General features: G+C 40.7%; 44 protein-coding genes, 1 tRNA gene and 1 pseudogene (2 of these 46 only partly in view). 22 read left to right on the top strand and 24 right to left on the bottom strand.

Annotated features, from left to right (window positions below):
- Together folK and ACJZU6_RS14290 are read left to right on the top strand one after the other, a co-directional pair.
- Window positions 1-273, top strand: the 3' portion of a protein-coding gene (folK, locus tag ACJZU6_RS14295) for a 2-amino-4-hydroxy-6-hydroxymethyldihydropteridine diphosphokinase (RefSeq protein WP_408900475.1). 201 nt of this gene lie to the left of the window's left edge; only the last 273 of its 474 coding nucleotides appear in the window; its start codon lies off the left edge, out of view; its stop codon occupies window positions 271-273.
- 43 nt (window positions 274-316) lie between these two features.
- Window positions 317-1,120: an undecaprenyl-diphosphate phosphatase gene (locus ACJZU6_RS14290; RefSeq protein ID WP_080158577.1), complete on the top strand. Its 804-nt coding sequence runs from the start codon at window positions 317-319 to the stop codon at window positions 1,118-1,120.
- 253 nt (window positions 1,121-1,373) lie between these two features.
- Here the strand turns inward: ACJZU6_RS14290 and ACJZU6_RS14285 are convergent, their stop codons facing one another.
- Window positions 1,374-2,390, bottom strand: a complete 1,017-nt coding sequence (locus ACJZU6_RS14285; protein ID WP_408900906.1) for an IS110 family transposase — start codon at window positions 2,388-2,390, stop codon at window positions 1,374-1,376.
- A gap of 102 nt (window positions 2,391-2,492) precedes the next feature.
- Entirely contained in the window at window positions 2,493-3,722 is a 1,230-nt protein-coding gene (locus tag ACJZU6_RS14280) for a multifunctional CCA addition/repair protein (protein WP_107276423.1), read from the bottom strand.
- 251 nt (window positions 3,723-3,973) lie between these two features.
- On the opposite strand from ACJZU6_RS14280, the gene ACJZU6_RS14275 reads away from it, so the two are divergent.
- Together ACJZU6_RS14275 and ACJZU6_RS14270 are read left to right on the top strand one after the other, a co-directional pair.
- Window positions 3,974-5,590, top strand: coding sequence for an AAA family ATPase (locus ACJZU6_RS14275; protein ID WP_408900474.1), 1,617 nt, complete (start codon window positions 3,974-3,976; stop codon window positions 5,588-5,590).
- Window positions 5,590-6,552 carry a general secretion pathway protein GspB gene (locus tag ACJZU6_RS14270; protein WP_080158575.1) on the top strand — a complete coding sequence of 321 codons (963 nt, stop codon included), beginning with the start codon at window positions 5,590-5,592 and terminating at the stop codon, window positions 6,550-6,552. Before ACJZU6_RS14275 ends, ACJZU6_RS14270 begins: the two co-directional genes overlap by 1 nt.
- Window positions 6,553-6,646: 94 nt before the next feature.
- Here the strand turns inward: ACJZU6_RS14270 and ACJZU6_RS14265 are convergent, their stop codons facing one another.
- The 3 genes from ACJZU6_RS14265 to ACJZU6_RS14255 form a co-directional block, all read right to left on the bottom strand.
- Window positions 6,647-7,258, bottom strand: a complete 612-nt coding sequence (locus ACJZU6_RS14265; protein ID WP_107276424.1) for a TIGR04211 family SH3 domain-containing protein — start codon at window positions 7,256-7,258, stop codon at window positions 6,647-6,649.
- A 113-nt stretch (window positions 7,259-7,371) separates the two neighbouring features.
- Window positions 7,372-8,637, bottom strand: a complete 1,266-nt coding sequence (locus ACJZU6_RS14260) for an inorganic phosphate transporter (protein ID WP_080158573.1) — start codon at window positions 8,635-8,637, stop codon at window positions 7,372-7,374.
- A gap of 31 nt (window positions 8,638-8,668) precedes the next feature.
- Complete coding sequence (locus ACJZU6_RS14255; protein ID WP_045027941.1) at window positions 8,669-9,349, bottom strand: TIGR00153 family protein; 681 nt, start codon at window positions 9,347-9,349, stop codon at window positions 8,669-8,671.
- A 185-nt stretch (window positions 9,350-9,534) separates the two neighbouring features.
- Between ACJZU6_RS14255 and ACJZU6_RS14250 the strand changes: the two genes are divergently transcribed.
- The 4 genes and pseudogenes from ACJZU6_RS14250 to hldE all read left to right on the top strand — a co-directional run bounded on the left by ACJZU6_RS14250 (window position 9,535) and on the right by hldE (window position 17,406).
- Complete coding sequence (locus ACJZU6_RS14250; protein ID WP_408900473.1) at window positions 9,535-11,049, top strand: CYTH domain-containing protein; 1,515 nt, start codon at window positions 9,535-9,537, stop codon at window positions 11,047-11,049.
- Between the two features lie 263 nt (window positions 11,050-11,312).
- The gene (locus tag ACJZU6_RS14245; RefSeq protein WP_408900472.1) at window positions 11,313-12,905 is read left to right on the top strand and encodes a methyl-accepting chemotaxis protein; all 1,593 of its coding nucleotides are present in this window, start codon (window positions 11,313-11,315) and stop codon (window positions 12,903-12,905) included.
- Window positions 12,906-13,016: 111 nt separating this feature from the next.
- A pseudogene (gene glnE / locus ACJZU6_RS14240) lies at window positions 13,017-15,910 on the top strand (bifunctional [glutamate--ammonia ligase]-adenylyl-L-tyrosine phosphorylase/[glutamate--ammonia-ligase] adenylyltransferase).
- 65 nt (window positions 15,911-15,975) lie between these two features.
- Window positions 15,976-17,406, top strand: coding sequence for a bifunctional D-glycero-beta-D-manno-heptose-7-phosphate kinase/D-glycero-beta-D-manno-heptose 1-phosphate adenylyltransferase HldE (gene hldE / locus ACJZU6_RS14235; protein ID WP_408900471.1), 1,431 nt, complete (start codon window positions 15,976-15,978; stop codon window positions 17,404-17,406).
- A gap of 68 nt (window positions 17,407-17,474) precedes the next feature.
- Here the strand turns inward: hldE and tolC are convergent, their stop codons facing one another.
- Window positions 17,475-18,773 carry an outer membrane channel protein TolC gene (gene tolC, locus ACJZU6_RS14230; protein WP_080158568.1) on the bottom strand — a complete coding sequence of 433 codons (1,299 nt, stop codon included), beginning with the start codon at window positions 18,771-18,773 and terminating at the stop codon, window positions 17,475-17,477.
- Between the two features lie 319 nt (window positions 18,774-19,092).
- On the opposite strand from tolC, the gene nudF reads away from it, so the two are divergent.
- The 8 genes from nudF (at window position 19,093) to idi (ending at window position 27,664) form a co-directional block, all read left to right on the top strand.
- On the top strand, window positions 19,093-19,728 hold the full coding sequence (nudF, locus tag ACJZU6_RS14225) for an ADP-ribose diphosphatase (protein ID WP_080158567.1): 636 nt from the start codon (window positions 19,093-19,095) through the stop codon (window positions 19,726-19,728).
- A 32-nt stretch (window positions 19,729-19,760) separates the two neighbouring features.
- A complete protein-coding gene (locus ACJZU6_RS14220) occupies window positions 19,761-20,189 on the top strand; it encodes a DUF1249 family protein (protein ID WP_080158566.1) in 429 nt (142 codons plus the stop codon).
- 40 nt (window positions 20,190-20,229) lie between these two features.
- Window positions 20,230-21,054 carry a 3',5'-cyclic-AMP phosphodiesterase gene (gene cpdA / locus ACJZU6_RS14215; RefSeq protein ID WP_080158565.1) on the top strand — a complete coding sequence of 275 codons (825 nt, stop codon included), beginning with the start codon at window positions 20,230-20,232 and terminating at the stop codon, window positions 21,052-21,054.
- Window positions 21,054-21,632: an esterase YqiA gene (yqiA, locus tag ACJZU6_RS14210; protein WP_080158564.1), complete on the top strand. Its 579-nt coding sequence runs from the start codon at window positions 21,054-21,056 to the stop codon at window positions 21,630-21,632. The genes cpdA and yqiA overlap by 1 nt, the downstream gene beginning before the upstream one ends.
- Before the next feature lie 215 nt (window positions 21,633-21,847).
- Entirely contained in the window at window positions 21,848-23,731 is a 1,884-nt protein-coding gene (gene parE, locus ACJZU6_RS14205) for a DNA topoisomerase IV subunit B (RefSeq protein ID WP_408900470.1), read from the top strand.
- Window positions 23,732-23,811: 80 nt separating this feature from the next.
- Window positions 23,812-26,091, top strand: coding sequence for a DNA topoisomerase IV subunit A (gene parC / locus ACJZU6_RS14200; protein ID WP_080158562.1), 2,280 nt, complete (start codon window positions 23,812-23,814; stop codon window positions 26,089-26,091).
- 164 nt (window positions 26,092-26,255) lie between these two features.
- Window positions 26,256-26,981: a 1-acylglycerol-3-phosphate O-acyltransferase gene (locus ACJZU6_RS14195; RefSeq protein WP_408900469.1), complete on the top strand. Its 726-nt coding sequence runs from the start codon at window positions 26,256-26,258 to the stop codon at window positions 26,979-26,981.
- A 149-nt stretch (window positions 26,982-27,130) separates the two neighbouring features.
- Window positions 27,131-27,664 carry an isopentenyl-diphosphate Delta-isomerase gene (gene idi, locus ACJZU6_RS14190; RefSeq protein WP_107276433.1) on the top strand — a complete coding sequence of 178 codons (534 nt, stop codon included), beginning with the start codon at window positions 27,131-27,133 and terminating at the stop codon, window positions 27,662-27,664.
- Window positions 27,665-27,719: 55 nt separating this feature from the next.
- Here idi and ACJZU6_RS14185 read toward each other — a convergent pair whose 3' ends face one another.
- From ACJZU6_RS14185 to ACJZU6_RS14150, 8 genes are all read right to left on the bottom strand, one after another.
- On the bottom strand, window positions 27,720-28,106 hold the full coding sequence (locus ACJZU6_RS14185) for a Rid family detoxifying hydrolase (RefSeq protein WP_107276434.1): 387 nt from the start codon (window positions 28,104-28,106) through the stop codon (window positions 27,720-27,722).
- A gap of 110 nt (window positions 28,107-28,216) precedes the next feature.
- Window positions 28,217-28,702, bottom strand: coding sequence for an arginine repressor (locus ACJZU6_RS14180; protein ID WP_080158558.1), 486 nt, complete (start codon window positions 28,700-28,702; stop codon window positions 28,217-28,219).
- A 307-nt stretch (window positions 28,703-29,009) separates the two neighbouring features.
- Window positions 29,010-29,477 carry an aspartate carbamoyltransferase regulatory subunit gene (gene pyrI, locus ACJZU6_RS14175; RefSeq protein ID WP_080158557.1) on the bottom strand — a complete coding sequence of 156 codons (468 nt, stop codon included), beginning with the start codon at window positions 29,475-29,477 and terminating at the stop codon, window positions 29,010-29,012.
- 15 nt (window positions 29,478-29,492) lie between these two features.
- Complete coding sequence (gene pyrB / locus ACJZU6_RS14170) at window positions 29,493-30,422, bottom strand: aspartate carbamoyltransferase (protein WP_080158556.1); 930 nt, start codon at window positions 30,420-30,422, stop codon at window positions 29,493-29,495.
- Window positions 30,423-30,852: 430 nt separating this feature from the next.
- Window positions 30,853-31,863: an ornithine carbamoyltransferase gene (locus tag ACJZU6_RS14165; RefSeq protein ID WP_408900468.1), complete on the bottom strand. Its 1,011-nt coding sequence runs from the start codon at window positions 31,861-31,863 to the stop codon at window positions 30,853-30,855.
- A 125-nt stretch (window positions 31,864-31,988) separates the two neighbouring features.
- Window positions 31,989-32,903, bottom strand: coding sequence for a carbamate kinase (arcC, locus tag ACJZU6_RS14160; RefSeq protein ID WP_408900467.1), 915 nt, complete (start codon window positions 32,901-32,903; stop codon window positions 31,989-31,991).
- A gap of 62 nt (window positions 32,904-32,965) precedes the next feature.
- Window positions 32,966-34,186 (bottom strand): arginine deiminase, encoded by a 1,221-nt coding sequence (gene arcA, locus ACJZU6_RS14155; RefSeq protein ID WP_080158553.1) that lies wholly within the window; start codon window positions 34,184-34,186, stop codon window positions 32,966-32,968.
- Between the two features lie 699 nt (window positions 34,187-34,885).
- Entirely contained in the window at window positions 34,886-36,334 is a 1,449-nt protein-coding gene (locus ACJZU6_RS14150; RefSeq protein WP_080158552.1) for a YfcC family protein, read from the bottom strand.
- A 541-nt stretch (window positions 36,335-36,875) separates the two neighbouring features.
- Here ACJZU6_RS14150 and rraB point away from each other — a divergent pair.
- Together rraB and ACJZU6_RS14140 are read left to right on the top strand one after the other, a co-directional pair.
- Window positions 36,876-37,274 carry a ribonuclease E inhibitor RraB gene (gene rraB, locus ACJZU6_RS14145; RefSeq protein ID WP_080158551.1) on the top strand — a complete coding sequence of 133 codons (399 nt, stop codon included), beginning with the start codon at window positions 36,876-36,878 and terminating at the stop codon, window positions 37,272-37,274.
- Between the two features lie 202 nt (window positions 37,275-37,476).
- Window positions 37,477-39,912, top strand: a complete 2,436-nt coding sequence (locus tag ACJZU6_RS14140; RefSeq protein WP_408900466.1) for a glycosyl hydrolase 2 galactose-binding domain-containing protein — start codon at window positions 37,477-37,479, stop codon at window positions 39,910-39,912.
- Between the two features lie 54 nt (window positions 39,913-39,966).
- Here the strand turns inward: ACJZU6_RS14140 and ACJZU6_RS14135 are convergent, their stop codons facing one another.
- The 4 genes from ACJZU6_RS14135 to pepA all read right to left on the bottom strand — a co-directional run bounded on the left by ACJZU6_RS14135 (window position 39,967) and on the right by pepA (window position 45,503).
- Window positions 39,967-40,380: a DUF2061 domain-containing protein gene (locus ACJZU6_RS14135; protein ID WP_107276440.1), complete on the bottom strand. Its 414-nt coding sequence runs from the start codon at window positions 40,378-40,380 to the stop codon at window positions 39,967-39,969.
- Between the two features lie 215 nt (window positions 40,381-40,595).
- On the bottom strand, window positions 40,596-43,457 hold the full coding sequence (locus ACJZU6_RS14130; protein ID WP_327779962.1) for a valine--tRNA ligase: 2,862 nt from the start codon (window positions 43,455-43,457) through the stop codon (window positions 40,596-40,598).
- Between the two features lie 33 nt (window positions 43,458-43,490).
- Window positions 43,491-43,946, bottom strand: coding sequence for a DNA polymerase III subunit chi (locus ACJZU6_RS14125; protein ID WP_107276442.1), 456 nt, complete (start codon window positions 43,944-43,946; stop codon window positions 43,491-43,493).
- Window positions 43,947-43,994: 48 nt separating this feature from the next.
- The gene (gene pepA / locus ACJZU6_RS14120) at window positions 43,995-45,503 is read right to left on the bottom strand and encodes a leucyl aminopeptidase (RefSeq protein ID WP_080158545.1); all 1,509 of its coding nucleotides are present in this window, start codon (window positions 45,501-45,503) and stop codon (window positions 43,995-43,997) included.
- Between the two features lie 194 nt (window positions 45,504-45,697).
- On the opposite strand from pepA, the gene lptF reads away from it, so the two are divergent.
- Window positions 45,698-46,798, top strand: a complete 1,101-nt coding sequence (gene lptF / locus ACJZU6_RS14115; RefSeq protein ID WP_408900465.1) for an LPS export ABC transporter permease LptF — start codon at window positions 45,698-45,700, stop codon at window positions 46,796-46,798.
- Complete coding sequence (lptG, locus tag ACJZU6_RS14110) at window positions 46,798-47,871, top strand: LPS export ABC transporter permease LptG (protein ID WP_080158544.1); 1,074 nt, start codon at window positions 46,798-46,800, stop codon at window positions 47,869-47,871. The genes lptF and lptG overlap by 1 nt, the downstream gene beginning before the upstream one ends.
- A gap of 64 nt (window positions 47,872-47,935) precedes the next feature.
- Here lptG and ACJZU6_RS14105 read toward each other — a convergent pair whose 3' ends face one another.
- On the bottom strand, window positions 47,936-48,427 hold the full coding sequence (locus ACJZU6_RS14105) for an RDD family protein (protein WP_408900464.1): 492 nt from the start codon (window positions 48,425-48,427) through the stop codon (window positions 47,936-47,938).
- A 241-nt stretch (window positions 48,428-48,668) separates the two neighbouring features.
- Here ACJZU6_RS14105 and ACJZU6_RS14100 point away from each other — a divergent pair.
- Window positions 48,669-48,753 (top strand) — tRNA-Leu (locus ACJZU6_RS14100).
- A gap of 224 nt (window positions 48,754-48,977) precedes the next feature.
- Here the strand turns inward: ACJZU6_RS14100 and ACJZU6_RS14095 are convergent.
- Window positions 48,978-50,300, bottom strand: a complete 1,323-nt coding sequence (locus ACJZU6_RS14095; protein WP_408900463.1) for a porin — start codon at window positions 50,298-50,300, stop codon at window positions 48,978-48,980.
- A 296-nt stretch (window positions 50,301-50,596) separates the two neighbouring features.
- On the opposite strand from ACJZU6_RS14095, the gene ACJZU6_RS14090 reads away from it, so the two are divergent.
- On the top strand, window positions 50,597-51,460 hold the full coding sequence (locus tag ACJZU6_RS14090) for a PA4780 family RIO1-like protein kinase (protein WP_080158541.1): 864 nt from the start codon (window positions 50,597-50,599) through the stop codon (window positions 51,458-51,460).
- Window positions 51,461-51,534: 74 nt separating this feature from the next.
- Here the strand turns inward: ACJZU6_RS14090 and ACJZU6_RS14085 are convergent, their stop codons facing one another.
- The 4 genes from ACJZU6_RS14085 to ACJZU6_RS14070 form a co-directional block, all read right to left on the bottom strand.
- Window positions 51,535-52,227, bottom strand: a complete 693-nt coding sequence (locus ACJZU6_RS14085) for a 2'-5' RNA ligase family protein (protein ID WP_408900462.1) — start codon at window positions 52,225-52,227, stop codon at window positions 51,535-51,537.
- 137 nt (window positions 52,228-52,364) lie between these two features.
- On the bottom strand, window positions 52,365-54,497 hold the full coding sequence (gene cadA, locus ACJZU6_RS14080; RefSeq protein WP_080158539.1) for a lysine decarboxylase: 2,133 nt from the start codon (window positions 54,495-54,497) through the stop codon (window positions 52,365-52,367).
- Window positions 54,498-54,585: 88 nt separating this feature from the next.
- Entirely contained in the window at window positions 54,586-55,938 is a 1,353-nt protein-coding gene (cadB, locus tag ACJZU6_RS14075) for a cadaverine/lysine antiporter (RefSeq protein ID WP_080158538.1), read from the bottom strand.
- 467 nt (window positions 55,939-56,405) lie between these two features.
- On the bottom strand, window positions 56,406-57,671 hold the 3' portion of the coding sequence (locus tag ACJZU6_RS14070; protein WP_408900461.1) for a winged helix-turn-helix domain-containing protein. It continues 201 nt past the right edge of the window; only the last 1,266 of its 1,467 coding nucleotides appear in the window; its start codon lies off the right edge, out of view; the stop codon is at window positions 56,406-56,408.

Below are 57,671 nucleotides of genomic sequence, written 5' to 3'. Positions count from 1 at the left end.
CAATCACTAAAAGAGATTGAACGGCAATTAGGACGACCTGAAAATACCCAAAAAAATCAAAGTCGTACAATTGATCTCGATATTTTACTTTATGGTGACGTAGTTTGTGAGTGCTCACCTACAATACCTCGGTCTGATCTGTATAAATTTGCCTTTGTGCTTTGGCCAATGAGCGAGTTATGTCCTGAATTAATTATTCCCGGACAGCAACAGACGATTGCGGAGTTATGGCAAAAATTTTCACCTCAACAGTCATTATGGCCTGTTGAATAAAATATTACTTATAGCGATATATAACCTAAATTAAGGATAATGAATGAGTCACTTTGAAGCGATTATGCTTGCCCTGTTACAGGGATTAACAGAGTTTTTACCTGTATCGAGTTCTGCCCATCTTATTTTACCGTCAGAAATATTGGGCTGGTCAGATCAAGGGTTGGCATTTGATGTTGCGGTGCATGTAGGAACATTATTAGCGGTAATGATTTATTTCCGTAAAGAAGTTGTTACGCTACTTAGCGCATGGCTAGCTTCAATTTTTAAACGTCAACATAATGCTGAATCTAAATTAGCATGGATGATTGTTATTTCAACCATTCCAGCCTGTATTTTTGGCTTGTTGATGAAAGACTTCATCGAGATGTATTTGCGTTCTGCGTGGGTTATTGCTTGTACAACTATTATTTTCGGCTTGCTGTTATGGTGGGTTGATAAACATGCTAAGCAGACTGACAATGAATATCAAACCACATGGAAAAGTGCGGTCTTAATTGGTTTAGCCCAAGCCGCCGCTATCATTCCTGGTACGTCTCGCTCTGGTGCAACCATGACAGCGGCATTATATTTAGGCTTTACACGTGAGGCGGCAGCACGGTTCTCATTCTTAATGTCGATACCTATTATTTTGCTTGCGGGCGGGTATTTAGGTCTTAAACTGGTAACCGGCACTGAGCCGATTGATATCAGTAATCTAAGTATTGGTATTGCGGTTTCGTTTGTTAGTGCGTATGCATGTATTCACGTGTTCTTAAAATTAGTGACACGTTTAGGTATGACGCCATTTGTTATCTACCGTTTAATATTAGGTGCTGGTTTATTCCTATTTTTATTATCTAAATAATTTTAGAATAAACGTGTTACAAAAATGTATGGTCCGCCTCGTTATTGCAAGTGCAAATTTCGATAACGAGGTTGGTTTGCGCTAATGTATTCGGAGTTTAATTGAAGTTAACTTACTTAAACTTCATCTCCACGATAAGCTCCGCGCCAGATAATCCTTAAAAAGCCGAAAGTGTATAATCACTGTTTTTTGTATCAGGTCCTTTATCTGGTGGTTTAACCGTTCTGTTATCTCTCTACACATGCAAATCTGATTAATTTAGTTTTCTAAATGGCAATCCAGTTACCATTACTGACCAAGCGATCCTTGCCAACTTATTAGCTAACGCCACAACTACAACATTAAATGGTTTTCGTTTTAATAATTCTGTTATCCAATCCCCAAAAATAGCTTCAGCTATTTTTGGCCTTGATATCAAAGCTCGTGCTCCATGAATAAATAATGTCCTTAATGACTTATTCCCTCGTTTACTGATACCCAGCAGTGTGGATTTCCCTCCTGTTGAATATTGACGAGGAACTAAGCCTACCCATGCTGCTAAATGTCGTCCATTTTTAAAATCTTTTGGTGATGGTACTTCTGATAAACATGCGCTCGCAATCATCGGTCCAATACCTGGGATAGTTTGTAATAATTCACCCATTTCTGATTCTTTCAAAACTGCTTTTATCTTTTTATCTTGCTCAGCAATCTTTTGATGTAAATATTGATAATGCTCATAAAGAACAGCTAATTCTTGAAGCAAAAGTGGTGGTAAGGTGTGATTTTTATCGGCAAGCCATTGAAATAATTTTCCCATGGCAGCGTGTCCACGAGGAAAATTGATACCAAATTCAAGTAGTAGTGCACCAATGCGACACATCGTTGCTGTTTGTTCTTTAATAAACCCAGAACGGATACGTTGTACTGCAGATAAAATTTGGGATTCTTCAGTTTTGACACTAACAAAACGCATTGAAGGTCTAGCAGAAGCTTCAGCGATAGCATCAGCATCAATGTAGTCATTTTTGTTAGTTTTTACATAGGGTTTAACGTATTGAGGAGGGATTAGTTTGGTGTTATGTCCAAAAGATTGGCACTTTCTTGCTAGCCAGTGAGATCCAGCACAAGATTCCATCGCAACAGTAGTTTTATCAAGTTGAAGCAATATTTTTAATAGTTGAGCACGGTTACATTTTTTGCGATATACCTCACGGCCCGCATAATCGTGCCCAATTAGATGAAATGAAGTTTTGCCTAAATCAATACCAAGTACTTTAATTAACATGATGGTTCGCCTCTCTAGATACTCACAACTAAAGCCTAGCGGCTTTAGAGTGAGGCGGACCATCTAATTAAGCCGACTTTATGTCGGCTTTTTTATTGCTGTAGATTAGGTGCGTGTACGCTGTAAATATTCATCAACGGCGAGGGTACGGGCTTGCGTTAATTGCTGTTTGATTTCAGCGCCAATGAACCCTGCGGCAATAATCGGGGCGACAGGGACTGCTTGAGCGATATCAAAAGCAGCAATGGTGATGTCTGCTTGTGGATAGACCGTTGCTTCCAAACCGTGGCGACCGCGAGCATCAGCACGACAACATATGGCCAGTTGCTCAATGCGCTGGGGTTTTCGCCATGCATCTATTTGATCAAATATCGAAATAAAAGTGCTGGCGCGCATTTCTTGAGCATGGTGGATCTTGGTATGTTGAGCACAAACTAACAGTGCTAAATCACGATAATCATTTGGTACTTTTATTCGCTGACATAACTGTTTGATTGGCTTAATACCATCACGGCAATGGGTCTTATGGTGAGGTAAATCATCTTTAGGGGAAAGTGCTTTACCAAGATCATGTACTTGGGCAGCAAAACGAATGATTGTATCATCGCTGAGTACAGCTGCTTGTTTTGCGACAAGCAACGTATGGATACCACAATCGATTTCAGGATGCCATTTTACGGGTTGTGGTATGCCAAATAGCGCATCGATTTCAGGCATAATTACCGCTAAAGCACCACACTGACGTAATACGCTTAAAAAGACCTGTGGATCATTGCTTGAAAGTGATTTGTGCCACTCAAGCCATACTCGCTCTGGGGTTAGGTTGGCTAATTCACCACTGACGACAATTTCTTGCATTAATGCCATGGTTTCGGCAGCAATAGTAAAGCCTAAGTGAGCAAAACGAGCGGCAAAACGGGCGACGCGTAATACGCGCAATGGATCTTCGCTAAATGCAGGTGAAACATGACGTAAGATCTTATGTTCTAGATCATATTGACCATGGTATGGATCGATGAGTTGCCCTTGTTGATCTTGGGCAATAGCATTGATGGTTAAATCACGTCGTAATAGATCTTGTTCAAGGGTAACATCGGCAGCGGCATAACAGCTAAAGCCAGTGTAACCATGGCCTGATTTACGCTCGGTACGTGCGAGGGCATATTCTTGTTTGGTTCGAGGATGAAGAAAAACGGGAAAATCACTGCCAATTTGCTCATAACCTAATTCAAGCATGGCCGTTGGCGTGGTGCCAACAACAACCCAGTCTTGATCTGTTATAGGTAAGCCTAATAAAGTGTCGCGAACAGCACCACCGACAAGATAGGTTTGCAATGAAGACTCCTTAATACCACGCGGGGCTAATAGCTAATAGTTGTAGATCACAATGAAAAAGTCACCATTATCACAGCATGATAATGTTAATCGGTATTATTTTGTTAACCAATATACACTGGTTTGTTGATGTCATCATAATAGCAAATATCGCTCAGCAATGAGAGTTTGTCAGTACTAAGTATTTTTATGTTGTTGATGATGTTATCGATAATTTATTCCTAAATAATTTTAAGTATTAGAGTATAGATATGTACCAAGATTTTTTTGGCATAAATGAAGCACCATTTTCAATTGTGCCAAGTGCCCGTTTTCTCTACCTCAGTGAGCGTCATCGAGAAGCATTAACGCATATGCTATCAGGACTCACCGATGGTGGTGGTTTTGGCTTATTAACGGGGGAAGTGGGGACAGGAAAAACAACGGTACTGCGGGCGATGATTTCACGATTACCGCAACAAGCGCAAGTGGCGGTGATCCTCAATCCGGCGTTATCATCACATGATTTATTGGCCACTATTTGTGATGAATTAGGATTATCTTATCGCGATGAGGCCAGTTTCAAGCAATTAACAGATATTATTTATCAGCATCTTATTGCTAATCATGCTGCGGGTCGACAGACATTATTGTTAGTCGATGAAGCCCAACATTTGATGCCTGATGTGTTAGAACAATTACGATTATTGACTAATTTAGAGACCGATAGCCGCAAATTATTAAAAGTTGTTTTGATTGGCCAACCAGAATTACAGCAGCTATTGCAACAAGAGCGGTTACGTCAATTAGCACAGCGGATCACTTCCCGTTACCATTTGCTGCCATTGACCGAAACGGAAGTCAGTGAATATATTCATTACCGTCTTAATGCGGTTGATTGTTTATATTCGGTATTCAATGCCAGTATTGTCAGTTATATCGCTAAACAAACGCAGGGAGTGCCTCGGTTAATTAACTTGGTGTGTGATAAATCGATGCAGTTAGCCTGTCAGGGTGGTACTCACAGTGTGACCAAGGCAATGGCGGTTCAAGCCTGTGAAGATATATTGAGTTGGCAAGTACCATCAGTCACTTCGTCACGTTCAAGCTTAGCATGGCTGCCATGGGCAATCGCAGCGGCACTGTGTGGCGTGATGGCGACAGTGACGTGGCAATATTGGCCTCAAACACCCACATCAGCATTATCTTTAACTACGGTATCTTCTTCACCTGCGGTAACACCGAATACGGCACCGTTAAAAAAGGCCGTCGTCAGCACTGAAATTCGATTAGTGACCGCCATTAATGATAGCCGTAATCAACGTAATGCCATGCAAAGTCTGTATAAATTATGGGGTTTTGATACTGCATTAAATCAAGCAACGTGTGCGACTAGCGCTCGAATCGCATTGACGTGTTTTTCTGGTTCAACGACATTAACGCGCTTAGGATTAATTAATCGACCAGTGATCGTAACCCTTAAAGATGGTCAACAGCAGCCTTTCTATGCGGTTGTGTATGCAATTACGAGTGATCGAATTGAATTATTGCTAGATAAACAACGTATTTCAGTGACACCTGCATGGTTTGAAGCGCGTTGGAGTGGCCACTTTAGTTTGCTATGGCGTCCACCACTAGGCGATAAAACCACGATTCGTTTTGGTCAAAGTGGCGCACGAGTCGCATGGTTAAATCAACAATTAAATGCTTTCTTAGGTGATGATGGCCCACAGGTGAGTTATTTTAATCAAACGATCCTTGATAAATTACGCCGTTTTCAACGGGCACAAGATATTGCCGCAGATGGTATTGCTGGCCCAATGACGCTAATGATCCTTGATTCCGCACTTAATCTTCCTGGGCCTACGTTACAACCGGAGCAAGCCTAATGTCTCAGTTATTAACGGCATTAAAACAATCAGATAAAAATAATGCTAGCCAATCAAGTGTTGGTCATGCTGATGGAGAGATGGTGAAAATTGTCCATCCAATGCGGGCAGTTAAAGCTCAACAATCTCGAGTGAAGTGGGTGATGCCGATTATTATTGCATTGTTACCTGCAGCTTCGATTGTGGCATATAAAGTTTATCAGCAACAAATTGTTGGTGTAACGGCAGCTACAACACATCAATCTTCATTAGTAACCGCCGCATTACCGCCATCGGTATTGCAAGCACCTAAGCTACAAGCGTTAGATACCCCCTCTGCGGCGGTAAATGCTGAGGTTATTTTTATGACGTATCCCGATATTGTGACAGAGCCATTGCCAATCAATGATGGTTTATATGTGGCCTCACCTGCGTATCAGTCACCGTCAAATGTTGAGGAGCATAATAGTGAACCGCGCGAGCAAGATCGAGATCTTGGCCCAAGTGATGATCTGCCACACAATACTGCTCAACATGTTATTAAAGCGACATCAACTAACGATGATCCTTACAAGTTGGATAACCTTGATTTGTCGGCTCTATCACCAGACATCGCAGCGAAGTTAAAATCAGCTATTGTCGCGACGACGGGGGAGCACTATCAAGATAGCGAGGTTGATCGTAGTAACGCCGATCGTAATGCGATCAAGCCTCACTCAACAGTGACTAAAACGCCAAAAAGCAAAGTGATTCCGATTGGTTTATTACCTGCAGCAGTGCAGCAACAGCTGCCTAAGATGAATTTTAATCAGCATATTTACTCTTCTACACCAGCTAAACGTTGGGTTAAAGTCAACGGTAATGAACGCCATCAGGGAGATATGATTGCTCCTGGCGTGAAGTTGGTCAAGATTGAATCACGAGATGTTATTCTAACATTTGATGGTTATGAAATTAGCATGCCAGCGCTATCTGAATGGTAATTAGCGTGAAGTGAAAATCAAAAAAAGGCAGCCAATTGGCTGCCTTTTTAGTGATATTGATTGTCTTATAATATAAATACTGAGTTAGGAATACTTATGCCCAGCCATTAGCCCGCTTACGACGACGCGGTGTGATATGTGGTAGTATTAATCCTAGTAGCAAACCAATACCAGCAACTACGCCACCATAGGTAAACCATTTCATTAATAAATCATCTTTTTGAGTGTCAATTTTTGCTCGTAAACTGCGCACTTCGTCTTGAGCTATTGTTAGCTCATTTTGTAATTGCGTATTACGTGTTTCTAATTTATTAATCTGACTATTACGCTGAGCTAAGGCACTATTTAAATCACTGTGTTTATTATCATTGGTTGTCAGTGCTTCTGCTAGTCTGGCTTTAACTGTGGTTAATTCCGTTTCAAGTACGGGCAGGCGTTCTTGCAGTGCAACATCAGTTGAAATGAATTTAGATTCAACCCAGCCAGTACGACCTTTCGCATCTTTAACACGACTATAACCGTTATCTTTTTCTAATAGCGTAACGGGTGAGCCAGCATTAACACTACCGACAATACGGTATTGGCTGCCAGGGCCTTTTAATAAATAAGTAAATAAGTTGTCAGAAATATAATGGGCTTGTTCAGCATTAGCTATTGGGCTAATTAGTGTCAAACAGAACAAAAAAAAGCTTATGAGGTGCTTCACTATCGAATCCTTGATGAACCTGAAATGGTTAGAGATCGGATAGTAAGGGCTTTAAAGAAAGGGAGCAAGAAAAGAGAGAGGGGGAGACCTCTCTCTTTGAACTCTGCCACTATTTAACTAAAAAGTGCTTGTATAATGTAGAAGAAAATGACAGCAAGGAATGCACCTGCTGGCAATGTTACAATCCACGAAGCAACGATGTTGCGAACAACACCTAGGTTAAGAGCAGCAATGCCGCGAGCAAAACCAACACCCAATACTGCACCAACCAGTGTTTGTGTAGTTGAGATTGGTAAACCCGTACCTGATGCTAGTACAACAGTCGATGCTGTTGCTAACTGAGCAGCAAAACCACGGCTCGGTGTTAACTCAGTGATGCCTGTACCTACGGTAGCCATTACTTTATGACCAAGAGTAGCTAGACCGATGACGATACCAATACCACCTAGTGGAAGGATCCACCATGCGATTTGGCTTTGAGCTGCAATTTGTCCAGAATTCTCAATTGTTGAAACAACTGCTGATAGAGGACCGATCGCATTTGCTACGTCGTTTGAACCATGGGCAAATGCCATCGCACACGCAGTAACAACCATCAATACGCTAAATACACTTTCAACACCGGCATAACCGTTGCTATCTACAAGATCGTCATCAGCATACTTACGCTGAATGTAGAAGTAACCTACAACCATAACGACAAATGAAATAGCAATCGATGCAATCCAAGCTTCACCCGTTGTTAGATGCAAACCGATATGTTTCAGACCTTTCTTAATTGTTACCAATGCAATGACCATCGCTGTGATAAACATATAGACCGGAACGAAACGTTTTGCATTTGCCATTGGGTTATCAGTATCAAAGATTAATCTTTGAGCACTGATGAATATCAGATACGCAAATATACCAGCAATAAACGGTGTAATTAACCAGCTACCCACAATACCTTGGATTGAATGCCAATCCACTGCATTGGTGCCAACTGACACACAAGCAAAACCGATGATAGCACCGATAATTGAGTGTGTTGTTGAAACAGGCCAGCCCATAAAAGAAGCGACAAGTAGCCATGTACCAGCAGCAAGAAGCGCTGACATCATGCCAAAAACTAGGGTTTCAGGGTGGGCTGCATATAGAGAAGTTTCGATAACACCCTTACGAATAGTATCGGTAACTTCACCACCTGCAAGATAAGCACCTGCAAATTCAAAAATCATCGCGATGATGATCGCTTGTTTTACTGTAAGTGCTTTTGAACCAACTGAAGTACCCATGGCATTGGCAACATCATTTGCACCAATACCAATCGCCATCAAAAGACCAAAAAAAGCTGCCACTCCGATTAATAGAGTGCCGTAGTTAGCCAGGATTTCCATTGTAAAACCTTGTTTTGTTAAATTCCCGTTATTAAGAACGCGAGAGCATAATTTCTAAACGTGAGCCGACCCGCTGTGCTTGATCAGCAATTGCGCCTACCCACTCGAGAATTTTGTACAGGAACATGACATCCACCGGGCTGTGTTGGTCTTCGATGGACATTAATTGTTGACGTAAGACTATCTGCATAGCATCGGTATCGTCTTCGATAACATCTAGCTGATTAATCATTTCGGCAACAAGTGTCACTTCTCTGCCTTTGAAACCAGTTTCGAGTAATTCATCCAATTCATTGATTACACGGCGAGCTTGATCAGCCGCGTCTAAGCAACGTTGAATATATGCCACGAAGTCTGGGTACATGATAGCAGGCATTTGTAGCTTACGACCTAAGACTCGACCAGCGATATCTTTAGAGAGGTTAGCGAGTTTGTCCTGCTGGGTTAACAGTCCTAACATATCAGTACGATCTACTGGCATGAAAAGACCACGAGGAAGCTTCAGACGGATCTCACGCTTGAGTACATCCGCATCTTTTTCAAGTTGCGATATCTGTTCGCGTAAAACGGCCGCCTTTTCCCAATCTCCAGCATTACATGCCTCGAAGAACGGGATAAGCAGATCACAACACTCAGTTACGCGAATAACATGGCGTTGTAGTGGTTTGATTGGGGATTTTGCAAAGAGCCCCATTATTGTATTTACTGGCATAGCCGATCAACCTAAAGAGCGCCCGAATAAGGCTAAATCTTGAGCGATGGTCATTGAATCGCGCATTTTAACGTATTAAAGAGTATAGTGGAACTAGTTTTGATCAAGGTTTTATTGATATTTCTCACTTGCCCTTGAGTGAATAAGCAAATATCCTTGGTTTGCCACCGTTTATAGGTATAACTATGGAAACCGAGATAGAACTGAAGTTTTTTGTCTTACCAGAATTTTCAACTCAGCTGGTGGAAAAAATTTCCGCAGCTAAAATTCTGCAACAGAGCCGTCGAGAGTTGGGTAATATTTACTTTGACACTCCCGATCAAGTATTGCGCCAGCATGATATCGGTTTACGTATTCGTCGTTTTGATGATGTGTTTGTTCAAACATTAAAAACCGCAGGCCGTGTTGTTGCTGGATTACATCAGCGTCCTGAATACAATGTTGAAGTGAATAGTACGGCACCAAGTTTAGCGCTTCATCCCGCAGATGCTTGGCCTCACGACTTTGATATTGTTGCTGTTCAGCAGCAAATTCAGCCATTATTTAGTACTGATTTTACTCGCCAGCAATGGTTAGTGGCAATGCCAGATGGTAGCCAAATTGAATTAGCATTTGATCATGGTGAAGTGAGTGTTGATGATAAACACTCGCCAATTTGTGAAGTAGAACTAGAGCTTAAATCGGGTCAGACAGACGCTTTATTCACTTTAGCGCGTGAATTATGTGTTGATGGTGGAATGCGGTTAGGTAATCTTAGCAAGGCTGCTCGTGGCTACCGACTTGCTGCTGATTATCAAGGCGATCCTATCAAGCCATTAGTTTTTGTTAATACTACACTTCAAGATTCGGTTGAATCTGCGTTCATTAATACACTTGAACATGCGTTAGAGCACTGGCTGTACCATGAACAGATTTATATGGAACGCCAAGAACCGCAAGCTCTGGTACAAATATCACAAGCGTTAAGCTTATTACGCCAAACTTTTGCAACCTTTGGTGGCATTATTCCGCGTCGTGCAAGTGCCTTATTACGCCAAGAATTACAATGGTTGGAAGGCGAGCTAACGTGGTTAGAAGATGCCAATAGCATTCAAGCGCTGATTGATGATAAAGCCTATGTATTACGTAAGCTGAATGCCCGTAAAGAGTTGCAACAGCAATTAGAGCTACGTTATCAAGATCTTCCAGATAGTGACGATATGATCCAATTAATGCGTTCTGCGCGTTACTGTGGGTTATTGCTAGATTTAAGCCGCTGGATTTTAAGTCGAGGTTGGCAGCCATTTCTCGACGATAAATCACGCGATAAACTAGCCGCACCAGTGAAAGCATTTGCAGATAATATGCTAACCCGTTCATGGTCTGAATTGCTTGATGTTTTCCCCGCTGAACGCGAACTGAGCCGTATTGATTATCTTGATCAAAAACCACGTTTATTGCGTAATTTGATGAGTGGAATTGCGTTCGCAGGCTTGTATGATGAAGACCGTCGAATCTCTTTTAGAATGCCATGGTTAGATTTATTACAAGGCTTAGAAGACTTATGCGCATTAGAACCTATTCGGCAGTTATTACCTCTATTTGAAGGCGATGACTTAGCGCAAATGCAAAAATGGTTACAACGTCAAGAAGAATCATTATTGCATGCCATGAGTCAGACTCGGCAGATCAGTATAGAGCTAACCCCTTACTGGCCATAATCGTTATGCGTTACATGTAATGAGTTAGTATTAAATATTAACGCCTCGCTTTATGCGGGGCGTTGTTGTATCTACGAGTACAACATGTGGGACAGATCATGTTTTGACGTATCTTTTGAAGGGATGACTAAATATTTACCCGTAAATGTCGATAAGCAATAGAAGAGTGGAGCAATGGTGCTTATTGATGACATTACTGGCTTACGAATAACACATCATTTTTAATGTGAAGGGTGTAAACGTTAGCGATACGGAGAGAGTAAATGGCAACACTAGAGTTTAAAGCTTGGGAAAAGTGGTTAACCAACCTTAAATTAACCCCTAAACTTATTTTACTGATGGTGTTTAGTACGTTGTTATTAATTGGCAAACAATTGTGGGATGCGGAATTATTCTATCAATCTGTTATCGCGACTCAACAAAACAAAGTGCAGCAATTAGCCCAATCAAATGCGTTGATGCTAACAAGCTTAGCCGCTACCAACACTCAATCGTCAGCGTTAAATTCCTCTCAATTATCCACTGAAATGAGCAAGCATAATGTATATGTTGTTGAATATAAAAATGATAATGTATTGGTGGAATCCAAATTAAATCAGGTTATTAGTATCAACCAGCCATTGGAAGAAGGACTGACATTAAGTCAGTTGCTACGTGATACGAAGCTAAATAATCAGCCATTTACGCGACAAGATAATGATGGCTATGGATATATAGTTAAATTACCTGCGTTACAGTTAGCGGTTATTAGTTACCAAACAAATGCATTGGCTGCGGGTTATTATCAACAGTATTTGGGACAAATTGTGTGGCAAACATCATTAATGGTGGTGATTTTTGTGGTGGTGTTATTACTCGCATCGCGGATTATGTTGCGTCAAATCGGTGGCTTAAAGCGAAGTATTCAAGCATTCGCCAATAATGATTTGTCACAGCCGATAGCCATGAGGTGTAGTGATGAATTTGGTGAGTTAAGTCGTGAGCTTGAACAAAGCCGTTGTCAGCTTAAAGCGGTATTGATTGCTCAACGCCAAGCGGCAACCACACTTTCACAATCCGCGGAAGTGATGTCATTAATGATGGAGCAAACCAAAGAATCCTCTCAAGAAGAATTTGCTGAAATTGATCAATTAGCATCAGCTATGGCGGAAATGACATCAACAGTACAAACCGTGGCTGGTCATGCGCGTGATGCATCTAATGCGACCTTAAATACCTCAGAACAAGCAGCAACAGGGCAACAATTTGTGAGTCGTACCATGATGACGATTAACCAATTGTCGAATGACATTACTCAATCAGCCGCCGCCGTTAATCAAGTGGAAACTCGGGTTGATAAAATAAGTTCAGTGATTGTAACCATTCAAAGTATTTCAGAACAAACTAACTTATTAGCACTTAATGCAGCAATTGAAGCCGCACGCGCGGGGGATGCTGGGCGTGGGTTCGCTGTTGTGGCTGATGAAGTACGTAATCTTGCACAACGCACTCAAACAGCGACGGTTGAAATTCAAGATATGATCGCTCAATTACAACAAAGTGCTCAACAAGCGGTGAGTTTAATGGAACGCAGTGTTATTGAAGCAGATGAAGGGGTTGATCTCGTTACCAGTGCTGGTGGCGAGTTAAATAAAATTGTTGAGCAGATTCAAGGTATTAATGATATGAATTTTCATATTGCAGCCGCAGCTGAACAGCAAAGTGCGGTGGCTGATGAAATGAATATTAACCTGACAAATGTACGAGAACTGGTTGATGGATCGGTTGGTGTGGTGACTGAATTGGCGCAAACATCAATTGATATGCAGCATCAAGCTAATGATTTAGAAGCAAAAATAGATATATTTAAAGTGTAAATAAAATGCGTCATATTGAATAAAATAAAATTATAACGCCCATCAGTTGATGGGCGTTTTTATATGCTAAATTAGAGTTCTTTATCGAGTTACTTGTTCAAGGGACAGCGCATGGCGACCGAAAAATCACAACCTTATCCACTCATTGATCATTGTAGCGATGTCGTTGCTGCAGCCGACTTAGCCTGGGGAAAATTAGCTGATAAGCACCCGCAACTATTGGCATTATGGCAAGGAGAAGCCAAGCAGGAATTGCATACCATGTTGGGGTTAAGTGATTTTATTAGTGCCTCTCTAGTACAAGATTCAACCCTCTTAGAATGGTTACTCGACCAATATCAACATTGTGGTGATATTGATTATCGTCTGTTATTAAGCCAGCAACTCGCACAAGTAACCGATGAAATGGGCTTAATGCGTAGCTTACGTCATTTTAGACGTCGTTATATGACGTTAATTGCGTGGCAAGACTTTAGTCATCGTGCACCTTTACAGCATAGCCTCGCGAGTTTGTCGCAACTAGCAGAAGCCTTGATCATGGAAGCATATCATTGGCTTTATCAGCAGTGCTGTACTGAGTGGGGAACACCAATGAATGATCAAGGTGAACCACAACCGATGCTTATTTTAGGCATGGGTAAATTAGGGGGGGGGAACTTAATTTTTCGTCGGATATTGATTTGATTTTCACTTATCCTGAAAACGGAGAAACGATCGGTGGCCGTCGTAGTCTGGCTAATGCGCAGTTTTTTACTCGTTTAGGACAACGGTTGATTAAAGCGTTAGATCACATCACCTTTGATGGCTTTTGTTATCGAGTGGATATGCGGTTACGCCCTTTTGGCGACAGTGGACCATTAGTGATGAGCTACGCTGCATTAGAAGATTATTACCAAGAACAAGGCCGTGATTGGGAACGTTATGCGATGATTAAAGCACGGGTAATGGGTAAAGAAAGCTTTACGCAATATCAAGGTTTACGCCAAATGCTACGGCCGTTTGTGTTTCGACGTTACATTGATTTTAGTGCTATTCAGTCATTACGCCGTATGAAAGCGATGATTGGCAGTGAAGTGCGTCGGCGTGGCCTGACCAATAATATTAAATTGGGGGCGGGTGGCATTCGAGAAGTTGAATTTATCGCACAATCTTTTCAATTAATTCGTGGTGGACGTGAACCTAGCTTACGTGGACGGGGCTTATTACCAACCCTTGCTGCAATTAAGGAGTTAGCTTTATTACCGCCAGTTGATGTCGATATTTTAACAGCAGGGTATTGCCATTTACGTCGTCTCGAAAATTTATTGCAAGCGATTGATGATAAGCAGACCCAAACATTGCCAGATAAAGCCCTTGATCAAGCACGATTAGCTTGTGCCATGATAGAGCCAGACTGGGCCGCGTTGGTGGTAACGACAGAACAGCATATGACCGCTATTCATGCCATTTTCGACGATATTATTGGTCATGATGAGCAAGATAGTCAGCAAGATGTGGCGACGCAATACCATGAAATGTGGGCGATGGTGACTAATGAAGATGTATTACTCACTATTTTAGCTGAGCTTGATGCACCACAACAAACGTTACAAGCACAGAACTTGGTGTCTTTTAAGCATGAATTATCGAAACGAACTTTAGGCCCGCGTGGACGTGAAGCGTTAGCCACCTTAATGCCTGAAATCTTGGCGCAAGTGGTGTTACGTGATGATGCCGTACAACTGTTGCCGCGATTAACGAAATTGATCATTCGTATTGCTACTCGTACCACCTATCTTGAATTATTAACTGAACACCCTGTTGCACTCAAACAATTGATTCGATTATGTGCAGCCAGTCCAATGGTGGCTGATCAGTTGGCGTTATATCCACTGTTACTTGATGAATTGCTCGATCCTCAGCATTTATATCAGCCAACAAAACTCACCAGTTATCAAGATGAATTGCATGAGTATCTGGCGCGTATTCCTGAAGAGGATATGGAGCAGCAGATGGAGGCGATTCGCCAGTTTAAGCAAACCCAATTATTGCGTATTGCTGCTGCTGATATTGCAGGTGTATTGCCTATAATGAAAGTAAGTGATCACTTAACGTATTTGGCAGAAGCGATTATTGCGGCGGTGGTTAATCAAGCATGGTTACAAATTGCGGCTAAATATGGTGAGCCAAGTCATTTGTTAGAGCGTGAAAGTAAAGGCTTTGCGGTGATTGGTTATGGCAAAGTTGGTGGTTGGGAGTTGGGATATGGCTCTGATCTTGATTTGGTTTTTATTCATGATTGCCCAGATAATGTTTATACCACTGGCAGTAAAGAAATTGATGGTCGTCAGTTTTATTTACGGTTAGCCCAACGCATCATTCATTTGTTCTCAACCAGAACCGCATCGGGGGTGTTGTATGAGGTTGATATGCGGCTACGACCTTCTGGTGCTTCTGGATTATTAGTAACGACAATCAATGGATTTGGTGAGTATCAGCAGCAACAAGCATGGACATGGGAGCATCAAGCTTTGGTTCGTGCGCGAATGGTGTATGGGGATGTGATATTACAAACCGCATTTGCCGATGTTCGCCAGCAAGTGTTAACAGTTGCTCGTGATCAGGCGCAATTAGCTAACGATGTGGTGACGATGCGCCACAAAATGCGCGCCCATCTTGGTAAGAAAAAAGCGGGTATGTTTGGTCTTAAACAAGACCAAGGAGGCATCACCGATATTGAATTTTTAGCACAATATTTAGTGTTGGCTTATGCCCATCAGCAACCAGCTTTAACGCGTTGGTCTGATAATGTGCGTATTTTTGACTCGATGGCCGATTATGACATTATCGATAGCGCCACTGTTACTCAATTACAACAAGCTTATTGTGATATGCGTAATGCCATTCATCGATTAAGTTTATTGGGGCTACCCGCTTATGTTGATCACCAGCAATTTATTGGAATGCGACAGACGGTGGAACAGGTATGGCAGCAATGGCTTGAACCTTGTCAGGTTTCGTTGTGATCACGATGCCCCTTGATTTTAGTTTATGCTAATATTCGAACGTTGCCATATTCTCGGAGAAAGAAATGAAACTGACGCTGCCTGATTATAACCAAGCAGAGGTATTGATTGTTGGCGATGTAATGCTAGATCGCTATTGGACAGGTCCCACTGAACGTATTTCACCAGAAGCACCAGTGCCTGTGGTTAAGGTTGATCAGATTGAAGAGCGCCCAGGAGGCGCGGCAAACGTAGCAATGAATATTGCTGCGTTAGGAGGCAATGCCAAATTGATCGGCTTAACTGGTATAGATGAGCCAGCACGAGCATTAACGGAAAAGTTATCGTCACTCAATGTGAATAGTGATTTTGTTGCATTGGCTGAATATCCAACTATCACTAAATTACGGGTGATGAGCCGTGGTCAGCAGTTGATTCGATTAGATTTTGAAGAAGGCTTTCAGAATGTTGATCCTGTATTAATACTTGAACGAATGCAGCCTGCGCTAGTGAATGCGAAAGCGGTGATCTTATCGGATTATGCCAAAGGTGCATTAGTCCATGTTCAAGCGATGATTCAATTGGCACGTGGAGCAAACTTACCAGTGCTAGTTGATCCTAAAGGAACTGACTTTGAACGCTACCGTGGTGCGACGTTACTGACACCTAATTTATCTGAATTTAAAGCCGTTGTTGGTTGTGTAAATTCAGATCAAGAATTAGTTGAAAAAGGCATGGCACTGATCGAACAATTTGATTTTGAAGCCTTACTGGTTACTCGCTCTGAACATGGCATGACCTTACTTGAAAAAGGGTGTGAGCCGTTACATATGCCAACCCTTGCGCAAGAAGTTTATGACGTCACGGGTGCAGGTGATACGGTTATTTCGGTACTGGCAGCATCATTATCTGCAGGTAAATCGTTATCTGATTCATGCAAACTCGCGAATGCGGCTGCGGGCGTGGTGGTAGCGAAGTTAGGTACATCAACGTTATCGACGATTGAATTAACTGAAGCAATTCATGGTAGTCAAGATACCGGTTTTGGGGTTATTTCTGAATCAGCATTAGTTGATGCGGTGAAAGCGGCACGTGCACGTGGTGAAACTGTTGTTATGACTAACGGTTGTTTCGATATTTTGCATGCAGGCCATGTTACCTATTTAACAGAAGCGGCAAAATTGGGCGATCGACTTATTGTAGCGGTAAACTCTGATGATTCCGTTAAAGGCTTAAAAGGTCCTGGACGTCCAGTGAATCCAGAAGATCGTCGTATGGCGGTATTAGCTGGATTAGGCGCTGTGGATTGGGTGGTACCGTTTACTGAAGAGACACCACAACGATTAATCAGTGAAGTATTACCGAGCATTTTAGTTAAAGGTGGTGACTACACCCCTGAACAAATTGCAGGTGGTAAAGAAGTGATTGCGGCGGGAGGTCAAGTGTTAGTGCTTAATTTTGAAGATGGTTGTTCAACTTCAAAAATAATTGCAGCTATTCGCGGTGGACGTGGTTAATTTTCGAATTATTTATCACGCACAAAAAAAGCGCCGTTAGGCGCTTTTTTTATATTGATATTAATGGCTTATTTAGTTTGAATTAAACCTGTATTAATATCTAACACGTCTTGTTCGCTAAGTGTGCCTACCGCTTGCTTTAACTGTAATTGCGCCAGGATATAATCATAACGCGCATTAGCAAGTTCACTGTTAGCTGAGTATAGGCTACGGGTTGAGTCTAGTACATCAACAATCGTACGTGTACCGACATCAAAACCAGCTTCTGTTGCTTCTAATGCTGATTTTGCAGAAACAACAGATTGTTTATATGCATTGATTGAACCAATCGTTGCATTAATGTTGTTATAGTAGTTACGTACATCTTTTACGATTAAACGGTATTGTGCTTCTAGATCTTCACTTGCCGATACGTATTTATATTGTGCTTGTTTTACTTGAGATGTGGTATTACCGCCCGTGTACACAGGAAGATCAATTCGAATACCAGCACTTAGGTTGCCTTCATCTGGGCTCATTAGTCGACTTGTATCATCGTATTGATAACCAGATTCAAATGATAAGGTCGGTAAGTGTCCTGAATCTGCTAATGAAATATTATCACGAGCAATATCTTGACCGATGCGTGACGCGAGTAAGGTCAAGTTTTCAGTTTCTGCATCTTTAACTAGATTATCAGCCGCTTGCTTAGGCTTGCTTGCTGAGAAACTTGCGGTATTTAATAGATCTAGTGATGAATAAGCATGACCAGTGATTTCACGTAATTCTTCGTAGCTATTAGCAAGAGTATTTTTCTTAACGATGATAGACGCCAATACAGTATCGTATTGTGCTTGTGCATCGTAAACGTCTGTAATTGCAGATAGACCTACTTCAAAGCGTTGTTTCATTTGCTCTAGTTGACGACCAACCGCTGCTTTTTCTGCTTCACCAAACTTCAAATCATCTTGCGCTTTTAACACATTAAAATACGCTGTAGAGACACGTAAGATTAGACCTTGTTGCGTAACTGCGTAAGCTGCATCACTTTGACGAGCTTGCTTTTCTGCAATATCAAGACCAACCCAACTAGCGCGGTTATAGAGTGACTGGCTTAATGTTACGCCAGCATTGAAACCGTTATCCTTGCCTTCTTTTGAGTCAAGGTAGTAGGTGTTGTAGCCTGCAGAAAGATTAATTTGTGGCAAAAGGGTACTACGTGAAGAATTGATTGCTTCAAAAGCTGCATCTTTATCGGCCGCGGCTTTTAGAAGTTGTGGATCATTTTGCTTGGCTTGCTGATAAATCTGAGCGAGATCGTCAGCCGATGCTGATTGACTCATTGAGCCAACTGCAAGGCTAATAATGATTGGAAGCAATTTTTTCATGGATGCCTTTCCTGGTCTTGCTGACAAAAATGGGAATGTATAAATAGTGCAAGCGCCAGTTTACCTGAAGCAGGCTTGCTTGAAACTGATCATTACGTAGTTTTACCTAATGACTGTATTCTAACATTCGATAATAAACTTATTGTAATCGATTTAATAAACACCGTGTCAAAAAGATACATGATATTTAATTGTTTAAACATTAAAAGTGGAATATTACACTTAAAGTATAACTACAAGGAATATTACTTAAGTTTGATACAATATCGGTTGGAGTTGATGAACTTTTAATTGATATTTATCGTCAAAGGAGAAAATCATGACTAAAGGATCAGATAATTTATCTATGTCTCAGACATTTCATCGGAATGATGTCGAGGTTATATCAACCAAGACAGTATATGACGGTTTTTTTAAAATGATCAAATACCGTTTACGGCATAAGCTGTTTGCTGGTGGTTGGAGCGGAGAGTTTGAGCGTGAATTATTTGAACGTGGTCATGCCGCCGCCGTTTTACCCTATGATCCTGTGCGTGACCAAGTGGTATTGATTGAACAGTTTCGCGTGGGTGCGTTAGCGGCTAATTGTCAGCCATGGCAGTTAGAAATTGTGGCTGGTATGCTTGATCATGACGATGAATCAGCAGAACAAGTGGTACGTCGAGAAGCAACTGAAGAATCGGGTTTAGTGCTTGGTAAAACTGAAAAGATTTCACGTTATTTGTCTAGCTCTGGTGGTTGTTCTGAAATACTTGATATTTTTATTAGTGAGGTCGATAGTCGTTTAGCCCAAGGGATACACGGGGTTGCGAGTGAATCAGAAGATATTCGTGTACATGTTGTTTCCAGAAATCAGGCTTATCAATGGCTAGAATCTGGTAAAATTGAAAACGCAGCTACAATTATCGCATTACAATGGCTGCAACTTCATCATCAACGTTTGCGACAGGCATAAAATAAATTATCTTATAATCCTAGGGGAATGATTTGAATAAAAGGTATACTGTTGATTTGACAAGCCTAATGCGCTTGTATGAAACCAATTACGCTAAACTCCTTCCGTTATTGCCTCGCAGTGATGCTGTTGGAGATAAACACGTATACCTAGTGTGTGATGATGTATACCAGTTAGAAGTTATTGAAACAACACGTTACACCACAGTGGTAACATTAGGTTTAGTTGAGAGTAAGGCAGTGGCTGAGTATCTAGCCCCCTTATTAACTGTGCGGTTATACCATGACGCTAAGGTAGCAGAAGTGTGTGCTGCTCAACAGATTTCTCGTCTCAAGCCAATATATGATTATCCTAACTTGCGTATGCATCAAAAAAATGAGAAACATCAAGTCAACCTTTTCTTAGGTGACTGGTTGAAGCATTGTTTACGCCACGGGCTTAGTAAACAATCCGTTTGTTAATTGAACTTAATTGCTCAGAATAGACAAGGTTTTTTACGTTTTGCAGACCTATTCGCTGCCGCAGACTAACCCCGAAAGTGTGGTTCTTCTGCAAATTACTGACACTCATTTGTTTGCCAATGGTTCAGGCTCTTTGCTTGGCGTGGCAACCAAAGAAAGTTTTCATGCCGTGCTCGCTGGGGTAGATATTGCCGCGCGCCATTTTGATGCTATTGTAGCCACGGGTGATATTTCTCAAGACCATACTCCATACTCTTATCAGCGTTTTGCTGATGGTATCTCACGTTGGTCGCAACCGTGTTTTTGGTTACCTGGAAATCATGATTTTCAGCCGACAATGCAATCCATTTTACCGAGTGAGCAAATTAAGCCTCAGCAACAGGTATTAGTGGGTGATTATTGGCAAATGATTTTACTCGATAGCCAAGTACAAGGTGTACCGCATGGTGAATTAAGTGCGGAGCAATTGCTATTATTAGAGAACGCTCTGACCCGCTATCCTGAGCGGCATGCTTTGATTTTATTACACCATCATCCACTAGAAGCGGGTAGTGCGTGGCTTGATCAACATCAACTGCATAATAATAGTGGTTTATGGCATGTGATTGATCGCCACCCGCAAGTGAAAGCGGTATTGTGCGGTCATATTCACCAAGATTTAGATCGTATGTACCATGATGTGCGTGTGTTGGCGACACCATCTACGTGTATTCAGTTTATGCCAGATTCTGATGATTTTGCATTAGATCATAATAATCCGGGTTGGCGTTATTTAGAACTGACTAAAGATGGACGTATCATCACCAGCGTTCATCGCATTAGTGGTGATCAATTTAAACCCAAACTAGATGCAGCTGGTTACTAATGCCATCATTATTGATTTACTTACATGGCTTTAATAGCTCGCCATTATCATTGAAAGCCCAGCAAATGATAGCGTATTGTGACGAACACCGACCGGATATAAAGGTTGTTGCTCCTCAATTACCAAGCTATCCTGCTGAGGCAAGCCAATACCTTACACAACTCATTGAGCAGTACCAAGACCACTATACCATTGGTGTTGTCGGAAGTTCTTTGGGGGGCTATTTAAGTGCCTGGCTCAGTGAGTGCTATCAACTGCCTGCCGTGTTGGTTAATCCAGCGGTTAAGCCATATCAATTGTTAGTTGATTTTCTTGGGCCGCAACAGAATCCATACAGTGGTGAACACTATGTATTGGAGACTCAGCATATTGAACAATTGAAAGCGCTTGAAGTGCTCAATATTACCCAACCGCAATTATTATGGGTATTATTACAGCAAGGTGATGAAGTGCTTGATTATCGCCAAGCAGCATTAAAATATGCACACTGTCGGTTAACAATTGAGGCTGATGGTGATCATGGTTTTTGTGATTTTGAACGTTTTCCCGCCACCATTATTCAATTCTTAGGGTTATAACCTGACTTATCTGTTCATTGAGTAACGAGATAGGCTACCCTATAAATCAAGTTCTGTGCATTAGCATAAATGAATAGCTTGTTTACGCCCCTTTTTAATAAAGCCAAAAAAGAGGCGCCACTCACTGAATGTGAGTTTTCCGCTGACTCTCGCTTGACAACAACGCGAGGGTTACTGACTATTGTTTGTAAAATTTTCCCGTAAATTTCCGTGATATGACAGATCAAAGCTATAACGCTGGAGCCATTGAGGTTCTAAATGGCCTTGAGCCAGTACGCCGCCGTCCGGGTATGTATACCGATACGGTAAGACCTAACCACCTCGGTCAAGAAGTTATCGATAACAGTGTCGATGAAGCCTTGGCTGGACATGCTCGTAAAGTTGAAGTCATTCTTCATGCCGATCAATCATTAGAAGTGATTGATGATGGTCGTGGTATGCCGGTAGATATCCATCCAGAAGAAGGGGTTTCTGGGGTTGAACTTATTCTATGTAAATTGCATGCCGGAGGTAAATTTTCGGGCAAGAACTACCAATTTTCAGGTGGTTTGCACGGGGTAGGTATTTCAGTTGTTAACGCCCTTTCTAATCGGGTTGAAGTGACGGTTAAACGTGACGGTCAAGTGTACCAAATCGCATTTGAAAATGGCGATAAAGTCTCTGAATTAGAAGTGATTGGCACTTGTGGTCGTCGCGCTAAAGGGACTAAAGTTCATTTTTGGCCGAATCCTAAATATTTTGATAGTGCTAAATTTTCAGTTACCCGTCTTAAAAGTAATTTAAAAGCTAAAGCAGTGTTATGCCCTGGCTTAGAAGTGGTATTTACCAATAAAATAACTGATGAAACAGTTAGTTGGTGCTATGAGGATGGCCTTAAAGATTATTTGGCTGAAGGTGTTAAAGGCTATACTTTATTGCCTGAAGAACCTTTTACCGGTGTCTTTAGTGGTGCAACAGAAGCAGCTGATTGGGCGCTATTATGGTTGCCTGAAGGCGGTGAATTAATCACTGAAAGTTACGTTAACCTGATTCCAACTGCACAAGGTGGTACGCATGTTAATGGTTTGCGCCAAGGCTTGCTAGATGCTATGCGGGAGTTCTGTGAGTTTCGTAATTTGTTACCGCGTGGTGTAAAGCTGACTGCCGATGACATTTGGGATCGCTGTGCGTACGTGCTCTCCGTCAAAATGCAAGACCCACAATTTGCAGGTCAAACTAAAGAACGTTTATCGTCGCGTCAATGTGCGGCATTTGTTTCTGGTGTTGTAAAAGATGCCTTTAGTTTGTGGCTGAATGAAAGGCCACAACTGGCTGAATTATTGGCAGAAGTTTGTATTGCTAATGCCCATCGCCGTATGCGAGCCAGTAAAAAAGTCGTTCGTAAAAAGATCGCTTCAGGCCCTGCATTACCGGGTAAATTAGCCGACTGTTCTCAACAAGATTTAAATCGTACTGAATTATTCTTGGTGGAAGGTGACTCGGCGGGCGGCTCTGCGAAACAAGCCCGTGATCGTATGTATCAAGCCATCATGCCGTTACGCGGTAAGATCTTGAATACGTGGGAAGTGTCATCGGATCAAGTGTTGGGATCTGAAGAAGTGCATAATATCTCAATCGCATTGGGCATTGATCCTGATAGTGATGATTTGAGTGGTTTACGCTACGGTAAAATCTGTGTGCTTGCCGATGCGGACTCCGATGGCTTACACATTGCAACGTTGTTGTGTGCCTTATTTATGAAGCACTTTGAAGCCTTAGTACGAGCTGGGCATATCTTTATTGCTATGCCTCCCCTTTACCGTATCGATTTGGGTAAAGAGGTCTTTTATGCACTGGATGAATCTGAAAAGAATGCCATTCTTGAGCGTTTAAAAGGCAAACGCGGTAAGATCAACGTGCAACGCTTTAAAGGTCTGGGTGAAATGAACCCTCTGCAATTACGTGAAACCACTATGGATCCGAATACCCGTCGTTTGGTGCAATTAACTATTGATGATGATAGTGAAACCAATGAAATGATGGATATGTTGCTCGGTAAAAAACGCGCAGAAGATCGTCGCCATTGGCTACAAAGTAAAGGCGATATGGCGGAAGTATAATTCATCCCCACGTATATCATTTTTAAATCGGCAAACATTATGTTTGCCGAATCGCATTATTTAAGACGGATTATCTCACGATGACTGATGTCTCTATGGATGGCGTTGAACAGCTTCCACTTAGAAAGTTTACTGAAGACGCTTATTTAAACTATTCCATGTATGTAATCATGGATCGTGCCTTGCCTTTTATTGGTGACGGCTTAAAACCAGTACAACGTCGTATTATTTATGCGATGTCTGAATTAGGTTTGAACGCAACAGCAAAATATAAAAAATCGGCACGTACAGTTGGTGACGTATTAGGTAAATTCCATCCACACGGTGATTCTGCGTGTTATGAAGCGATGGTACTGATGGCACAGCCTTTCTCTTACCGTTATCCGTTAGTCGACGGTCAAGGTAACTGGGGTGCGCCTGATGATCCCAAATCTTTTGCTGCAATGCGTTACACTGAATCACGTTTATCGCGTTTTTCAGAAATCCTATTATCTGAAATAAACCAAGGCACAGCCGATTGGGTACCTAACTTTGACGGTACTATACTTGAGCCTAAAATGTTGCCAGCACGATTACCTCATATTCTATTAAATGGTATTACTGGTATTGCGGTTGGTATGGCAACAGATATTCCCCCGCATAACGTACGTGAAGTAGCTAATGCTGCGGTACACATGATCGATAATCCTAATGCTGATCTTGAGCAATTAATGGAATTTGTTCAAGGTCCTGATTATCCTACTGAAGCTGAAATCATTACCTCAAAATCTGATTTGAAGAAGATGTACGCCACTGGGCGTGGTAGCGTTAAAATGCGCGCTATTTGGCATAAAGAAAACGGTGATATTGTTATTACCGCGTTGCCTCATCAGACATCAGGGGCCAAATTATTGGAGCAAATTGCGGCGCAAATGCGTGCTAAAAAATTGCCAATGGTTGAAGACCTGCGTGATGAATCGGATCATGAAAACCCAACTCGAATCGTGATTGTGCCGCGTACTAATCGTATTGATTGCGATCAGTTAATGAACCACTTATTTGCATCAACAGATTTAGAAAAAAGTTTTCGTGCGAACATTAATATGTTGGGCTTAGATGGTCGTCCACAAGTTAAAGGCTTGGTGACGATTATTAAAGAATGGCTTGAGTACCGCCGTAGTACTGTTCGTCGCCGTTTGCAGTATCGTTTAGATAAAGTGATCGCCCGTTTACATATTTTGGAAGGTTTATTAGCGGCATATTTAAATATTGATGAAGTGATTGAGATCATTCGTAGTGAAGATGATCCCAAAGCTGAATTAATGTCACGCTTTGATTTAAGTACAACCCAAGCGGATGCAATTCTAGAAATTAAACTGCGTCAGTTAGCCAAGCTTGAAGAAATTAAGATCCGTGGCGAATTAGACGAATTAGCCAAAGAACGCGAACAACTTGAAAAGCTATTAGGTTCTGAGCGTCGTTTAAATACTTTAATTAAAAAAGAAATGATCGCTGATGCTGAAAAGTATGGTGATGATCGTCGTTCTCCATTAATTGAACGAGCAGAAGCAAAAGCCATGACTGAGCGTGATTTACTGCCAAGTGAAGTGATCACGGTTGTTCTGTCTGAAAAAGGCTGGATCCGTCATGCGAAAGGGCATGATGTTGATCCTAATACACTTAATTATAAATCAGGTGATAACTACCTTGCACACGCGCGAGGTAAGAGTAATCAACCCGCGATATTCTTAGGTTCAGATGGTCGTAGTTATGCGCTTGAGTCTCATAGTTTACCATCCGCACGTAGCCAGGGTGAGCCGATTACTGGTCGTTTAAATCTGACGCCTGGCACCAATATGCGACAGGTAATGATGGCTGATGATAATCAATTATGGCTAATGGCATCCGATGCAGGCTATGGTTTCATCTGTAAGAGCAGTGATATGGTATCGAAAAATAAGAGCGGTAAAGCCTTATTAACCGTACCTGAAAAGTCCTTAGTGCTGCCACCGCAGCCTATTGCTGATATTAATAATGATCAAATCATGGCCATCACTAATGAAGGTCGAATGCTATTATTCCCAATTAAAGATTTACCACAGTTGGGTAAAGGCAAGGGGAATAAGATCATTAATATTCCATCAGCACGCGCAAAAGCCCGTGAAGAGTTTTTGTCGTATTTGATGGTGATCACAGCTGATAGTCATGTCACCTTGTATGCCGGTAAGCGAAAGTTAGGTCTGAAACCAAGTGATCTTGAGAACTTCCGTGGTGAGCGAGGACGTCGAGGCTCAATGTTACCACGAGGCTTGCAACGTGTGACTGATATTGAAATTGATTCTCCGCAAACAGCAACCGATGATCAATTAACCGACAGTTAATGACGGTGATAGATACCATAAAGCCCTCTTTTTATTGAGGGTTTTTTAATGATTTATGTGTGTAGGTTGTGTTGTTGATTATAACGTTATAGATCCATATAACAGGTGTAATTTTCTTTGCTGTGGGTATACTGGCGCACACTTGTACGCTGAGGAGTGTTTGAATGATTTATATTTTACGCATGATTGCGGTCGCGATCTTTGCGATTGTAACCTTTGTCTTTGGCTGTGGTTATTGCTTATTTAGCCCTCGTAACCCTAAACATGTTTATACTTTTGGGCGGCTTTTTAGCAAAATGTCGCGGGTTGTCGGGATTAAACTTGAAATCCGTTATGCTGAAGGTGCTGATCAAGTAGGTCCAGCGGTTTATATTGCTAACCACCAAAATACTTATGATTTATTTACTGTTTCTGGTGCAATTATGCAGCGAACAGTAACCGTAGGTAAAAAAAGTTTAGTCTGGATCCCATTGTTTGGGCAATTATACTGGATCACAGGTAACATTCTTATTGATCGTGCAAATCGCAGTAAAGCGGTTGGCACTATTGGTCAGGTTGTGGATAAAATTAAAAAAAATAAAGTCTCAGTATGGATGTTCCCTGAAGGTACACGCTCTCGTGGACGTGGTTTATTGCCTTTTAAAACAGGCGCTTTTCATGCCGCTATCGGTGCTCAAGTTCCTGTTGTACCCATTGTTTGTAGTTCAACTGATAACGTAAAACTAAACCGTTGGGATAATGGCCTTGTGATCGTTGAGGTAATGAAGCCGATTGCGACGGTTGGCTTGGGTAAAGAAGATGTTCGTAACTTATTAACTCAAAGTCGTGATCTAATGGCTGTGAAGCTAGCAGAATTAGATCAAGAAGTAGCTCAACGCAATAATCATTAACTGTATCTATTTAAAGCTTAATAAATATAGCCAAAAGATATAACATGAGCATCATTAACAAGGACATGTTTTATGAACATGTCCTTGTTTTGTTTTATTGTTAATAAATAACAAAAAGCAATATTTTGATATAAAAGTAGAAGATAATCATGACTGAAGAATATGTAGTATTAGTAGATGAACAAGGCCATGAACTTGGTCTACAAGAAAAAATGCAGGCTCACCGTGATGGCACATTGCATTTGGCGTTTTCAGTATTACTTTATCGTGATACTCCCTCTGGGCGTGAGTATTTATTACATCAACGCGCACTAGAGAAATACCATAGCGGTGGTTTGTGGACCAATACTTGTTGTTCTCACCCTCGTCAAGGGGAGTCATTTAGCCAAGCGGGTATTCGTCGCTTACAAGAAGAAATGGGTATTACGTTATCAACCCACTTAATCGATGTGGGTCATTTTTGTTATTACGCGACATTGGATCAACAGTTAATTGAGCATGAGTTAGATCATGTGCTGATCGCAGAGGGTGATGGTTTGGTGTTTACGCCTAATACTGCTGAAGTGATGGCTTATCGTTGGTGGTCTATCGCGGAGTTGCAGTTGCAATTACAACAAGCCCCGCAGTTATTTACCGCATGGTTTGCGCAGGTATTTGCAATGGCTGAACAGTCTTATTCTTAATTCTAATAATAAAAAGCGATCACTAATTTCAGTCTCGTGATCGCTTTTTTAACGATTATTTACGTACAGCAATCGCTTCAATTTCAATTTTTACATCTTTAGGTAGACGCGCAACTTCAACACAAGAGCGAGCAGGGTAAGGCGCATTGTGTTCATCGAAAAATGCACCGTAAACTTCATTTACTGCACCAAAATCATTTAGATCTTTAACAAATACAGTCATCTTCACGATATCAGCAACGCCTAAGCCTGATGCTTCTACAACTGCTTTAACGTTATCTAATGATTGACGTGTTTGAGCGGCAATGTCTTCTGCAACGTCACCTGTTAGTGGGTTAACAGGGATCTGGCCTGATGTTAGCACCATGCTACCAAGATCAACACCTTGTACGTAAGGACCGATTGCTGCTGGTGCTTGCTCTGTATGAAGAATTTTTGTCATGATTTATCCTATTTAATGATCATAAAAAGGCACAAGTAATCGCCTTTAAGTGTTAATTAATATGGGGGCAATAACGCTTATATTCAACTAATGATCATCGTAATCAATCGCTATTTCAACCCTAAGCAATGTTTTACTACCTGTAGGCATTGGTTGATTCGTGTTATGTCTTTTGGTGCAACCATCACCGTATCATTGCCACCGATGGTGCCTAAAATATCCACATGAGGCTGCATATCAATTAATCGTGCCACTAATTGTGCACTACCAGGGTGAGTTTTAATGACCACAACAAGTTGGTTATGACTGACAAATTCTATTTGTGATGCAATGGATGCATTAATTTTAATCGGTTCATTTTCGGTGGTAAGGCAATAAATTTTTTTCCCCGCAGCATTGGGTACTTTCGCCACGCCTAAGCGTAGTAATAGCCGTGATACTGTTGATTGGCTGATATCGTGAAAGCCTAATTCAATTAATTGATACCGAATATCATCTTGCGTTGTAAAGCTTTGTTGTTGTAATAAACGTTTACATGCTGATGTCATATTATCATTACAATAATGATGATCGATTGCTGGGGGTTGGATATCCATTGAAGTCACTCCTTGGCAATGTATGGATCAATAATGGGTTGGCGATATAAATTATCGGCGCGGCAATGTGCGCATTATTTCATATGGATAATATCAATTATAATATAGTGGTGATATGACCATTATCACCAAATAACAAACGTAAGATGGAGTTATTGTAGTGAATAATGGCAATGTGATGCTGATTAACGTTATTGAATATGGCTAATTAATAACAAATCTGTGATCTTGTAGAGGAAAACATACCCAGCGCTTACGCTTTGTTATTGAAAGTGTATTTACTGGGTAAGAGGAGTGAATAGTAATATTAGCTATTACATTCAGTGACGATTTGGCGTGAGAACACTTTTTCGCAGTATTTACATTTTAGCTGAATATCTGATTTTTTAGTCAGCACTTTAAAGCCACTGTTAACGGGTTCGCCGTGTGATATACAGTTACTGTTTGGGCATTTGAAGATAGCACTGATAAATTCAGGTAGTGATAAATTTAGTTTTTTAACTACTTCATAATTTTCAATTTGATTAACCGTTGCCTTTGGTGCGTAAAGCGCTAATTGATTGGCTTGATCTTCAGTGACAAACACATTTTCAATTTTAATTAGATCTTTAGCACCTAGCGCAGAAGATGGCAAATTAAGCCCGATAGTGACACGCTCATTTGTACCATCGATATTAAATAATTTAAGAATCTTAATACCAATATTGGCTGGGATATGATCGATAACAGTACCGTTTTTAATTGCTTCAACTTTTAGTTGGGTTTCCTTAACCATGATCATCACACCTTTTTATAAAGTTTCATTAAGTACAAGAGCCAGTAACGCTTGACGCGCATAAACACCATTTTCTGCTTGTTGGAAGAAGTAAGCATATTTAGTCTTATCGACATCGACAGTGATTTCATCAACCCTTGGCAGTGGATGTAATACTTTTAGGTTGTCACGAGCGCTTTCTAACATGTTGGCGGTTAAAATATAAGCGGCTTTCATATGCACATATTCAGACTCATCAAAACGCTCTTTTTGAACACGAGTCATGTAAAGAATATCTAACTCAGGAATGACGTCTTCCATGTTGTTGTGCAAGCTGTAACTGATACCTGCATCATCCAATTCTTCACAAATATAATCCGGCATTGCCAATACTTCAGGGGCAATAAAGAAGAATTTAACATCATTAAACTTTGATAATGCTTGAGTTAATGAGTGTACGGTACGGCCATATTTTAAATCACCAACGAAGGCGATATTAATACCATCAAGTCGACCTTGGGTTTCATGAATAGTAAACAGATCCAACAAGGTTTGGGTTGGGTGTTGGTTTGCACCATCGCCACCATTGATAACAGGTACACCATTAGAAAACTCAGACGCTAAACGTGCAGCCCCTTCTTGCGGATGACGCATAACAAATGCATCAACATAAGAAGTAATCACTTGCACTGAGTCAGATAATGTTTCGCCTTTATTCGCCAGCGATGTATTTCCTGGTGAATCAAAACCGACCACTGTGCCACCTAGGCGTTGGATAGCGGTTTCAAAAGAAAGACGGGTACGGGTCGATGGTTCAAAGAAGCAACTAGCGACGACTTTATTTTTAAGTAAGGTCGGGTTAGGTTCGGCTTTTAGTCTCGCAGCTGTATCAATAATAAGCTCTAGTTCAGCACGATTAAGCTCTGGTATAGAAATAATATGCTTTTTAAACAGCGAATTAGCCATGGCTTCTTTCCCTATGATGGTTTGATTAAATTGAAATACGGTTGTTGTTTGCTAAATTTTAGGCAAAAAAAAGCCCCCTATTAAAAGGAGGCTTTTTTTTGAAAAATAGGAAAAATAAAATAACAAACCATCATCAAAGGATGATTACTGCGAGTTAATGTCGAGTTGATTGCAGGGTTCATTTTTTATCTCTTGCTAGGCAAATTGCAAGGATTATACCGTCTATTTTTTATGGCGCAAGCGTTTGCGTTAACTATTCAATCTACGGATTTTTATGCAATTTTAGTTATGTGATTTTTGGTGTTTTCTGTTCTTATTTGTATGAAAAATAAAGATATTTATTTTGTATTGAATTTTATGTCTGCAAAAATATGCAACTGCCGTTCAAGCGAACGGCAGGGTATTAAACATTATTGTTGTTGATAGTCACTTAGTTGCCCAGTGTTGCTACCATTACCGCTTTAATAGTATGCATACGGTTTTCTGCCTCATCAAATACAATTGAGTGGTCAGATTCAATCACTTCATCGGTTACTTCTACCCCTTTAGACAGCATAGGGTAAGCTTGAGCAAGCTCTTTTCCAACTGTGGTATCTTCACCATGGAAAGCAGGTAAACAGTGCATAAATTTCACATGTGGATTACCCGTTGCTTTTAACATTGCCATATTGACTTGGTATGGCAGCATTAAATTGATTCGTTCAGCCCATGCTTCTTTGGCTTCACCCATAGAAACCCACACATCGGTATAAAGGAAATCACACCTTTGAACACCTTCCTGAACGTCTTCTGTCATGGTGATTTTAGCGCCTGTTTCAGCGGAGATCTCACGACATTGAGCGACAAGTTCAGCATCAGGCCAAAAAGCTTTTGGTGCGACAAGGCGAATATCCATCCCCATTTTTGCAGCACCAACCATTAATGAATTACCCATGTTATTGCGTGCATCACCTAGGTAAGCAAATGATATTTGATGTAATGCTTTGCCGCGGCCGTGTTCTTGCATCGTTAGGAAGTCTGCTAAAATTTGCGTTGGATGGAATTCATCAGTTAAACCATTCCATACTGGCACTCCTGCGTATGCGCCAAGTTCTTCAACAATAGCTTGTCCAAAACCACGGTATTCAATACCATCGTACATACGACCTAATACACGAGCGGTGTCTTTCATTGATTCTTTATGGCCAATCTGAGAGCCTGAAGGACCTAAGTAAGAAACTTGAGCGCCTTGATCAAAAGCGGCAACTTCAAATGCACAACGCGTACGGGTTGAGGTTTTTTCAAAGATCAGCGCAATGTTTTTACCTTTAAGGCGTGGTTGCTCATAACCATTGTATTTTGCTTTTTTTAATTCAGCCGATAGTTCAAGTAAATGTTGAATCTCACGAGGAGTGAAATCAAGTAATTTTAGGAAGTTACGATTACGAAGATTAAAAGCCATGATGTATCCCTCTTAAGGTTCAGTATCTCTTCGACTGAATCTTTTATGTTATAGTTGAGTTACTCAAAAATATTTAATGTTAATAATATGTGTATCTTATTTTTTATTGTTTGTGAATAGTTATTCTACTTATCTGCAATAATATTTGTTCCTGCAAGCCCTTTTAGAATCTCTAAGCCGTCATGTAATGCGCCGATACCGACTAATTTTCCACCTTGCTTAATAAATTCGCAGGAAGCTTCAATCTTGGGACCCATAGAGCCCGCATCAAAGCTGTACTGCGATAATGCACGTGGTGTGGTGCTGGAAATGGCTTTTTGGGTTGCTTTGCCCCAATCAAGATAAACAGCATCGGCATCAGTCAAAATAAGCAAGGCATCGGCGTTTAATTGCTTGGCGAGATAAGCTGCTGACATGTCTTTATCAATTACAGCTTCAACCCCAACCAGTTTGTTATTTTCACGTTTAACGGGAATACCACCGCCACCAGTACAAATGACTAAGTGATCGCGTTTAATTAAGGTTTCGATTGCATCACATTCCACGATGCCAATCGGTTGTGGGCTTGGTACCACGCGGCGGTAATATTGACCGTCAGCCTTTACCGTCCATTGGAACTTCTCCGCTAACTCACGTGCTTCAGCTTCTTGATATACAGGACCAATAGGCTTGGTTGGATCCGCAAAAGCCGGATCTTGTGGGTCAACGAGCATTTGAGTGAGCATGCAAGAGACGTCTTGCTCTGGTAGTAAATTCTTTAATTCTTGCATTAAGATGTAGCCGATCATGCCTTGTGTTTCAGAGCCCAACACGTCTAATGGGTAAGGCATGACTTTTTTATATTCCAATCCTTGCAATGCAAGTAGACCTACTTGAGGGCCATTTCCATGTACCAATACCACGTTATATTGCTGTGCAATTTCTGCGATAGTTTTGGCGGCTGTCGCAATGTTTTGACGTTGAATGCTGGCTTCTAAAGGCTCACCGCGGCGTAATAAAGCATTGCCACCAAGGGCAACCACAACAGTTTGTTTAGTCATCGCTGTGTCTCTCCGTATTTATTAGTGGCTGGTCGGTAGTCGCACCAGCCTTTGTTATTGGGTTAAATACCATCACGCTCAATTGGGCAACTCATGCAGCGAGCACCACCGCGACCGCGGCCAAGTTCATCACCAGGAATAGGTAATACGGTGATGCCTGCTTTATCGTATTTTTCATTGGTGTAAGTGTTGCGTTCATAACCAATAACTACACCAGGGCTGACGGTTAATACGTTGTTAGCATCGTTCCATTGCTCACGTTCAGCTTCAAAGTTATCGCCACCAGTGGTAATTAAATTAAGTTGATCAACGCCCAAAGCTTTTTCGATAGCGTGAACAAAATAACTTTCTTCCTTAGCTTTAACATTGCCGTAAGCATCGCCAGTTAGGCTCCAGCATTGGACATCTTTACGAATAACTTCTGGGTAAACAGAGAAAGTGTCTTCACGCATATGCGTCATAACTGTGTCAAGGTGCATGCATGAACGGTGCTTTGGTAATTCCATTGCAATCACTTGTTTGGCTTGGCCGTGCTTAAATAAGCTAGCGGCTAATGCTTCAACACCTTGTGGTGTGGTGCGCTCTGACATGCCGATTAACACGCTGCCTTTACCGATAACTAAAACATCACCGCCTTCAATAGTGGATTTGTCATAAGCATTTTGTTCATCACCAAAGTATTTTATGAAGTCTTGGCCTGCAAATGTTGGGTGCCAGCGGTAAATAGCACGTAAGTGGTTGGTTTCACGTTGACGCGCTTCTTTAGCCATCGGGTTAATAGAAACACCGCCATACACCCAACATGAGGTATCACGGGTAAAAAGATGATTAGGTAATGGCTTAATAATAAAGTCACAAGGTGAATGCATTCTTTGCATAATAGAAGAAGATTGCAGTGGCAATTCGGCGTAACTTAAACCGCCTAATAAAATGGAAGCGAGTTCTGCGTGAGGTAAGTCAGCTAAGAAACAGCGAATGTCATTCGCAAAGGTATCACCAAAGCGGTAATTTGATATTTGCGTTGATAGCAACCAATCTTTGGCTTCAGGAATAGCTAATGTTTCACTTAACATGGTTTGCAATAATAAAACTTCAACACCTTGTTGGCGTAAAGTATTCGCAAATACATCATGTTCTTCACCCGCTTTTTCAACGGATAAAACATCATCAAATAATAAATCTTGGCAATTAGATGGTGTAAGATTATTTAAAGCACGCTCTGGACGATGGATTAGTACGCGGCGTAGTTGACCTATTTCAGAACCCACATAAAAGTTACTCATGATAGTATCTCTCTATTTATGCCTGTTAATGATTGGCTATGTTTAAAGTTACGAAGCGTTAAATAAGTATTGCGTGTTGTTTATGCAATTAATTCTACGTGGTTAACTATATTTGTATAAGACCGTTATCACACTTTAATTATTAATAACTTAGCTAGGTTATGGTGGTTATTTGCAAAAAATAATAGTGAAAAAATAAAAATATAGCCTGGTTTATTATGTGGTTTTGATGTTTTTTTAAGAATTATTATTATCTTATGTTATTGTTTTTAATTGATATTTATTTTTAATATGGAATATTATTCATTTTATTATTTTAAATAAGTTTTAATGCTGTTGAATAATATTCATCTAATATGATTATCTATTTTAAATAATAGTCTTTATGCGCTGGGTATTTAATTTTTAAAGTGTTTTTTGTGATGCTGATTCATTGTTTATTAAACTAGTTAAATGTTATTTTTTTTATTTAAATATGTATTATAGGGTTATAGGGTTATAGGGTTATAGGGTTATAGAGTTATAGAGTTATAAAGTAGAGATAAGAGTAGGACGTAAGGAATAATAAAAATATTAACAACAAGTATAGTGATAAATTAAATGATAATAAAAAATCTAATTCTATTTAGACTGAAAAATAAAAAACCGCCCAAGGGCGGTTTTAATTATTTAAAATGATTTAATGGGTAAATTAAAGATCTACACTAATATTACGCCAATACTTAATACCACCATCGTAAATACAATAATAATACCTAATAATGGTGCGACCCATTTTAACCATCGAACATAAGGCACACGCGCAATTGCGAGTCCTCCCATTACTACAGCAGACGTGGGAGTAACTAAATTCACTACACCTGACGCAGATTGGTAAGCCGTTACAACGAGCTCTCGTCCGACCCCTGAAAAATCAGCCAATGGCGCCATAATCGGCATGGTGAGTACTGCCAACCCTGAAGTTGATGGCACTAAAAATGACAGTAGTATTTCTAATATATACATCACATTGATAAATACCACCGCTGAGAGGCCGGTGACGATGTGCTCGGCTGAGTTTAGAATGGTATCTGTGATCATGCCGCGATCCATGATCACCACAATACCACGCGCAATACCGATAATTAACGCCACGCCAAGCAGATCTCGCGCCCCATCAATAAAGCTGGTTGAAAAATCTTCCTCGCTCATTCGTGATACAAAGCCAATCAGAATCGAGGCACCAAGGAACATGGCAGATATTTGTGGCATCCACCAACCAGCAACAGCAACGCCGTAAATCATTACTGCAAACGAGAGTCCAAAAATCGCCAGAATAATTTTACGGGTGGTGGTGAATTCCAGCATTTGGTCAGATTGATTACTTAAAAAATGCGCTTTATTTTGTTCATATTGGTCATACACAATTGATTTTGTTTTATCTTCGCGCACCATTTTTGCATAGCGCATGACGTAACCAACACAGATTAACCAGCCAACCGTTAGAATAATAATCCGTAACATAATGCCATCAGTGAACGGTATGCCTGCCGCATTAGAAGCAATAACTGTTGCAAATGGGTTTATCGTCGAGCCCAATGTTCCAATGCCAGCCCCCAGTAATACAGTTGCCGCAGCGACAAGAGGATCAAACCGTGCCGCCATCATTACCGGAACTAATAAGGTATAAAAAGGTAATGATTCTTCTGCCATACCATAAATGGTGCCGCCAGCGGCAAACAGACCCATCAGAATCGGGATCATTAATTCTTCTTTACCATGCAGGCGGGCCGTGACGCGCTCAATACCTGCATCAATGGCTCCTGTTTTTGTCACTAACCCTAAAAAGCCACCGATAATGAGAATGAACAGTGACACATCAATAGCTGCAGCTTCATAAGACTCATGGTTATAGAAGCCATCTATAGGAGCAAGTAAGACATCAATAACGCCCTGAGGATTGCTCTCAACTGGTTTATAGGTACCAGTAATTGGGACTTCTTTACCAAGATCTACATTCATTTCACGATCATATTGACCAGCTGGTACAACCCATGTCAGCGCGGCAACTAAAGCAATAAGCGTAAATAAAATGGTGTAGGCCGATGGGAATTTTAATTGAGAAAAAAAGCTTTTCTTTTCGGGTTTAATTTCTGTATGTGTCGTCATGGTTATCTCCTGCACCGTCGGTTAATGATAACCATAAGGTGTGTTTGTCTGCATGAGTGATAAAGAAGCACTTATGGATAAATAAGGGAACAAACAATAAACGTAATTTATTCAAAACGGGTGTTGCTGAGTATATAAGGTGTAAGTCGCTAATAAACAATCTCATTTGGTCTTGGGGCCTTATGATTCTAAAGCGGAATATAGTTACTAACTCAACGATTGTTCACAGTTTTTTTGCATCAATATTAATGCATCAGGGCATGATTTTTCGATGAGGGATATTAGTGTAAAAAAAATGGGTGGCTATGCGAATAATAAATATACGAAAGGCGGATAAGGGCTGATGCTGCGGCTATTGTTGAATGAATGTTGAAATAAGCATGGAATATTATGCATTACAGTGAGTATTTAGTGGTTTAACGTTAATTCATCAACGCTTGATTAAGATCAATTTAGGCTTGGGGGATGCGTAACATATGGTAATTGAGTGCAAACCATGCGATATTTGCCAGCAAATTTATTCCATAGGTGGAGTGATACCATGTCTTACGCAGAATTGATTGCAGAGCAAAAAGAAGAAACGCGCGAAATTATCGCCGCACTACTTGAAGATGGCAGTGAGCCAGAGGCGCTTTACACTATTGAGCACCACTTCTCTGCAGACACATTTGAAGAACTAGAAGCTGCAGCGGTTGAAGCATTTAAACTTGGTTTTAATGTTTTAGAAGCAGAAGAGCTAGAGCTTGATCCTGAAGATGGCGGTGGCAAGGTTGTATGTTTTGATGCAGTCATGGAGTCAGCTCTAAACGCTGATCTTATTGATGAGCAAGCTGAAAAGCTCATCAAACTAGCTGAAAAACACAGCATTGATTATGACGGTTGGGGTACCTACTTCGAATCTGACGAAGATGATGAAGAAGAGAGCGAAGACGAAGAATAAGTCGTCATAATACCACTCTGTTCTAAAAAGCCGGCATTTTGCTGGCTTTTTCTACTTTTTGGCGGTGATATCAAATTTTGATATTCACGATATGATAGAAATTTACCCGTGATCACTGTCTGTAATCACGACGCGTGTAAATCTTTCCGTTTATCCTCACAAATTTAAATCATACTGAATAGCTTCAGTATTGGAGTGATTGATGACAATCTCACTTAATGGCCAGTGGTTGCTTGCGTGTATTCAACGTCCTGCAATTCAAGACCTTCATATTGATTTGCCGGGTGATGTTCATTCGGCATTATATGCAGCCGAAGAGATCCCTGATCCATATTGGGCAACCAATGAAAAAAAAGTTCAGTGGGTCGGTGAGTGCGACTGGATTGTCAGCCGCCACTTTGAATTAACGGCCGAACAACTGACGTGTAATGCCATGGACTTGGTATTAAATCAGCTTGATACGGTAGCTGAGATTCGCATTAATGGTCATACCGTTGCTGATTTTACAAATATGTTCATGCGCCATAAGGTGGATGTATTAAGCTGTTTGCAAGTCGGTACTAACCGTATTGAAATTGTGCTACATCGTGCGGATTTAGAAGCTAAAAGTCGTGCAGATAAACTGCCATTCCCAGTACCGTGGGCAGAAGGGAATAATCAAATTCCATTCATGAATACGTTGCGTAAACCTCAATTTCACAGTGGTTGGGATTGGAGTATTTGTTTATCTGTATTGGGTGTTTATGGCGATATTGTATTGCAGCCGATTGAGCATGTACGCATTAGCCATTTAGCAACCAAGCAGAAATGGCACCAACAAGAGTGTGAGTTAGCGGTCACTTTACATTATGAAGTTGTCTCTGAAAAAGGACTGGCTAATGCGTCGGTTACTTTTGATGGACAAACCTTTTGTCTAACGCTTGATCGTGAAGCAACCAAAGCCAGTGTTATTTTCCGTATTGATAATCCCCGTCATTGGTGGCCTGCAGGCTACGGTAAGCAACGGTTATATAAATTAGCTTTAGAAGCTGATGGGGTTGCCATTACCAAGCAAATTGGCTTACGCAAGTTAGAATTAGTTACTGAAGATGATGATCACGGCCAAAGTATGGTGGTGATGGTCAATGATGTGCCGATTTCAGCTCGTGGTGCAAATTGGATCCCTCTGGATGCGATGCCTGCGCGAATGAGTGAACAGCGTTACCGTAGTTTATTAACTGATGCCGCAGCGGCCAACATGAACATGCTGCGAGTGTGGGGCGGTGGCATGTATGAAAAAGACATTTTTTATAATATCTGTGATGAATTGGGGCTGCTTGTTTGGCAAGATTTGATGTTTGCTAATGCGCTGTACCCATCAACCCCTGATTTTATTGCAGAAGTTGAACAAGAAGTTGAATATCAAGTTCGACGTTTAAAAGATCATCCAAGTTTAGCGTTGTGGTGCGGTGATAATGAAGTGTTAGGGGCGATTAATCGTGATCCTGAATCGCGTCAATATCGTGAGAAGCATCTGCTTAATTATGATCGTCTCAATCGTACCTTAGCTGAGGTGGTTGAACGTGAAGATCCATCACGTCGTTTTTGGGCGAGTTCACCATGTAATGGTGAATTAGATATTATCGATACATGGCACCATGATCCTCTACGGGGTGACATGCACTGTTGGGATGTGTGGGATAGCGGTAAAGAGTTTGATACTTATTTGCAAGTAACGCCACGTTTTTGCTCGGAATTTGGATTTCAATCTTGGCCATCATTGCCAACGGTAAAGAGTTTCTTACCTGAGCAAGATTGGAATATAAGCTCGCCAAGTTTTGAAAATCATCAGAAAAGTAGCCATGGTAATTCGGTTATTACCGAGATGTTTACCCGCTATTTCCGGTTTCCAAATGGTTTTGTCAATATGCTGTATTTATCGCAAGTGCAACAGGCATTGGCGGTGAAAACAGCGGCTGAATATTGGCGTACTCAAAAACCGATTAACCGTGGAATGTTGTTTTGGCAATTAAATGATTGCTGGCCTGTGAGCTCATGGTCATCATTAGAATACAGCGGCCGTTGGAAACAATTGCATTACCATGCGCGGCGCTTCTTTGCGCCGCAAATCGCCACGTTTACTCGTGATCAACAAGGGCTTAAATTACACCTCGTTAATGATGGCCGTAAAAATACCGAGTTAAAAGGCGAAGTGGTATGGCAAAGTTGGGAAGGGGAAATTCTTTATCGTGAGCCCATTTCTCAATATTTAGAAGCCGACTCAACCAAAGTGGTATGGGAATGGCTAAATGAAGATTTAGACGGCCATGAACAAGACGGTTTTTTCCATGTACATTTACATAGTGGCCAACAATTAATTGAAAACACGTGGTTTCCAGCGCGGCCTAAATACTGTGAGTTAGCTTGTCCTGATTTACGGTTTGAAGTTGCAGAGCACAATAATGATATCGTGGTAATGCTAAGTAGCAGTAAGCCCGCTTTCTTTGTGCATTTGGAATTTGAGGGTGAAGGTCGATTTGAAGACTCAAGTTTCACTCTGGTACCGGAACACCAGCGTCAAATTAAATACATTGGCTCAGCAAGCTATGATGAAGTGGCGCAAGGTTTACGTGTCTACCACCTAAAACAAAGTTACTAACCGTCTCTTAATAAAACCCTGCTTGCGATTAGTCGTTAGCAGGGTTTTTGCATTTTAATGATGCAAACACACCATCATTGACATTAATTGCTGAGGCGCATTTTGATGATGCTGCTTTTTTTGCCATACTCGTTCGTGCAGATAATAAGCCAAGGTATTGATTGTTGGCTCGATCATTGCCATGGTGCTACCAATAAGAATATCTCCCGTTAATAAATACACCACTGTAAAAGCGACACTAAAATGCAATATAGCGAAACTGATTGTCTTTTTACTTGGAGAAGAATATTGGGTTTGAATGAGCTTTTTAGTTTGCCATACTTTTTCGTGGAAGTAGAAGGCAACGGTATTAACCATGGGTTCTATTAAAGCAATCAGGCCACCGATCAAAAGATTGCCCGTTAATAGGAATGCCACACTAAAAGCAACGGTAAAATGGATAATGGCAAAACTGAGGGTCTTTTTCATAAGGTCAATCTCATTAATTTGATGTAATGAGTATTACAAACCTACTTCAATAGGTAAATTTGGTATTTTATATATCACCAATAGATAAAAGCTATCATTTGCACGTATTTCTAAGCGAGCCGTGTTTTTAAAATGAAGGGGGAATTGTGCAGTTGAGGGAAATAAAAAAACCGACGTCAAAGCGTCGGTTTTTTATTTAGTCAGTAAACAATAACTTATAGCGCAGCAATCGTTGCTTTTTGCTCAGTCAGTTTAACCAGTGTTTCTTCGTAACCCGCTAGCTTTTCACGCTCTTTAGTGATCACGATTTCAGGCGCTTTAGCAACAAAACCTTCGTTGCTTAGCTTGCCAGAAGTGCGTTTGATTTCGCCTTCCATTTTCGCGATTTCTTTATCTAAACGTGCTAGTTCAGCGTCTTTATCGATCAGACCCGCCATTGGGATCATCAATTCAGATTTACCCACAAGTGCTGTTGCACAAGCTGGGGTGGCTTCACCGTCAGCCAATACTTTCACTTCTTCTAGTTTTGCTAGAGATTTCAGTACAGTAAGGTTGGCTTCAACGCGTGTTGCATCAGCAGCATCAGCGACTTTTAGCATGACTGATAATGGCTTGCTTGGCGCGATATCATATTCAGCACGTAGGTTACGAATACTCGTGATAAACGCTTTAACAAACTCAATGTCAGTGATTGCTGCTTGATCAAATTGCGCTTCATCAAACTGAGGCAATGCCTGGTTCATGATAGTTTCACCTTCAACACCGTCAACCAGCGGCTTAACGCTCTGCCAGATTGATTCAGTGATGTAAGGAAGAACTGGGTGCGCAAGACGTAATGTCTTCTCAAGTACTGTGATTAGCGTATGACGCGTTGCACGTTGTTGTGCTTCAGTGCCTTTCCATAGAACAGGTTTTGTTAGCTCTAAGTACCAGTCACAGAATTGGTTCCAGATGAACTCATAAAGTACACCTGCTGCCATGTCGAGACGGAAGTTATCAATATGGGTATTGAATTCTTTTGCCGCTAGTTGGAATTGTGATTCAATCCACTTATCAGCAACTGAGTATTCAAGCTCGCTACCTGCTGCGAAACCACAATCTTGATCTTCTGTGTTCATCAATACGTAACGGCTTGCGTTCCATAGCTTGTTACAGAAGTTACGGTAACCTTCAAGACGCTTCATGTCCCAGTTGATGTCACGGCCAGTAGAGGCCATAGCAGCAAGAGTGAAACGTAGCGCATCGGTACCGTATGGTTCAATACCTGCTTCAAATGTCTTACGAGTGGCTTTTTCAATCTTCGCTGCAAGTTGTGGTTGCATCATGTTGCCACAACGCTTCTCTACTAGAGACTCAAGATCAATACCGTCGATCATGTCGATAGGGTCGATTACGTTACCCTTAGACTTAGACATTTTATCGCCGTTTTCGTCACGGATAAGACCGGTTACGTAAACAGTTTTAAATGGTACTTGTGCTTTGCCGTCTTCATCTTTACAGAAGTGCATGGTCATCATGATCATACGTGCAACCCAGAAGAAGATGATATCAAAACCAGTTACCAACACATCAGATGGGTGGAAGGTTTGAAGATCAGCGGTGTTTTCTGGCCAGCCCTGAGTACCAAATGTCCATAGTGCTGAAGAGAACCATGTATCAAGTACGTCGTTGTCTTGGTTTAGTACCACAACTGGAGCAAGGTTATGTTTTTCACGTACTTCAGCTTCGTTACGACCAACATAAACATTACCGTCGTTATCGTACCAAGCTGGAATACGGTGACCCCACCACAACTGACGTGAAATACACCAATCTTGAATGTCACGCATCCATGAGTAGTACATGTTTTCGTACTGCTTAGGAACAAATTGGATATCGCCATTTTCAACGGCTTTAATCGCAGGTTCCGCTAATGGTGCTGCGCGAACATACCATTGTGCTGTTAGCATTGGTTCAATAACCACGCCACCACGATCGCCATAAGGAATGGTTAGATCATGATCTTTAATTTCTTCTAACAGGCCGAGCTCGTCAAATTCAGCAACGATAGCTTTACGGGCTGCAAAACGCTCCATACCTTGGTATTTCGCAGGGATTTCAGTGCTGTAAACATCACTTTCTTCGCCGTTAGTAGTGAAGACTTCAGCCGCATCACGAATATCAGCATTAAAGGTTAGGATGTTGATCATCGGTAGGCTATGACGCTTGCCTACTTCGTAGTCGTTGAAATCGTGTGCTGGGGTGATTTTTACACAACCCGTACCTTTATCCATGTCCGCATGCTCATCACCTAAAATAGGGATGCGACGGCCAACGATAGGTAGAATGATTTCTTTGCCGATCAGATCTTTATAACGTGGATCTTCAGGGTTTACCGCAACACCTGTATCACCCAGCATGGTTTCTGGACGGGTTGTTGCTACCACAATGTAGTCTTTACCATCTGCTGTTTGTACGCCATCAGCAAGTGGGTAACGGAAGTGCCACATGTGACCTTTAACATCTTTGTTTTCAACTTCGATGTCAGAGATTGCTGTGTGTAGTTTTGGATCCCAGTTAACCAGACGCTTACCACGGTAAAGTAGATCTTCTTGGTAAAGGCGAACGAAAACTTCTTGAACTGCATTTGATAGACCATCATCCATCGTGAAGCGCTCACGATCCCAGTCTACAGATGCGCCAAGGCGACGAAGCTGTTTGGTGATAGTGCCACCAGATTCGTTTTTCCATTCCCAGATCTTATCGATGAAAGCATCACGACCGTAGTCATGTTTAGTTTTGCCTTCTTCAGCAGCGATCTTACGCTCCACAACCATTTGGGTAGCAATACCTGCGTGGTCAGTACCAACCTGCCATAGGGTGTTTTTACCTTTCATACGCTCACAACGGATCAGGGTATCCATAATGGTATCCTGGAACGCGTGGCCCATGTGTAGGCTGCCTGTGACGTTTGGTGGCGGGATCATAATGCTGTAAGCATCTTTAGATGTATCACCATGAGGCTTAAAGTAACCAGCCTCTTCCCAGCGCTGATAAAGCGCTTGTTCAATTGATTGTGGGTTGTATGTCTTTTCCATAGCGCTCTTAGAAGGATTCTATTCTATGTGGAATTAAGGCGTCTCAGTAACAGCATTGGCAGTCGTAATTTGAATGCCAGCAAGGCGATAAGCCTTGTAACGCTCGCGCGCTTGCTGTTTGAGCGTTTCATCGCAAGGGACAAAGTCTACCACTTGTGCAAAGCTAACCGCAAAATTTGCGACAATTTCGGCTAAATTAATTAATACTGCGCGGTGTCCGCTATAACGTAAACCGGGCCAACCAATCTCAACCGGCGATCCGCCTCTTGGTCCTTCTCCAAGTAAATTGTGAGGGATAAAGTTATCGGGATCTTGTTGCCATAGATATTCATCTATTTGTTCTGCTTGTTGTTTATCTGCTGCAAGTAAGTAAACACGTAATCCTTGACGGTAACTCATGGCTGCGCAACGACAAGCAAAATGCCACTGAAAATCACTATCAGCGCCATCTTGCTTATCATCTAATATATAAAACGTAGCATGAGTCATAAATTAATGTCCTAAAAGAAAAGGGCCAATGGCCCTTTTCTGAATGTCTTATTCGACAATCTCTTGGCCTGCTCGATTGAGAAGGAATTGGACCAACAATGGCACAGGACGTCCAGTTGAGCCTTTTGCAGCACCGCCTTTCCAAGCTGTGCCTGCAATATCAAGGTGAGCCCAGTTGTATTTCTTGGTAAAACGCGACAAGAAACAACCCGCCGTAATGGTACCAGCACCTGGTGAGCCTAAGTTCGCCATATCTGCAAATGGACTGGCAATTTGCTCTTGGTACTCATCACTCATCGGTAGACGCCAAGCACGATCGCCTGCTTGTTCTGAGGCATTAATTAACTCATGCGCTAATGGATTATGGTTACCCATTAAGCCACTAATATGATGACCAAGCGCCACCACACATGCGCCCGTTAATGTGGCTACATCAACCACACATTCAGGCTCAAAACGCTCAACGTAAGTTAATGCATCACATAATACCAATCGACCTTCGGCATCGGTATTTAGCACTTCAACCGTCTGACCTGACATGGTGGTTAAAATATCACCGGGGCGATAAGCGTTACCACCGGGCATATTTTCACAACCCGCCAGTACACCAACAACATTAATCGGTAGATTCAGTTTTGCCAGTGCCTTCATGGTACCAAATACAGATGCAGCACCACACATGTCGTACTTCATCTCATCCATTTGTGCGCCAGGTTTGATAGAAATACCACCTGAATCAAAAGTTAAACCTTTACCCACAAGAACAATGGGTTTGGTTTCAGGATCAGGATGGCCTTTGTATTCAATAACTGACATCATGGCTTCGTTTTTAGAGCCTTGACCAACAGCGAGGTATGATGTCATACCTAAAGTTGCCATTTCTTGCTCACCAATAATTTTGGTACTTACTGTTTCAAAATCATCAGCTAAACGACGTGCCTGTGAGGCTAAATAAGCAGGATTGGCAACGTTAGGTGGCATATTACCAAGGTCTTTACTGGCTTTAACACCCGATGAAATAGCAAGACCATGTGCAATCGCACGTTCGCCCAAAGAAAGCTCACGGCGAGTGGGTACATTAAAAACTAACTTGCGTAGTGGACGGCGCGTCTCTGGCTTGTTACTTTTAAACTGGTTAAAGGTATAAAGGCTATCTTTAGTCGTTTCTACTGCTTGACGTACTTTCCAGTAGGTATCGCGACCTTTAACATGTAGCTCGGTTAGGAAACATACCGCTTCCATTGAGCCAGTTTCATTTAAGGTGCTAATGGTTTTCTTGATGATTTGTTTGTATTGGCGTTCGTCAAGTTCACGCTCTTTACCACAACCAACAAGTAGTACTCGTTCTGACAATACGTTGGGAACATGGTGTAATAACAACATCTGTCCTGGTTTACCTTCAAGGTCACCACGACGTAATAATGAGCTAATATAGCCATCACTAATTTTGTCTAGCTGTTCCGCGATTGGAGAGAGGCGACGTGGTTCAAATACGCCCACGACAATACACGCACTGCGCTGTTTTTCGGGGCTACCGCTTTTGACACTGAACTCCATGCGTACTCCTAACATCCTATAAAGACAATTAACGCTAAATGTTAGATAATACCACACTTGCTTGCTCTGCCGAGATTTCGGTATAGGCTTAAAGCGCGGACTTACATTCAGCCGAAAGATAAAAAAATAACTAATTTAACCAAAAACTATAGTGATTCCATCAAAAAAACAAGTTTTCTATGGGAATATAACGCGTGATTATTGTTAGGTATTTGACGAGAGAGACAGTAAAAAGCCAATTAGCAGTACTTTTTGTGCTTTTTCTTGTCTTTATTAGCCAAAAGTTCATTCGCATTTTAGCACAAGCGACGGATGGTTCGATTCCGAGCGATCTGATTGTGACTTTAATGGGACTTTCTATTCCGGCAATGGCATTGCTGATGTTACCACTGAGTTTATATATTGGTATTTTACTTACATTTGGCCGTTTGTACGCTGAAAGTGAAATTACCGTAATGAGCGCCACAGGCATGGGAAATAAATTTCTTATTCGTGCCGCATTAGCTTTAGCTTTAATTACCGGCTCGATAGCCACCGCCAATGCATTATGGGTTGCGCCGTGGGCTCAAAATAAAATTGAACAGATTACCGATCAAGCTAAGGCTGATCCGGGTTTAAATATGCTGGTCAAAGGAACATTCCAAATGGCACCTAATGGCTCAGGGGTGGTATTTGTTAATGACATTACCGATAAAGGTTCCAAATTACATAAAGTGTTTATTGCCCAATTAAAAGCGCAAGATTCATTACAACCGAGTGTAATGGTGGCTGATCGTGGTTTTGTCACCGAACAAGCTGACGGTCGTCAAATGTTAGACTTACAGCAAGGTACCCGTTATGAAGGTGTGCCTACTAAACTTAATTATGCCATTACACAGTTTGATAATTACCAAGCGTTAATTGGTCAGCGTAAAGTGAAACAAGGCTCTCGTGATTGGGAAGCGAAAACGACCTCTGAGTTATTAAAAGATCCAAGTTTAGCGGCAACTGCTGAATTGCAATGGCGATTATCGTTAATTTTATGTATTCCACTATTAGTTATGATTGTGGTGCCATTATCTGCGGTTAACCCTCGTCAGGGACGTTTTGCTAAATTAGCGCCTGCGGTATTAATTTATTTAGCGTATTTCTTAGCAATATCATCGGCAAAATCTGCGATTGAAGATGGTTTTATTCCTGGTTGGATGGGAATGTGGCCGATTAATATTGGCGCGTTATTGATCGCAATCGCTTTAAATAGCTGGGATAGTTTACCGATTCGACGCCTCAAAGATAAATTACGGAGACGTGGTTAATGTTTAAAATTCTCGACTGGTATATTGGCCGAACTATTATTGCAACATCGGCATTAACCTTATCAACTCTCGTCGGACTCTCTGCCATCATTAAATATGTTGAGCAGCTACGTAAAGTCGGTCAAGGCAGTTATGATTTACTGAAAGCATTGTATTTTGTGTTGTTATCCATGCCACAAGATATCGTAACATTTTTCCCGATGGCGGTATTACTTGGCGCTTTGATTGGTCTAGGTATGTTGGCATCAAGCTCTGAGCTGGTGGTGATGCAAGCGGCAGGCTTTTCTAAGTTAGATATTGGTTTATCAACCTTAAAAACCGCAGTGCCGTTAATGATCATTGTGACGTTACTTGGGCAATGGGGCGCACCGCAAGCGCAAAAGTCAGCGCGTGAGTTGCGAGCTTTATGGATCAGTGGCGGTAGTATGCTATCGGTTCAAAGTGGTGTGTGGGCAAAAGATGATAATGATTTTATTTATCTTGGCCGTGTGCATGATAAAAATCAAATCGATGTGGTCAATATTTGGCAATTTAATAACCAAGATAAACTGTTGGATGTGTTATCTGCAAAAACGGCAACTTATGACGTGAAGCTTGGCTGGACGATGCATAATGTGACGGTAACGGATATGACTAACAAGGCGCAGATTACCAATACTCATTATGATACTAAGAAATGGGATACAACATTAACCCCTGATAAGTTAGCGGTGGTTACGGTAAAACCAGAAGAGCTATCACTGTCTGGGTTATATGATTATGTGGGTTATTTAAAAGAATCTAAGCAAGATGCAATGCGTTATGAACTCGCCTTTTGGCGTAAAGCACTGCAACCTGTCTCCATTGGAGTAATGATGTTGCTAGCATTGTCATTTGTCTTTGGGCCGTTACGCTCGGTGACGATGGGAGCGCGCGTGTTATCTGGGGTTATCTTTGGATTTGCATTTTATATTTCCAATGAAGTCTTTGGCCCGATGAGCTTAGTCTATAACTTACCCCCTGTTATTGGTGCTCTTGCGCCTAGTCTGGTGTTTTTAGCTATTACGATTTATTTACTTCGACGTAAATTATAGTGATTAAAAAAGGAGCCTAAGGGCTCCTTTTTTATTACTGATTTTTATTAAGACTGATGATGTATTAGTGCACTTTTTCAGTTACGACCATTTCACATTCCGCCATAATATCTTGCATTGAACGACGCTTATTATTAAAGGCAAGTAAGTTACCTAAACCAAATGCTGATGTTGCAATACGAATAAAAGCTTGAGTAATTTTAATATGAGAACCATCTTCATTTTGAAGTTTTAGTTTCCATGCTCGCATTCCCAATGTTTGTCCTGCTTGAGTCCAAAAGTAGCTATAAAAACCAATAATAACGATAGCAAGGTAAGCGCTATATAACATGCTTGCTGTAGGATTCGATATCAAATAAGCACTGGCATCTTGGTAGTCACCTAAAGTGAGCACACCCACCGCGAGTAAAGTGGCAACAATGGCCATTGCCAGTGCGCCTGCAACCATTAAAATAGCAGTGACGATAAGCGTATCGTAGAACCAAGCCCCTAAACGACGTAATAAACTAGGATATTGGTGTGAAACGGTAGTTTGTAGCTGTTTCTTTTTCTGCATGATGGTTCCAGTATCAATAATGGTTGGGCAAGTCCTTGTTGTCGGCAGTGTAGCAGTAAATTAAATGCGAATGAATGTACAAAATTGCTACAAAATATATTAATACTTATATTGATTGCGGTCTGATTATCATCAATAAATTAATATTGGATCAAAAAACCAACGCTTAACATTTAATATAGTAAATTGTATGGATTAACGCTTGCGCATCAATACGATATACGTATAATAGCCGCCATAAGCCCGAGTGGTGAAATTGGTATACACGACGGATTCAAAATCCGTTTCCTTCGGGAGTGACGGTTCAAGTCCGTCCTCGGGCACCAAATTTCAGAGAAAAGCCTTAATCGTAAGATTGAGGCTTTTTTTTTGCCTCATGGTTATTCCAACTTTCTTAAGTTCGCTTTTCACCTTGTCATCAATCAAAGGAAAGCGGGTTTAAGTCCCCCTTGTTATTTTTTACCATTAGTTATATTTGGTAATCACTATAGTGATAGCTCATCAAAAGCCTCAACTTGATGTTGAGGCTAAATGTCAGTGATCTTTGTTGTTAAAACACAGTATAGGGAATGATGACTTGTAAGCGGACATCAGTTTCATCTTTACCGACTGTCGCTGATTTAACTTCATCACGAGTTAACCATGTAGTGTGTAGCTGTACCACACTGCCTTTTAATGTGCTTTGCTGTAAGGTGTATCCAATCGTACCGTTGACCGCGGCTTCACTGCTATAGCCGACTTTAGTTTGATCCATTCCTGAGCCATATCCTACACCCATGTAGTAATTCCAGCCATTGCCTGCATTAAACGATAAGCGGTTATACAATGATGTTTCACCTGATTGGTTCCAATCAGATAATGCATCCCAAAATTGCGACCAGCTACCATTATTCATCGCATAGGTATAGATGGTACGTGGCACAATCTCAATGTCGTTATGGCTATTAGCGTACCTTAACTGTGATAACCAGCCCCAGCGGCCTTGACTAATATTTAGAGATAAACCACTCATATATCCTAAGCCGTTATATTTAACTTTATCCTTAACACCATAAAAATCAGCGGCTAATATTATTTGGCTATTAACAATATACTGGGTATAGAATTTATAAGATATTGGATTAACACTACGATTACTGTCGCTATAATGCACATCCATAGCTTGGCCTATACCAAGGTTGTAGCTAAAGTTACCGAATTGATTCGCATAGCCTATTGAATGCAAGTAATTCCATTTAGTGTTTGCCCAGCCAATATAATCATCTTCACTCAGTAACCAAGGCGCAGTGTATTTATCAGCCCAAAAATAGGTTAACTTGCCACTACCAATATAGGCGTTAACTTCTAAACCGCGATAAGTACCTGGAACAAATGACCAGACGTTACCCACAGTACCATTACCCGTTGATTGAATTAAGCCGACTTTACCCTTAAAAATATCGTGGTATTGAAATTTAACCGCAGCAGTATAAAGCTTGAAATGTGGGCCATCACCTGCGCCCCAATCTTGGTTATTTGATAATGAGATCTCATTTGATAAATATTCATCATTATCATTTTGAAGACTATTGTTATAGATATCTCCTGCTAAATAACCAGCAACATCGACGCCTATAAATTGATTGTAATAGCCTGAATTAAAATCAACGATAGCGTTATAAGATGAATAATTTAATCGACTATGAAAATCAGAGTTAGGGTGAGTATTATTGCTACGAACACGAGTATCACTGATGAGTTTTGTATTAAGTGATGAGCCGTTAATAAAGCCATTTTGAGGTGTGGTGTTAGCAATTGCTAACGGGGAAAGTGTTACTGCTCCAATGATAGCGATGGAGAGTAATGTTTTTTGCGTAGCCAAGCATTTCTTCATATAAGATCTCATTATTATTGTTATTTTTTAATTAGTGACTATCAATTGCTAGCTTTTTATTGACACTAATAATGCGAGTCGTTGAAACCTAAATCTATATTGAAGAATGGAATTTTATGTTGTTGTTTTTAATGGCTAATAATATTTTTTTTGTGACGTATATTTACTGTTGTTGGCTGGTGGGCGGTCAGTTTATTAACAAATCCTTTTGCGCAAGACTTGTTAAAAAATTTTAGCTAGCGATAATGCGATATTATAAACAGGTATATTCCTAGTTACTGGTAAATGTAGGTGTAATGAAGATTCCTCCACGATTACAACCCCTAGTTGAAGATGGTCTTATTGATGACGTTTTATCTCAACTGATGAGCGGTAAAGAAGCCTCTGTGTATGTTGTTCGCAGTGGTGGCAAAATTTGTTGTGCTAAAGTCTATAAAGAAATTGACCAACGCAGCTTTAAGAAAGCGGTAACTTACCGTGAGGGGCGTAAGGTACGTAATAGTCGTCGTGCTCGCGCGATGGAAAAAGGCTCAAAGTTTGGTAGAGATGAGCAAGAAAAAGTATGGCAACAAGCTGAAGTTGATGCTTTGTCTTTATTACTAAAAGCGGATGTACGCGCACCTATTCCTTACGGTTGTTTTGACGGTGTGTTGTTAATGGAATTGATCACTGATGCCGATGGTGCTGTTGCGCCTCGCTTAAATGATATTACGCTAACGAAAGAACAAGCTTTACGCGATCATGCGGTGATGATTAATTACATCACCCGTATGTTATGTATTGGTATTATTCACGGTGATTTATCTGAATTTAATGTGCTTGTTGATGGTCAAGGTCCTGTGATTATCGATTTACCTCAAGCCGTAGATGCTTCAGCAAATAATAATGCGAAATGGATGCTTGAGCGTGATGTAAATAATATGGCGCATTATTATGGCCAATACGCACCTGAATTACTTGAAACGCAATATGCGAAAGAAATGTGGGCATTGTTTCAGGCTGGCACTCTCAATCCTGATACTGAATTAACGGGTGTATTTATTGAAAGTGAAATGGATGCTGATATTGATGGCTTAATGGCTGAAATTAATGCTGTGATGGCAGAGGCTGAGTTACGCCGAGCTCGATTGATGGATACCAATGAAGAAGAATGTGAGTAATCACTATCTTTGTTTACTGTTTAATATTGTTATTAAAAAAGCTTCAATTAACGATTGAAGCTTTTTTATGGCTGCTATTTAGGAAATGAGTAACTTGCAATCACCGCTTTAGCTTGGCCGTTACTATTAACCGCGGCGATACCAATGCCGAGTGCTTTAAAATGCACGGGTTGAAACTGATCACCATAATTTGTCATAAATTGGGTCAGTTTATGCGGATCAGATTGTGCTAATAAGGTGATATGTGGTTCAAAATTAGTAAATACATTTGGACTGCCATAGCGCTGAAATGCAGCTAATTTTTCAGGATAGTGGCTTACCCATGTCGGAATTTTTGGATCCATGGTTCGAAGTGGGGCCGCCATTATTGCTGCGGTATCGGCTAATCGTTGTAACTCAGGTGTATTGTTAACATCCAGCATTAACCAATTTCCTTTTGTCCGTTGAATATGATCCAGCGTTAAATCAAAACGGTGCCATTGGTTTGCCAGTTGTTGCGCTTGTTGTTTGAGTGAGTTGAGATTATTAGTTGGGTATTCAGTTAAATAAAGCGTGATATGTGGCAGAAAGCCTTGGCTATAAAGTGATGCTAATTGCTGTTGTTTAAGTTGGTTACTGATGGTCGATACGGTTTTATCAACGGTATGATTAGGAATGAGAAACAAGTTATAGCTAATAGTGTTTGATGGCTGTGGTACTGAGGGGTCAGCAATAACGGCAGGGCTAATACAGATACATACTAAGGCTAACAGATGTTTTTTAAACATTTCAATGTTCTGCTTTAAAGTCAGTGATATGACACTTTATACCTTTTTGGTATGCATTTTTGTTAGAGTGATAACAAAATAATCAAAAAAGGCATGCTCAAAGCATGCCTTAATAATCGTCGTATCAATAATCGATATTATTGTTTGATCACTTTTACTTTGTAAACACCATCAACGTTGTAAACACCGTGAATGTCAGTTTCAAAGCCTGGGAAGTGATTACCAATTTCACATAGCATTTCAAGGAAATCTAATACTGGGCGAGATTGCTCTGTTACCATTTCACCAGGAAGTACTACAGGCACACCTGGAGGATAAGGTAAGATCATATTGGCACTGATTTCGTTTACCATTTCAGATAATGGTATTTCACGCACTTCACCACGTAACTCTTGTTGCCATGCAGCATGTGGTGTCATCTTCATTTCTGGTAGCACATCAAATGCTTTGTACATTAGCTCTGGTAATTGGTATTTCACTGTTAGATCGTGAATACTTTGAGCCAGATCTTGGACACGCATATTAGCGTAGAATTGAGGATCTTCTTTAAATAGTGATGGTAAGAATGACTTGATGGTCATATTACGATCATAACCACGTTTAAACTCAGTAAGTGCACGCAATAGTTGCATTGCTTTTGGCTTATCTATACCGATAGAGAACAAGAATAATAGGCTGTATGGACCCGTTTTTTCTACGACAATACCGTGTTGATCAAGGAACTTAGCTACGATAGACGCTGGAATACCTGATGTTAACAGCTCACCATCTTCGTTCATTCCCGGTGTTAGTAGGGTGATCTTGATTGGATCAAGGAACATATGATCTTCATCGATATTCTTGAAGCCATGCCATTTTTCATTGGGCTTTAGGTTCCAACATTCAGTGGTATCGATGTTCTCAGGTTGCCATACATCAAAGAACCAACCGTCACATTCTGAGCGTAGTTTTTTGATTTCTTTACGGAAACGAATTGCGCGATCAATAGAATCTTGAATTAAACGACGACCAGCGTTGCCGTGCATCATTGCTGCAGAAATTTCAGCTGACGCCACAATACCGTATTGTGGTGAGGTTGAAGTATGCATCATAAAGGCTTCGTTGAAAGATTCTTCTTCTAATTGGCCTTTTACATGGATCATTGATGCTTGTGAGAATGCCGCTAATAATTTATGGGTTGATTGGGTTTCATAGAACACTTTACCCGGCATTGCTTCACCACTCATACCACACTTACCTTCGTAAATAGGGTTAAAGTTAGTGTAAGGCACCCAAGCACTGTCAAAGTGAATAAACTTAGTATCCAATGATTCTTTGATAAATTGGGTGTTATAGAACAAACCGTCATAAGTTGAGTTTGTAATAACCGCATAGCCAGGTTTAGTTGCACCAGGAGTGTTAGCCACTTTTTCAGCAATCACTTCACGGCTAAATTCACTCTTAGGAATACCACCTAAAATACCGTAAGCATTACGTGTAGGACGGAAATAAATTGGCACAACATCGGTCATCATCATCATATGAGTTAATGATTTATGACAGTTACGGTCAATCAGTACTGTGCTACCTGCTGGTGCTGAGAACATACCAACAATTTTATTCGCTGTTGAAGTACCGTTAGTCACAATGTAAGAACGATCAGCGTTAAACGTACGCGCAATATATTCTTCAGCTTCTTTATGAGGACCTGAGTGATCTAACAATGAGCCAAGTTCAGGCATTGAGATTGAAATATCTGCTTTAAATGTATTTGCACCGTAGAAATCGTAGAAAATACTACCTACTGGGCTTTTATTAAATGCTGTACCTGACATGTGACCCGGAGTACAGAATGTATATTTAGCTTCATCAACGTAGTTAAATAATGCTTTGGTTAACGGTGGTAGAATACTGTCTTTGTAGTCTTCTGTTGCTTGCTCAATTTTATGCGCAATATCAGAAGCACTACCAAGGCAATATTCAAAGAAGTAAATATTTAAGCGAAGATCTGCTAAGTTAATATCGAGTGTTGAATGCTCGTTAGCAAAGGCATATAGCGGTAGTTTTTCGTTAATTTGATTAATTTGTTGGCATAAGTCTAATGAGTAAGTATCCCAGTCAAAAATCACACCACTGATACGTGGGTTCATTTCAAGTAGCTTCATTAAATCCTTATCATCAACAGGATAAACGACTTTATAACCGCGAGTAGCTAGTGCTTGTTCTAATTCTTGTACTGGGTATTTTTTGAAGAATACGCCTAAATTATTTAATATTGCAATGGTATTCATTTTGAATATCTCCAGGGTAAGCAAAGGCGCACCACTCCAATTAGGGAGGTGTAATTGTGCGCCTTGATAATATTATGAGGTTCGATATTTAGTGAGATTGTGCGACTTTATTCGCCTGTTCTTGTTGTTCTAGTTGTAAGTGTTGACGGAAGCCAAGCTTACGAGCGTAGAACATGAAGATGGCTAGTGAAACAACGAAAGTTGCAGCTAATGCAGATGGATCGGCACCAATAAGGGCGATAAAGCAGAAGATACATGCGACACCTGCAAATAACATCACAAACACATTGCGCGTTGTCATACCTTCATAACGAATTAAGTTAACCGCTGAGTAGAAGTAAGGCAGCATAGTTAATAACACAGCATCTGACGTTAAAATATCAAATAGGTTAGATGCATGGCTGTCACTTGAGCTAAATAGCGTGATAACAATCATAAGAATTGTCATCATGATAGACGCAAGAACTAAGCCTTTTTTAGCAACGCCATTTTTATCAGTTTCACCAAAAACAGCTGGGAAGTTACCGTCACGAGCTGCACGTTTGCCAGCCTCACCGACCAACATCATCCAAGAACCTAGAGATGTAAAGCACGCTAAAGCGGTAAATGCTGCAACAAATGGCGCAGTCCAAGCACCGAAGATTGCTGTCGTAGCGAGTGCAAATGGCGCACCAGAAGCTGCAACTTCAGAGGCTGGGAACATACCAGCAATAACTTGGGTTGATAGAATATAGATAACACCGGCAATAATCGTACCGAGTAAGGTTGCTAGTGGTACGGTTTTCTTCGGGTTTTTCACCATACCAGAAGATACCGCTGCTGATTCAACACCCACAAATGACCATAGAGTTATCAATACAGCACTGACTATCGCATGAGAGTTTGAGCTGTGTGATGTATTCCAGTTTTGCATGTAAGTCGTTGCATCAAAATGCCCCCAACCTACAACAGCAGTACCAACGATAGGAACAAGAATAAGGACTAAACCCAGTGTACATAAGCGGCTTACCCATGAACCACCAAGCAGGTTAATAATGGTGAAAATCCATACTGAAGCAATAGTTGCGATAGCTGCTGGAATAGTGTTATTCAAAATTGGGAAGAACACAGAAAGGTATGATACCCCAGTGATTGCAATCGCAAGGTTACCAATCCAGTTAGCATGGTAATAAAGCACACCTGTTTGAAAACCAAAGGCAGGAGAAACTTCACCAGCGTATGCAATTGGGCCACCTTCTTGTGGGTTATTCGTTGCTAAGCGAGCGTAAACAAAAGCTAATGATAACGCGCCAATTAAACAAATAATCCAGCTATAAATAGATATAGAACCTACTTTTGCTAATGTCGAGGGTAACAGAGCAATACCACTACCCATCATGTTACCGGCTACAACACCAGTACAGGCTATTAAGCCTATTTTTTTTGACGTATCGGATGACATGCAACAATCTCCAAAAAATATAATTATATTTCAAGTGGTTAAACATATTTAACGGCAGAGATAATACTGGTTGATTGCTATAGTTATTATCAATGACGAGTAATTGCGAATTAATCTACAGCAGATAGAAAAGTTAATTAAATAACCTTCTACTCAAAGATTGAAAAATAATAATTTTGGTTTTTTTTAACTTATTTTATTTTTGTTTCCTTGTTAATCAGTAACTTAAAAGTGGTGTGAAAAAATAATTTATTTATCAATTAAATAAAGGTCGCTTCATAATTCATATAAGGATTGAGTTATCATTAATATAAGCCTTTAACGAATGTCATCATGACTTAAAAAGTATCACCATAAGAGCAACGCAATAAGAAAATAGAGACACTAAAATGACGTCTTCAATCGATTATTCTTGGTCGCTGAATTGCGTGTCATATTGATTAAAAGACGATATAGAGGTGTTAACTTTAATGTGGCGGTGTGGATTCAGAAGCGTTTATTTGTGATATAAAAACCAATTTCTCACAGAGCTGCTGAGTTTCTTGCGAGGGATCTAAATATAAAGCCATACTATAGTATTCGTTAGCTTGTTTTTGTTTATGTGTTAGTTGGCTTATTTTTCCTAATAAAATATAACGTAATGCTGTATTTTGTTTAGATTGCAATGCCGCAAGTGATAGATAATGTTCAGAAGCAATTAGATCGCCTTGATAAAGATTATTTAGTGCTAACGCATCATATATTTCACTAGAGATAAATTGAGAAGGGTTGGTAATACTTTTTTCTAATTCTTTGCCATAATTCATTAACGTAGGCATGGATGTTATTTTATTATTGATAGTTAGCATAATTGAATAAGCAAGGTATCGCTTTGCTAATAAATAGCTATTATTAGGGGCATCTTTAATAAGTTCATTTATGCTTTTAATATAACTTATATTTGCGTCACCATTATTATTTATAGCATTGGGCAGCGCCAGATAGCCATATAACGTATTAGCATTCGTTAAGTTAAGTCTATTGTTGGTATTTTTATGATTATAATTTAATGACTGTATTAATTCATTGAGTAGTTTATCAATTACGATATAAGCATTATTACGATCGATATGAATATTTTTTTGTAACATGATTGTTTTTGAAATGTTGTTAAATAATTCAATGTGCAGTTGGTGTTGTTGATTTATATATAAAGAGAGAGTTTTACCCGCAGTAGGTTGAGCACTAAAACTGCTGATATAGTTTGTTGAGGCAAATAGTGAATCTTTTATTATGTTTGCGATTGAATTCAATTGATTTGTCGGTGATTGCGGAGGGGATTCAATATGAATTAAGCGCGGATTTAATACAGCGATAGGAAGAATAACCTTTTCGTTGCTCCAGCTTATAAAAATTATAGTTATCAAAAGCATAGTTAAAATGCAGAAATCAAAGAACCAATGATTCCATTTGATAGTATTTGAATGAGTTACTGTGATCGATGGGGCGTCTTTTGACGTTTCATTAAACGCACGTGTCATTGGCCCTGCGGGAAATGATGCTTGTATTGAAGTATCATTGGTATGTTCATGTGAAGAATGAAATTCCTCTAACTTAAAGCCTGTACTGGGATCGACATATATTTGTTGTACGTCGATATCAAGTTTATAACCTCGTTTAGGGATGGTTATAATCCAATGGTCTTCATCCATTTTTTTTAGTGTTTTTCGTAATTCAAAAATAGATTGTGTTAC

Origin of the sequence: Photobacterium piscicola (assembly GCF_046058925.1) — a bacterium.
Classification (GTDB): Bacteria; Pseudomonadota; Gammaproteobacteria; order Enterobacterales; family Vibrionaceae; genus Photobacterium; species Photobacterium piscicola.
This window is presented reverse-complemented; position numbering and strand designations above follow the sequence as displayed.

Bases quoted from the DNA above. Each gene is read 5' to 3' on its own strand.
- ACJZU6_RS14290 (WP_080158577.1), top strand. From the start codon at position 317: ATGAGTCACTTTGAAGCGATTATGCTTGCCCTGTTACAGGGATTAACA.
- ACJZU6_RS14275 (WP_408900474.1), top strand. From the start codon at position 3,974: ATGTACCAAGATTTTTTTGGCATAAATGAAGCACCATTTTCAATTGTG.
- ACJZU6_RS14270 (WP_080158575.1), top strand. From the start codon at position 5,590: ATGTCTCAGTTATTAACGGCATTAAAACAATCAGATAAAAATAATGCT.
- ACJZU6_RS14260 (WP_080158573.1), bottom strand. From the start codon at position 8,637: ATGGAAATCCTGGCTAACTACGGCACTCTATTAATCGGAGTGGCAGCT.
- ACJZU6_RS14255 (WP_045027941.1), bottom strand. From the start codon at position 9,349: ATGCCAGTAAATACAATAATGGGGCTCTTTGCAAAATCCCCAATCAAA.
- ACJZU6_RS14250 (WP_408900473.1), top strand. From the start codon at position 9,535: ATGGAAACCGAGATAGAACTGAAGTTTTTTGTCTTACCAGAATTTTCA.
- ACJZU6_RS14245 (WP_408900472.1), top strand. From the start codon at position 11,313: ATGGCAACACTAGAGTTTAAAGCTTGGGAAAAGTGGTTAACCAACCTT.
- hldE (WP_408900471.1), top strand. From the start codon at position 15,976: ATGAAACTGACGCTGCCTGATTATAACCAAGCAGAGGTATTGATTGTT.
- tolC (WP_080158568.1), bottom strand. From the start codon at position 18,773: ATGAAAAAATTGCTTCCAATCATTATTAGCCTTGCAGTTGGCTCAATG.
- nudF (WP_080158567.1), top strand. From the start codon at position 19,093: ATGACTAAAGGATCAGATAATTTATCTATGTCTCAGACATTTCATCGG.
- yqiA (WP_080158564.1), top strand. From the start codon at position 21,054: ATGCCATCATTATTGATTTACTTACATGGCTTTAATAGCTCGCCATTA.
- parE (WP_408900470.1), top strand. From the start codon at position 21,848: ATGACAGATCAAAGCTATAACGCTGGAGCCATTGAGGTTCTAAATGGC.
- parC (WP_080158562.1), top strand. From the start codon at position 23,812: ATGACTGATGTCTCTATGGATGGCGTTGAACAGCTTCCACTTAGAAAG.
- ACJZU6_RS14195 (WP_408900469.1), top strand. From the start codon at position 26,256: ATGATTTATATTTTACGCATGATTGCGGTCGCGATCTTTGCGATTGTA.
- idi (WP_107276433.1), top strand. From the start codon at position 27,131: ATGACTGAAGAATATGTAGTATTAGTAGATGAACAAGGCCATGAACTT.
- ACJZU6_RS14185 (WP_107276434.1), bottom strand. From the start codon at position 28,106: ATGACAAAAATTCTTCATACAGAGCAAGCACCAGCAGCAATCGGTCCT.
- ACJZU6_RS14180 (WP_080158558.1), bottom strand. From the start codon at position 28,702: ATGGATATCCAACCCCCAGCAATCGATCATCATTATTGTAATGATAAT.
- pyrI (WP_080158557.1), bottom strand. From the start codon at position 29,477: ATGGTTAAGGAAACCCAACTAAAAGTTGAAGCAATTAAAAACGGTACT.
- pyrB (WP_080158556.1), bottom strand. From the start codon at position 30,422: ATGGCTAATTCGCTGTTTAAAAAGCATATTATTTCTATACCAGAGCTT.
- ACJZU6_RS14165 (WP_408900468.1), bottom strand. From the start codon at position 31,863: ATGGCTTTTAATCTTCGTAATCGTAACTTCCTAAAATTACTTGATTTC.
- arcC (WP_408900467.1), bottom strand. From the start codon at position 32,903: ATGACTAAACAAACTGTTGTGGTTGCCCTTGGTGGCAATGCTTTATTA.
- arcA (WP_080158553.1), bottom strand. From the start codon at position 34,186: ATGAGTAACTTTTATGTGGGTTCTGAAATAGGTCAACTACGCCGCGTA.
- ACJZU6_RS14150 (WP_080158552.1), bottom strand. From the start codon at position 36,334: ATGACGACACATACAGAAATTAAACCCGAAAAGAAAAGCTTTTTTTCT.
- rraB (WP_080158551.1), top strand. From the start codon at position 36,876: ATGTCTTACGCAGAATTGATTGCAGAGCAAAAAGAAGAAACGCGCGAA.
- ACJZU6_RS14140 (WP_408900466.1), top strand. From the start codon at position 37,477: ATGACAATCTCACTTAATGGCCAGTGGTTGCTTGCGTGTATTCAACGT.
- ACJZU6_RS14135 (WP_107276440.1), bottom strand. From the start codon at position 40,380: ATGAAAAAGACCCTCAGTTTTGCCATTATCCATTTTACCGTTGCTTTT.
- ACJZU6_RS14130 (WP_327779962.1), bottom strand. From the start codon at position 43,457: ATGGAAAAGACATACAACCCACAATCAATTGAACAAGCGCTTTATCAG.
- ACJZU6_RS14125 (WP_107276442.1), bottom strand. From the start codon at position 43,946: ATGACTCATGCTACGTTTTATATATTAGATGATAAGCAAGATGGCGCT.
- pepA (WP_080158545.1), bottom strand. From the start codon at position 45,503: ATGGAGTTCAGTGTCAAAAGCGGTAGCCCCGAAAAACAGCGCAGTGCG.
- lptG (WP_080158544.1), top strand. From the start codon at position 46,798: ATGTTTAAAATTCTCGACTGGTATATTGGCCGAACTATTATTGCAACA.
- ACJZU6_RS14105 (WP_408900464.1), bottom strand. From the start codon at position 48,427: ATGCAGAAAAAGAAACAGCTACAAACTACCGTTTCACACCAATATCCT.
- ACJZU6_RS14095 (WP_408900463.1), bottom strand. From the start codon at position 50,300: ATGAAGAAATGCTTGGCTACGCAAAAAACATTACTCTCCATCGCTATC.
- ACJZU6_RS14090 (WP_080158541.1), top strand. From the start codon at position 50,597: ATGAAGATTCCTCCACGATTACAACCCCTAGTTGAAGATGGTCTTATT.
- ACJZU6_RS14085 (WP_408900462.1), bottom strand. From the start codon at position 52,227: ATGTTTAAAAAACATCTGTTAGCCTTAGTATGTATCTGTATTAGCCCT.
- cadA (WP_080158539.1), bottom strand. From the start codon at position 54,497: ATGAATACCATTGCAATATTAAATAATTTAGGCGTATTCTTCAAAAAA.
- cadB (WP_080158538.1), bottom strand. From the start codon at position 55,938: ATGTCATCCGATACGTCAAAAAAAATAGGCTTAATAGCCTGTACTGGT.